Here is a 43,687-nt window from a genome sequence, read left to right as displayed (position 1 = left end):
GGTCACGGTCGAGGTGCTGGACGTCGACATGGACCGCGAGCGCGTGTCCCTGTCGCTGAAGGCCACCCAGGAAGACCCGTGGCGTCAGTTCGCCCGCACCCACGCCATCGGCCAGATCGTGCCGGGCAAGGTCACCAAGCTCGTGCCGTTCGGTGCGTTCGTCCGCGTCGAGGAGGGCATCGAGGGCCTGGTGCACATCTCGGAGCTGGCCGAGCGCCACGTCGAGATCCCCGAGCAGGTCGTGCAGGTCGGCACCGAGGTCATGGTCAAGGTCATCGACATCGACCTCGAGCGTCGCCGCATCTCGCTGTCGCTCAAGCAGGCCAACGAGGGGTACAGCCCGGACGCCGAGTTCGACCCCACGCAGTACGGCATGGCGGCCGAGTACGACGAGCACGGCAACTACATCTACCCCGAGGGCTTCGACCCCGACACGCAGGAGTGGCAGGAAGGCTACGAGAAGCAGCGTGAGGAGTGGGAGCGGCAGTACGCCGAGGCGCACGCTCGCTACGAGAAGCACATGCGCCAGGTCGCGGAGGCCCAGAAGGCCAACGCCGCTGCCGCCGCCGCTGAGGGTGCTGCCGAGGGCGGCGACTCCGGCTACGGCTCGGAGGGCGCTGAGCAGGAGCGTTCGGGTGGCACACTCGCCAGCGACGAGCAGCTCGCGGCCCTGCGCGAGAAGCTGTCGGGCGGCGCGTGAGATAACGCCTGAACCGATGTAAGCCTGTGAGTCATGGCCCCGGTCCGTACGGACCGGGGCCATGTGCTTTTCAGGGCGGACGGGCGAGTGATTGAATGCCGGTCATGCTGCGAGTGGGGTTGACAGGCGGGATCGGAGCGGGGAAGTCGACGGTCGCCGCGCGACTGGCTGAGCTCGGCGCGGTGGTGATCGACGCGGACGCGATCGCCCGGGAGGTCGTGGAACCGGGCACGGAGGGACTGGCCGAACTCGTAGCCGCCTTCGGGGACGACATCCTGACCACGGAAGGCACCCTGGACCGTCCCGCGCTAGCGGCGAAGGCGTTCGCCGACGACGAAGCTCGCCGGAGACTCAACGCCATCATGCACCCCCGCATCGGGGCGCGGACGGCGGAGCTGTTCGACGCAGCGCCCCCCGACGCGATCGTGGTGCACGACGTACCGCTGTTGGTGGAGAACAACCTCGCGCCCGCCTACCACCTCGTGCTCGTCGTGGACGCCGACGAGGAGGTGCGCGTGCGCCGGCTCGTCTCGTCACGCGGCATGACGGAACAGGACGCCCGTGCTCGCATCGCGGCGCAGGCCACCACCGAACAACGACGTGCCGTGGCCGACGTGTGGTTGGACAACAGTGGAGACCCACGTACGCTGCTCGACCAGGTCGACGCTCTGTGGACCGACCGACTGGTGCCCTACGAGGCCAACATCCGACTGCGCAAGCCCCGTCCGGCGGCACCGCCGAAACTGGTGCCGGCCGATCCGACGTGGCCCGCACAGGCCGCACGGATACTGCCGAGACTGCGCAACGCGGCCGGGAACACCGCACTGCGTGTCGACCACATCGGCTCGACGGCGATTCCGGATCTCCCGGCCAAGGACGTCCTGGACTTCCAGATCGTCGTGCCGACGCTGTCCGACGCCGACGCGCTCGCGACCCCGCTCACCGAAGCCGGATTCGTCCGCAATGACGAGCACGCGTGGTACGACGAACCGCTCGGCGACGAGGACAGGTGGGACAAACGCGTGCACACCGGTGCCGATCCCGGCCGCCCGGTGAACCTGCACGTACGTGCGGTGGACAGCCCGGCGTGGCGACGGGCGCTGCTGTTTCGGGACTGGATGCGCGAACATCCCGACGAGGTCGCGGTCTACGCCGAACTGAAACAGCGGCTCGCACGCGAACACGCCGCGGACGGCGACACCGTGGAGTACACCGCGGAGAAGCAGTCGTGGATCAACGCCGCGTTCGACCGGGCGGAGGAGTGGGCGGCCCGCACGGGCTGGACACCCGACACCGCAAGCTGAGCAACCCCGTTCGTCCGGTACGGGTGCCCCACGTATCGAGCGGGGGCACATCCTCCGCCAGCCGTGTCACCGTGGGATGCGGGGCTATCCGGCCGGTGGATGCCGACGCCATGTCGTCGGCATACCGAGATCGGCCAGCCAGCGGAGCAGGTCGTAGCCATGGGCGGCGAGGGCTGCCACGGTGCGGTAGGTGCGTTCCAGGGCGGTACGGGCCTGTTCCCGGGTGAGCAGACCGGCGGTGGTGGCCTCCAACAGTTCGTCGGTGTCCAGCACGGTCACCGACCTGCCGGTGCGTACCGCTAGATCGAGGTAGAGGTCGGTGGTGAGCCACACGTCGTCGTGCACGTCGATGGTGACGACGTCGAGGTAGAAATCCTGGTCACGTTCGTGGCCGGGGGAGAACCAGAAATCCGTGATCCGCAACCCCAGGTCGGGAAGCAACCAGGACTCGAGATAGTGGAACTGGGCACGGCCGGGCGTGGGCCTGGCCATGTAGAGACCGAACGGTTCCACGCGGTACTCCTCGACGGACCGCGCGATGCCCTTCGGGTCGATGTTGACGCCCGCGGACACGTCGAACCGCTCGCGCTTCGGCGGATGGAGGGCCATGCCCGCCTATCTTGGTCCATCGACCTCTCTGGTTCACGGGCGGTGGAGCCTTGTCGACGGAAGCCGAGGAGTTCCCGGCCAGTCTGCCGCGAAACGCGGTGGGGTCTGTGAAACATCGAGCGCGGACCCCGAACACGGACGAAGGTCGAAAGCTCAGATTCCTCGCCTCGCCCAGCCCCATGATCGCTCGGGGCCCTCGTCCCCAAAACATGCTCAACCGAACATATCAACGCATGTTAGTTTGACTTCATGAGCGATGACCGGTGTGAGCTGTTGTGCATCGACCTCGAGCACGCCGAGGGCCTGCGTACGACGCTTCCCGAGACCGACACGCTGCAGGCCAGGGCGGAGCGCTTGCGCGCGTTGGGTGAACCGACCCGGCTGCGGATCGCGTATGCCCTGCACGCGGGAGCCGAACTGTGCGTGTGCGATCTGGCCTGGATCGTCGGTTCGTCACAAGGCCTGGTGTCCCATCACCTGCGTCAGTTACGCGCGGCCGGACTGGTGACCTCGCGTCGGGACGGCAAGCTGGTGATGTACCGGCTCACGCCCATCGCCGACCGGATGTTGTCGGCGAGCACCGCGCCCGAGATGGAGGCGGACCCGGTATGAGCGCGGGTCGCTGCGACGCTGATCACCCATCACACAGGAGGAGCTAGCGGTGGCGACCACGGCTCTGACGCTTTATCTGGTGTATCTGGCGACCGCCTTCGGGCTGCGCAGTCTGCTGCAGTACCGGCGCACCGGCTCGACCGGCTTCCACGGTGTGAGCGGCCGCCCCGGATCGCTGGAATGGTGCGGCGGCGCACTGTTCGTCCTGGCTCTGCTGCTCGGCCTCCTCGGACCCGTGCTGCAGCTGTTCGACATCCTCGATCCCGTGCGCTCGCTCGACGCCACCCCGATCGCGGTCGGGGGGCTGGTCCTTACGCTCGTCGGGATCACCGCGACCCTGGCCGCCCAACGGGACATGGGAGTCTCCTGGCGCATCGGCGTCGAGCAGACCGAGGTCACCGACCTCGTCGTCAACGGCGCCTACGCCTGGGTTCGCAACCCCGTCTTCACCGCCGTGATCGCCACCGGGGCAGGCCTGGCCCTGATGACACCCAACCCCGTCGCCCTCACCGCGTTGGTGGCACTCGTGATCGCCATCGAAATCCAGGTCCGCGCGGTCGAGGAGCCGTACCTGCTCCGCACCCACGGTCAGCGTTACCGTGACTACGCCGCGCGAACCGGCCGTTTCGTACCCCGCATCGGCCGGCTGGGCACGACCACAACCTCCCCCAACGGGTAAGACCTTCCCGCGACGAAGCCCCGGTCACGGCGAGTGCCGTGTGGAGTAGGCGCGTGAGGACCCGCGGTCACACCGGCCTGGTCATGGTGCGAGGAACGGATGGTCGAAATGGTGCCCTGGTGGGCTTCCGGTCACGTGTGGCGGTGTGGACGCCGGAGGCTCCCGACGAGCGGACCAGCTCGAACCGGGGCGTCGTCACGTACCCGACGGTGGGAGCCAACGGTGGCGGACGACGCTGTCAGAGTTTGCGCATACCCTGGTTGACGTGGCATTCGCGACCGAACACCCCGTACTCGCGCACTCAGAATTCCGGCCGGTCTCCGAGATCCCTCGGTCGGACGGTCGGTTCAAGGTGGTCAGTGACTACGAGCCCGCCGGCGACCAGCCCGCGGCCATCGACGAACTCGAACGCAGGATCAAAGCGGGCGAAAAGCACGTCGTTCTCCTCGGCGCCACCGGTACGGGCAAGTCCGCGACCACGGCGTGGCTGATCGAACGGCTCCAGCGACCCACTCTCGTGATGGCCCACAACAAGACGCTGGCCGCCCAGCTCGCCAACGAACTGCGCGAATTCTTCCCGCACAACGCGGTGGAGTACTTCGTCAGCTACTACGACTACTACCAGCCCGAGGCGTACGTCCCCCAGACCGACACCTACATCGAGAAGGACTCCTCGATCAACGACGACGTGGAGCGGCTTCGCCACTCGGCGACGATGAACCTGCTGTCCCGCCGCGACGTCATCGTGGTGTCCAGCGTGTCCTGCATCTACGGCCTCGGCACACCGCAGTCCTACCTCGACCGCTCGACACGTCTCGCCGTGGGTGAGGAGGTGGACCGCGACACGTTCCTGCGTGCGCTCGTGGACGTGCAGTACACCCGCAACGACCTCGCGTTCGAGCGGGGCACCTTCCGGGTCCGCGGCGACACGGTGGAGATCATCCCGGCGTACGAGGAGCTCGCTATCCGGGTGGAGTTCTTCGGCGACGAGATCGACAAGCTGTACTACCTGCACCCGTTGACCGGCGACATCGTCAGGGAAGTCGACGAGGTGCGGATCTTCCCGGCCACCCACTACGTCGCGAGCCCCGAACGCATGGAGAAGGCCATCCGCGGTATCGAGGTCGAACTCGAGGAACAGCTCGCGAAGCTGGAGAAGCAGGGCAAGCTGTTGGAGGCGCAGCGCCTGCGGATGCGCACCACCTACGACATCGAGATGATGCGGCAGGTCGGATTCTGCTCGGGCATCGAGAACTACTCGCGGCACATCGATGGTCGAGAACCCGGCTCGGCTCCGGCCACGTTGCTCGACTACTTCCCCGAGGACTTCCTGCTGGTCATCGACGAGTCACACGTAACGGTGCCGCAGATCGGTGGCATGTACGAGGGCGACGCCTCGCGTAAGCGCACCCTGGTGGAGCACGGTTTCCGTCTGCCCAGCGCCCTGGACAACCGGCCGTTGACCTGGGAGGAGTTCTCCGACCGGATCGGCCAGACCGTGTACCTGTCGGCGACCCCGGGCCCGTACGAGATGGGACAGACGGGCGGTGAGTTCGTCGAACAGGTCATCCGGCCCACCGGCCTGGTGGATCCGGAGGTGGTCGTCAAACCCACCGAGGGGCAGATCGACGACCTGGTGCACGAGATCCGGGTGCGCGCCGAGAAGGACGAGCGCGTGTTGGTCACCACGCTGACCAAGAAGATGGCCGAGGATCTCACTGACTATCTGCTCGAACTCGGCATTCGGGTGCGATACCTGCACTCGGAGGTCGACACCCTTCGCAGGGTGGAGTTGCTGCGGCAGCTGAGGTCCGGCGACTTCGACGTGCTGGTGGGCATCAACCTACTGCGTGAGGGGCTCGACCTGCCCGAGGTGTCGCTCGTGGCGATCCTCGACGCGGACAAGGAGGGTTTCCTCCGCAGTAGCACGTCACTGATCCAGACGATCGGTCGTGCGGCCCGAAACGTGTCGGGCCAGGTGCATATGTACGCCGACACGGTCACCGACTCGATGCAGTACGCCATCGACGAGACCAACCGTCGCCGCGCGAAGCAGATCGCGTACAACGAGGAACGCGGCATCGATCCCCAGCCCCTGCGGAAGAAGATCGCCGACATCCTCGACCGCGTCTACACCGAGGCCGAGGACTCCGAGCAGGAGATCGAGGTCGGAGGGTCCGGGCGCAACGCCTCGCGGGGCAAGAAGCCGGAGCAGGGCGATTGGGCCCGTAGCTCCGGTGTTCTCGCCGACCGCGATGTGAGCAGCATGCCGAGAGCGGAACTCGCCGACCTCATCCAACAGTTGACCGACCAGATGATGCAGGCCGCCCGGGACCTGCAGTTCGAACTGGCTGCTCGGCTGCGCGACGAGATCTCCGAGCTGAAGAAGGAACTGCGCGGGATGGACGAGGCGGGAGTGCAGTGACGCCGGCGACGGCGTGAACCGTCATTCGACGCTCGGGTCGGGCTGCAGTAGCCCGAACAGGTTCCCTTCGGGGTCACGGCAGTAAGCAGTCCACCCGAGCCCGGTGATGGCGCGTCTCGACGCCACGACACTGCCACCCGCCTGTTCGATCTCGCGGATCTGCAGGTCCAGGTCCTCGACCTCCATCGTGACGGGGAAGGCGTTCACACTCGCGTCGGGATCGGGCATCGGTCCCTTCCGCTGGGCCAAGCCACCGTCGATACCAGGACCTTCGCCGGTCATGATCAGCCAGTACGGGTGTGCTCCCGAACGCTCGAACGTCCAGCCGAACACGGTCGTATAGAACGTGATCGCGCGTTCGGGTTCGCTGGCGTGGATTTCGAAGTGAACCGGTCGAGGCATGGGGCCCCTCCTCGGGTATGCGTGCTGGGCGAGTAGGTCGGCAACGAAGCTTGAGTGCAGAAATTGTCGCCCGCCTCCAGCATACTTGCCATCTGCCTGGAAGGAGCTGCTGTGATGGCACAAGGCGTGCAGGTGACGTTCGATGCCGCCGATCCTCGGAGGTTGTCCGAGTTCTGGGCGTTGGCGCTGGACTACGAAGTGCAGTCCCCGGCCGAGGGGGTCGAGTCGCGGGAGGCGTTCGGTGTGGGTATCGGGTGGCCGCGTGTTCGGTGGGGCGCGTGGTCAGCGGTGGTCGACCCCAGCGGAAAGGGACCGCGAGTGTTCTTCCGACGGGTTCCCGAGGTGAAGAGGGCGAAAAACCGTGTGCACCTGGACATCGACGTCAGCGGTCACACCACCGGAACCGAAGGGTGGCGGAAGGTCAGGGACAAGGCCGACATGCTGGTGGCCGCGGGCGCCACGGTGGTGTGTGAGGTCGACGAGCCGCTCGGCCGGTGCTTGGTGATGCGCGACCCGGAGGGCAACGAGTTCTGCCTCCAGTGACTTTCCGTACGCGGTGTCGACGTGTCGCCGGGGGCCGGTAGGGCTGCCTTGCCCGCGGAAACAGGGCGCGAGTCGCATCGGTCAGCTGGTGATGTCCTTGGTCGCGAATCGGCGGGCCGCGAGCAGACCGAACACCGTGGCGTACAGGAGCGCCGACAAGATGCCGCTGGCCATGTTCGCCCAGTCGACGTCGGTGGCGATGAGGTCCATCCACGCGAAGGAGAAGTGGGTCGGCAGAAAGTTGCGTAGGTCTCCGAGAGCGGTGATCTGGTCAAGTATCTGCGACAGGATCGACACCAGCACCGTCCCCCCGACCGCCCCGAGCGGGGTGTCGGTGGACACGCTCAACAGCAGGCCCAACGCCGCCACCCACGACAGCTGGACCATGATGTAGCCGGTTCCCAGGGCGATCGCCACGAGACTCCGCCCGAAGGGCACCGAGTCCCCGGTCGGGCTGATCGCCTCGCCCGCGCCGTACCGCACCACGCCGATACCGAGCGCGATCAGCGGTAACAGCACCAGCGTCAACCCTGACAACAGCGCGGAGGCGAGAGCCTTCTGCCGCAACAGTCGATGCCGCGGCACGGGGATGGCGAGCAGATATTTCAGGCTCGACCAGGACGCCTCACTGGCGACCGTGTCGCCGAAATACAGGGCGACGATCATCGGCAACAGGAACGAGCCCGAGACGAACAATGCGACCACGACGAAGTTGGACGCGCTCGCCGTGGCCAGGTCGATGAAGGCGCCGGAACGGCGATTCGGGTCCGCGTCGCCGATCTCGAAGGCGGCGACCAGGATGAACGGCAACAACGTCACCAGGGCGAGGACCAGCTGGGTCCGGCGTCTGCGGAGCTGTCTACGCAGCTCCACGCCCAGTCGCAGCGTCCGGTTCGCCCGGTAGCCCGCCACCGCGCCGTCGGACCCCACCTCGCCGGTGGTGGCTCCCGCGGCGCTGAGGTCGTCGAGAGCGGCAGGGTCGGTGTGCACGCCCTCGTCGGCGCGGGGTCCGGGCTCGTCGATGTCACTCAACGCTCGGGTTCTCCTTCTCCCACCAGCTGGAGGAACGCATCCTCCAGTCGACGCCGTGGGCCTGCCTGTTCCACCGCCACACCGGCGCGCACGAGGACCGCCACCGCCTCCGAGCGGGGCAGTCCACCCAGATCCGCGTGCACGAGGTCGCCCTCGACGTCCGTCCGGGTCACGCCTTCGAGCTCACGCAGGGCCTCGACGGCGGCGTTCGGGTCGTCCACCCGGAACGTGGCTTCCCCACTCGCGGACACGATGTCGCCGACCTTCCCTGCGGTCACTAGCGAGCCCCGTTGCATCACGACGACGTGGGTGCACGTCTGTTCCACCTCGGAAAGCAGGTGGCTCGACACGAGCACCGTGCGTCCTGTGGCGGCGTAGCGGCGGAGAACCTCGCGCATTTGGTGGATCTGTGGTGGGTCGAGTCCGTTGGTGGGCTCGTCGAGGACGAGAAGGTCCGGTAGGCCGAGCATCGCTTGTGCGATGGCGAGCCGTTGGCGCATGCCCTGGCTGTAGGTGTGCACCCTGCGATGAACGGCGTCGCCGAGTCCGGCGATCTCCAGGGCCTCGTCGAGGTGGGCTTGTTCGATGGGACGTCCCGTCGTCGCCCAGTACAGCCTCAGGTTGTCGGCACCGGACAGATGCGGGAGGAACCCTGAACCCTCCACGAACGAGCCGATACGTGACAACACCGGGGCGCCGGGCGTGATCGTGTGGCCGAACACCGTGATGTCGCCCTCGGTGGGGCGGATGAGCCCCATCAGCATGCGCAGCGTCGTGGTCTTGCCCGCGCCGTTCGGACCGAGCAGGCCGAGTACCTGCCCGCGTTCCACCCGAAACGACAGGTCCTTCACAGCGGTCAGGCCACCGGGGTAGGACTTGGTGAGATCGCGGATGACCAGCGGCGTGTCGACCAGTTCGGGATCGACCTGGTACGAACGTCTACGTCGAAGCGCCGCGACAACGGCCACGGCAGCGGCGGCCACGAGCACGCCGGCGATACCGAGCAGCTGCGCCGTGGGCCAGCCCGAGGTCACCGTGGTGCCGGGCACCACCGGCACCGACAGGGCCGAGTCGCCTGCCAGCGAGATGCGGTAGGCGGCGGGCTCGGTCGGCGTGACATACGCCTGGTCGGTGGTGGTCACGGTCAACTGGAGGCTGTGACCCGCTTCCACGGGGCGCACGATGCCCGGCAGGGTGACCGTCACATGAACCGGTGTGCCGTCGGCGGGCAGCTCCGACACCCGGACGGGTGCGACCGCGTTCCCGGGCAAGGTCCGCGTTCCGTTGGGGTTGACGTCGTACAACTTGACGAACAGCACCGCGTCACGATCCCGGGCCCCGTCGGTGGCCGCCGCGACGTTCAGCGTGACCGTCGAAGCCCCGGTGATCAGCAGTCGCGAGTCCACCGGTTCGGAGGTGAACGTCGCCGACTGTCCCGGCGGGTCCACGGTGAACAGTACCGACAACCGGGACGAGTTCGTGAGTACGCTGTTGAGACCGGGTATGCCGCTCACCGCGGCGGGCGTGGCGCCCGGGGGACGGTGGGCCACTTGTTCGTCGCCGTGGAGTACGACTCCCTCTCTCGGCGTGGAGTTGGACCCCAGTCCTGGGTAGGTGGCCGCTTCCAGGGTGCGGACGGACGGCGTGCCGTTGGTGCGCAGCGCCCCTTGTACGTCGTAGGCGAAGCGCGCGCCGGGGTCTTCACCCTCACCGGCGAGGTGGTACTGGAGGAAATCGCCGATGGTGGAGCGCAGCTGTGAACCCGGTACACCACCGTCGTGGCCGCCGGTGTACCAGACGACCGACACCTCGCCGCCCGCCTCAGAGATCTGACGGGCGTTGGCGTCGGCCTGTTCGAGACCGAACAGCGTGTCCGACACACCCTGCACCAGCATCGTCGGCACGGTGACGTTCTGTGTGACGGACACGGGAGAGACCCGTCGGAGCAGTGCCAGGGTCTCCTCGGACGCGACACCGTCGGTGGCCACGTCGATGTAGGCGGCACACACCTGCTCGGTGAATCGGCCGCACGCACCGGGCTCGGCGTCCGGAGATTCAGGAGAGCGCTGTCCCGCGGAGGGCAGGCCCGAGCCCGAGGTGCCCGCGCCGGTGGTCGCGTCCGTGCCCTCCTGCGGTTCGTCCCCCGGTTCGGGTGCCTCCGCACCCGGAGCGCCGGGTCGCGCGGGCCCGAGCCCGGCGGAGAACAGCGAGCCCGCCCACGCCTGTTTGAACACACCGCCTTCGGAGAACGCGCCGGGCGCGGGTGTGTCGTCGTCGACGGACCCCGGTGTTCCGGCGTTGGGCAGCAACGCCTGTGCCAGGTCGTTGTAGGTCATGACGGGGGCGATGGCGTCGACCCGCTCGTCACTGCCTGCCGACAGCAGGGCGAGAGCGCCGCCGTAGGACGCACCCGTGATGCCCACCCGGGGATCACCGTCCTCGTCGAGCAGCACCTCCGGCTGGTCGGCCAGGTAGTCGATGAGCTGGGAGGCGTCGGCGACCTCGTAGTCGGGGTCGTTCAACGCGATCTCGCCCGTGCTGCGGCCGAAGCCCCGCGCCGTGTACGTCATCACGACGAAACCCCGGTCGGCGAGTTCGCTCGCCTCGCGGGAGACACTGTTCTTGTCGCCACCGAACCCGTGCGGCAGCAGAACAGCCGGTGCGGGCGTCTCGCTCGGAACGTACATCGTGGCGTCGAGCTGCACGCGCTCCTCGGAACCCGGCGAGGCGACCACGTCGATGATGGCCTCGTGAGTGGTGTAGCCGGGCTCCTCGTCGCCGTCATCGGACCACAGCAGGAAACCTGTGATCAGGACCGCGGCCACGACCAGCAGGACCAGCGGACGCACGCGGTTGCCGCGAGCGAACAAGGTTCGGGGCACGGTTGTCCACACTATTGGGCATTTCCTGAGAGTTTGTTCCGGGTTGCCGGAATGAAACCGGCTGGTTCTCTTGTGTGAGGGATCTTACGTGCCGCGTACCGGTGACTCTTGTGACGGCCACTGGTCATTCACCGTTGCAGCCGTCAAGATAGGACCCGTTCGTGGAGGGGAGTATTCCTTCGCGGCGGCGTCGTCAACACGGTTGTCTCGTCTCGACACCCGGCGCCGTCGGCCGGCGGACGCCGGTGGGAGAGACCTCCGGTAATGGCCACTACGCGCTGACCGGAGGTTGGCTTACATGAACGTGCCCGTGTGGGTGTGGATCGCCACGGTCGGAGGTCTGCTCCTCCTCATCGCGGCGGATTTGATGATCGTGGATCGGAAGCCGCACCGGGTGACCGCCGGTGAGGCGGCCAGGTGGGTGATCTTCTACGTCTCCTGCGCCGTGTTGTTCGGTATCGGTGTCTGGGTGCTGGCGGGACACGACCCGGGTGTCGAGTTCTTCACCGGGTACATCACCGAGTACTCGTTGTCCATCGACAACCTGTTCATCTTCATGGTGATCATGGCATCGTTCCGGGTGCCCGCGATCCACCAGCACCGCGTACTGCTGATCGGCATTCTGCTGGCCCTGGTGATGCGTGCGGCGTTCATCGCCGTCGGGGCCGTTCTGATCGCGAAGTTCGTCTGGATCTTCTTCCTGTTCGGGGCCTTCCTCGTGTGGACCGCCATCAACATGGTCCGGAGCAAGGACGAGGACGAGGAGTACAGTGAGAACGCCGTGACCCGGTGGGTGCGCCGGTTCTTTCCCGTCACCCCGGACTACGTCGGTCACAAGATGATCGTCAAGCAGGACGGCAAGCGTTATCTGACGCCGATGTTCGTGGTGATCGTGGCGATCGGCAGCGCCGACTTGTTGTTCGCCGTGGACTCCATCCCCGCCATCTTCGGCATCACCCAGGACGCGTATCTGGTGTTCACCGCGAACGCATTCGCTCTCATGGGGTTGCGCCAGCTGTACTTCCTGCTCGGTGGTCTGGTGGCGAAGCTGGTCTATCTGTCCTACGGCCTGGCGATCATCCTCGGCTTCATCGGTGCCAAGTTGGTGCTGCACGCGCTGCACGAGTACGACGTCACCCCGTCGTGGCTGGTGATCAACAACTGGATGTCGTTGGGTGTGATCGCCGTGGTCTTGACCGTCACCACCGTCGCGAGTCTCATCAAATCCAAGCGGGATCCCAACGCCGTGAGCGCGTTGAATCTCCAGGCGGAGGCGCCCGCGAAGGCTGATCGGGAGCCATCCCACGACGGATGAACCGTTACCTTGGCTAATTAGTTGGGTTAAGCTTTGAGGTCATGCGCCCCACAGACCTTCACCGTGTGACCGTTCCCGGACGTCCCGCGTTTCGGGGCGAGCTGCTGCTGACCGCAGTGTCTCGCCCCGACCCGGAGGCGAACAGCTATCGGAGTTCCCTTGTGCGACTCGAACCGGGGGAAACCGTCGCGTGGACCCACGGTGAACGGGACACCGCGCCCGTGATCTCACCCAACGGACGCTGGGTGGCGTTTCTTCGCGCGGTCGGCGAGCAGGCGCCGCAGCTGCACGTCATGCCGACGTTCGGGGGCGAGCCCCGCCGCCTCACCGACCTGCCACTGGGCGCCGGTGCACCGGTGTGGGCACCGGACTCGATCCGGATCGCTTTCACCGCGCGCGTCCCGGAGTCCGGCCGGTACGGCACCGCCACGGGTTCGGACGGCGAGAAGCTGGGAGCCGACAACGAACCTCCCCGACGTATCACCCGCCGCGATTACCGGTTCGACGGCGAGGGCTTCGTCCGCGACCGGCCAAGCCGCCTGTTCGTCGTCGATGTCGAAGCGACCACCGAGGCCGAGGAACCGACGCCTTTGACGGACGACACGGCCTCCGTCAAGGACCCTGCTTGGACACCCGATGGCACCGGTGTGATCGTCGTGGCACCACGCGACTGGGACGCGCGCGAGAGCTTGCATGACGATCTCTACCTCGTCCCGGCCGGTGGGGGTGAGCCTCGGCTGATCGTGCGCTGCCCCGGCACCGCGGCACATCCCGCGGTCTGCGACGACGGCACCGTGTTCTTCTACGGCACCGCCTTCGAGGGCCAGAACTCGGTGGCACGTAACACGGGGCTGTGGGCGACCACTCTCGGGGAAGGCGGAGACGACGAGGGCGGTACCGCGCCGCGCAGGCTGACGGACGCCGAATCCGTCGACTGCGATACAGCGGCCGGCCCACCCGCGCCGAGGGACGACGACGTGCTGATCGCCGTACGCAACCGAGGCGCGGTGGAACTGCGGAGCGTGCCTCGGACCAGCGCCGGGGCGGCCCTGTCCACGCTGCCCCTGGTGACGGGGCAGCGAGCGGCCGTGCGGTCGTTCGTCACCGATGGCGATCGGATCGCCGTGGTGCAGGCCGGGCCGACGGACACCGGAGAGGTCCTCCTCGTCGACGGCGATGGTTCCGTACGTACGCTCACCGACTTCTCGGAGTCCCTGCGCAAAATCGGGATCAGGCCGGTGGAGGAGGTCACGGCGACGGCGCCCGACGGATATCCCGTGCACGGCTGGGTGGCGTTGCCCGAGGGTGAGGGTCCGCACCCAGTGCTGCTTCTGGTGCACGGCGGCCCCTTCACACAATACGAGTGGAGCCTGTTCGACGAGGCCCAAGTCTACGCCTCGGCCGGATACCTCGTGGTGCTGACCAACCCGCGTGGTTCGGCGGGGTACGGGGAGGCGCACGGGCAGGCCGTCGTGGGCGGGCTCGGCACCGTCGACGCCGACGATCTGCTGGCGATGCTCGACGCTGTTCTGGAACGTCCGGACGCCGACGCCGAACGTGTCGGTGTGATGGGCGGTTCCTACGGCGGATTCATGACCGGGTGGCTCGTGGCGCACCACGGGCACCGGTTCCGGGCTGCTTGGAGTGAACGTGCCGTCAACGCGTGGGATTCGTTCACCGGCAGTTCGGACATCGGCTGGTGGTTCGCGGGCGCCTACGTGGGGGACGACCCGGACGAGCAGCGTCGACGCAGTCCGCTGACCTACGCCGATCGGATCACGATCCCGTTCGCGATCGCTCATTCCGAACAGGACTGGCGGTGCCCACTCGAGCAGGCGCAGCGCATGTTCGTCGCGTTGAAGGCCGCGGGAACCGAGACCGAGATGCTCCTCTTCCCGGGAGAGGGGCACGAGTTGACCCGTTCGGGACAGCCCCGCCACCGGGTCCAGCGGTTCGAGGCCGTGCTGGAGTGGTGGCAGCGACACCTGCCGGTCAGTTGATCATCAGGTAATTCAGTTCCTCACACACCCGCGACAGCGGCACGTCGAGGCCCGGGTGGTCGAGGGGCAGCAGAACATCGGGAGAATTCGGGAGCGCGCCACCGGCGGGCGGGTCCCACAGACACACCGCCGGTTCGCCCCCGTCCATCGACGAGCGGTACCAGACGCCGTCGAGGTCCTGATAAGCGGCGCGGATGGCCCGGGCCCACGCCTGCGTGATCTTCTTCGGCCCGCTGGAGATCTCCTGGGACGCGCCGACCCTCGTCGGCCACAGCCCGCACAGGTCCAAAAGCCGCAGAGTGCGGGCCGGGCGAACGACCACGAGGTGGGGGCCCCGCGTCTTACGGTCGACCGTCGACGTCGTCTGGTACACCTCGGCGATGCTCGTACGCACGGACAACCCGAAGTACAGCACCCCGTTTTGTGGGTCGGTGACCATTTCGCCGTGCCGAGGCTGTTGCGGGTCGAAACGTCCGTGTGGCAAAGGCCCCGTGTAACGGAAGGTGTCCCAGTTCTGGGGGTGCCTGCCGTAGGCGGTGTACACCCTGACGAGCCTGGTCGCCGGGTGGAGCGCGACGATGTCCTCGGTTGGGCGCAGTGTGTTGATCAGTACGGCCCGCGATGGTGGCCGGGGCAGTCTTGCCATGAACCGTGACTAACCGATCTGGTGTGCGGGATCAGATGGGCGTGCCGAGTGTGGCCGCCAGCTGGGCCACGATCTCGGGGTCGCCACCGGCGAGCAGCCACTGTCTGGGCGTGGCGGGCTTGCCGTTGATCACCAGGTCGGGCTGGGGGGTGCTCATGAAGGCCGCGATCACGAGGACGGGCTGATCCTCCGGCACGGCACGGAGCACGGCGTCGAGTCCGGGAAGCACACCGCTGGGCGTGAACTGCCAGTTCGGCAGCCGCCATCCTCCCTGCGCCTTCCAACCCGTGAGCCGCCGCTCCTTCAGCCGGTGTCGGATCCGGCTGTCGTCGACGCCGAGCAGCGCCGCCGCCTCTCCCACGGTGAGGGCGGATTCCGCCAGCACCGCGTGCGCGGCGACCGTACGAGCACGGTAGTCCCGTTCGTCCTCGCTCTGGTGGGACAGGTCGAGTCCCACGTCCTCCAGTGCGGCCTGCTGGTCGGAGGAGAAGTACTGTGACGGGTTGGGGTTCGGCGGCGTCAGCCGCCGGGCGGCGTCCTCGACCAGCGCCAAGAACTCGGAGGGCTTCACATTGAGCCCCGCCTTGGCCAGAACGTTCTCGAGCGCGATGGTCGTCATACGCATAGATTAGCCCGGATGTGCGGATTCGTGCGCTTTGCAGCCACGAATCTTCAGAAATTCACCGGAATCGACACATTACGCACAAGAACCAACACGCATTGTAGTGGCCCGACCAGTGTCCCCGCACGGCGCTACTCTGTCCAGGCCTTCCGCACCCATTCCTATCACCCTGCCGGTCGCCGACTAGTGTCGGTGCACGTGGGAAATGCGATCGACAGTGTCTCCTGGGTCCTCGTCCGGGACCGCAGACTGCTGGCCGTGCGAACACGGGGAAAGGACAAATTCTATCTGCCGGGAGGAAAACGCGAGGCCGGTGAGAGTGACGTCGAATGTCTGTCCCGGGAGGTCCGTGAGGAACTCGGTGTGGACCTCGATCCTCGCAGTTTCAGCCTCTTCACCGTTCTCGACGAACTGGCCGACGGCTACACCGACGGGCGCAGGGTGCACATGAAGGCGTATACCGCGCGCCACAGCGGTGAACTGACCCCAGGCCGTGAGATCGCCGAGCTCGCATGGCTGACCTCGGCCGAAGCGGACCGCTGTCCGCCCGCGGGCCGTCACGTACTCGGCCTGCTCTCCGAACAGGGACTGCTCGACTGACGGCGGAGGACGCCACGGTCCGCCACAGCCCGCCACGGAAAAGACTTCCAGGACACCGACAGCGGTGAACCGGTGAACGGAGAGGCCCCGGAGTCGGGGCGGGCCGAACACCCGCCCTACCGCTCACCAGCCGCGCTGCCGCCATTCACCGATCTTCGGCCGCTCCGCTCCGAGCGTGGAGTCATCCCCGTGACCCGGATAGAACCACGTGTCGTCGGGCAGCTGTCCGAAGATGCGCTCCTCGACGTCGTTGATCAACGAGGTGAAGTCCTCCGGGGAGTTCGTCTTGCCGACACCTCCCGGGAACAGCGAGTCGCCGGTGAACAGGTGCGGATGGCCGTGCGGGTCCCGATACAGCAGCGCGATCGATCCAGGTGTGTGTCCACGCAGGTGGATGACCTCCAGCGTGATCTCGCCGAAGGTGACGGTGTCACCGTGTTCGACCAGGATGTCCGCAGGCACCGGCAGCGGTTCGGCGTCGGCCGGGTGCGCCACCGTGTCGGCGCCGTAGGCTCCCGCGATCGCGCCGAGCGCCTGCCAGTGGTCGGGGTGCTGGTGAGTCGTGACGATCGTGCGCAGGGACGAGCGGTCGGGGCCGTGTCCCACCAGGTCCGACAGCCTTTCGGGGTCGTTAGCGGCGTCGATCAGCAGCGCCTCGCTGGTGGCCCGGCACACCAGAAGGTAAGCATTGTTGTCCATCGGGCCGACCGACATCTTCGTGATGGTCAGCGCATCCAGTGTGCGCCGTGCGGCGGCGCCACCCGGTTCGACGTGGCCGGTGTAGTCCTCGGTGACGTTCACGGTTCTACGGTAAGGCACTACCTCGCTCCGGCAGCAGCCATGTCGCCATGTCGTCACGCCCGGTCGTCCCTGACTGGCCGACGGCCGTACCGGGGAGTCCCGTCATCTCGGCGTTCTCGGACACGTCACCCGTCTCGTGTCACAAGCTGTCGGCATCGAGCACATCCGGTTCGAAGCGCTGCTTTTTCGGCTGTCGTTTTTCGGTGGCCACGCTGTTCGCGGCGCGGTGGGTCTCGAAGTCCCGGCCCCCGATCCGATCGGACCGATACCCATGGTTAGTGTGCGGTGACCGCATCGAGACCCTGGGGGAGTCCGTGACTGTCGCCACCCTTTCCGGCGCGGCATCCGCGAAGCCACAACGTTCTTCACGCCGCTTCAGCTGGGACGTCATCCGAGTCGTGGCCATCAGTTTCGTCGTGATCGGCCATGTGACCCACCTCGCGTCCCACAGGCCCGGCATCGAGCCCTATCCGGTGATGATCGCCATCCCGTTCGGGACAGCGACGTTGCTGGTGCTGTCCGGCTACTTCATCGCGCCGACGATCCGCAAGAGCAGCAGCGTGGGACGCTGGCTCCGCGGGAGGTTGGCCCGCCTGCTGCCCGCGTACCTGGTCACGGTACTGATCATCTACCTCGTGAGCCGGACCGTCGTCGTGCACTTCAATGGAGCGACTCACCAGGACGGCATAGTCGGGCTGCTGTTCGCCGACCCGATCGTCCCGGCGGATCGCGGCCCGGACGCAGTGGCCCTGTGGCATGTCCCGGACTTCAACGACCTCCTGTTGCACGTGCTGTTGCTGCACGAGTTCAACACCGACTTCTTCCACCGGCTCGACGGTTCGTTCTGGACGATGCCGGTTCAGGTGGCGGTCTTCGTCGGGGCGGCGTTGTTCTGGCGTAGCAGACTGCGTCATCGACTGAGCGCGCCCACGGTGCTGTGGGGAGTGACCGCCCTGTCGGTCGTGTCACAGCCGCTCGCCGCGCTGTGGCTGACCCTGCCCACCGCGACGGGGCTGTACCACGCGCACCTGTTCGCGGCGGGCGTCGCGATCTATCTGTGGCAGCACGATCGTCTTTCCCGCACACACCTTGTGTTGTTGTTGGGTTCGACGGTCTTGCTCCACGCCTTCCGCACCGGGACGACGCTCTCGGTGATCGCGTTCACGTTGATTCTCGTGGCGATGTGTCTGGCGACGCGAGGTCGGGACTGGGACCGGCTGCCCGTGCTGCGGATGCTGCGCCGACCGATCTCTTGGCTGGCCGGCATCAGCTATGGCCTGTACCTCGTGCACCAGCGACTGGGGGAGGTGCTCGCACGGGCGCTCAGCGAGGCCGGGGTGTCGCCGTGGTGGTTACGCTTGTCGATAGTGGTCGGAGCCGCCGTCGTCGCGGCCTGGCTGCTCACCGTTCTCGTCGAACGGCCGGCACAACGAGTGTTGACCCGGCGGCGTCGCCGCAGCACCGAGGATGACCCTGCCGCCGCGTCCGCCGCTGTTGTCGGTGGTGGGACCTAGCATGGGCGGAACCGACGTGTTCGGCGTTCCACACACCAGTTGAAGGGATCTCGGGTGGTTGATCGCCTTGTAATCCGCGGTGCTCGTGAGCACAATCTACGCGGCGTTGATCTCGATCTGCCCAGGGACAGTTTGATCGTGTTCACCGGACTGTCCGGGTCCGGTAAGTCGAGCCTGGCGTTCGACACCATCTTCGCGGAAGGCCAGCGGCGCTATGTGGAGTCGCTGTCGGCGTACGCGCGGCAGTTCCTGGGACAGATGGACAAGCCGGACGTCGAGTTTATCGAGGGACTGTCGCCGGCTGTGTCGATCGACCAGAAGTCCACGTCCCGTAACCCGCGCTCGACCGTCGGCACGATCACCGAGGTCTACGACTACCTGCGCCTGCTCTACGCGCGTGCGGGCAAACCGCACTGCCCGCGGTGTGGTGAGCCGATCAGCAAACAGACGCCGCAGCAGATCGTCGACCAGGTCCTGGAACTGGAGCAGGGCACGCGGTTCCAGGTGATCGCCCCGGTCGTGCGGGGACGCAAAGGCGAATACGTCGACCTGTTCACGAACCTGCAACAGCAGGGCTATGCGCGCGTCCGGGTCGACGGCACCGTCTACCCGCTCTCCGAACCTCCGAAGCTGAAGAAGCAGGAGAAGCACGACATCGGCGTGGTCGTCGACCGGCTGACGGTCAAGGCCAGCGCCAGGCAACGGCTCACTGACTCGGTCGAGACCGCGCTGCGGTTGGCCGACGGCCTGGTCGAGCTGGAGTTCGTGGACCTGTCCGAGAATGACCCACACCGCATCCGGGGATTCTCGGAGAACCTCGCGTGCCCCAACGGACACGCGCTGCAGATCGAGGACTTCGAACCACGCTCGTTCTCATTCAACGCGCCCTACGGTGCCTGCCCCGAGTGCACCGGCATCGGCGTCCGCAAGGAGGTCGACCCCGAGATGGTGGTGCCCGACGACGAGTTGTCGCTCGCGGAGGGCGCCATCGCCCCTTGGTCTGGGGGACAGAGCGCGGAGTACTTCCAGCGCCTGCTCGAATCGCTGTCGACCACGCTCGGGTTCCGAATGGACACTCCGTGGCGCAAACTGCCCGCGAAGGTGCAGAAAGCGATTCTGCACGGCGTCGACGAACAGGTGCATGTCCAGTACCGCAACCGATACGGACGGCAGCGTTCCTATTACGCCGCGTTCGAGGGCGTGATCCCGTTCGTGGAGCGACGTCACGAACAGACGGAATCCGAGTGGGCACGCGAGCGCTACGAGGGGTACATGCGGGAAGTGCCGTGCCCGGCGTGTCAGGGAACCAGGCTCAAACCCGAGATCCTCGCCGTCACCCTGGAGCACGAGGAGTACGGGGAACGCTCCATTGCCGAGGTATGCGCGCTCTCGGTCGCCGAGGCGTCGAAGTTCCTGGACGGGCTCAGGCTCGGCCCCAGGGAGGCCATGATCGCCGGTGCCGTGCTCAAGGAGATCCAGGCACGGTTGCACTTCCTGTTGGACGTCGGTCTGGACTATCTCTCCTTGGACCGGGCGGCGGGGACCCTGTCCGGAGGTGAGGCGCAGCGCATCCGGCTGGCCACCCAGATCGGCTCAGGTCTGGTGGGCGTGTTGTACGTGCTCGACGAGCCTTCCATCGGTCTGCACCAGCGGGACAACCACCGGCTCATCGAGACGCTGTCGAAGCTTCGGGACCTCGGCAACACTCTGATCGTCGTCGAACACGACGAGGACACGATCCGCGCCAGCGACTGGGTCGTCGACATCGGCCCGGGCGCGGGACAGCACGGTGGCGAGATCGTGCACAGCGGCACGTTCGAGAAGCTACTTCGCAACGAGAAGTCGCTGACGGGTGACTACCTGGCCGGTCGCAGGGAGATCGCGTTGCCCGCGGGACGCAGGCCGGTCGATCCCAAGCGTCAGCTGACCGTGGTCGGAGCGCGGGAGAACAACCTACGCAACATCGATGTCTCGTTCCCCCTCGGTTGCCTGATCTCGGTCACCGGTGTGTCCGGTTCCGGGAAGTCCACATTGGTCAATGACATCCTGGCCACGGTGTTGGCGAACAAGCTCAACAACGCCAGGCAGGTTCCCGGAAGGCACAAGCGGGTCAACGGCCTTCAGCACGTGGACAAGCTCGTCCGGGTCGATCAGTCCCCCATCGGCCGCACCCCGCGGTCGAACCCCGCGACCTACACCGGGGTGTGGGACCACATCCGCAAATTGTTCGCTTCCACCACCGAGGCGAAGGTGCGGGGATACCAGCCAGGGCGATTCTCGTTCAACGTCAAAGGCGGTCGCTGCGAGGCCTGTGCGGGCGACGGCACGATCAAGATCGAGATGAACTTCCTGCCGGACGTGTACGTGCCGTGCGAAGTCTGCAAAGGCGCTCGCTACAACCGTGAGACCCTGGAGGTCCATTACAAGGGCAAGACGGTCGCCGAGGTCCTCGACATGCCGATCGAGGAGGCCGCGGAGTTCTTCGAACCGATCAGGGCCATCCATCGGCACCTCCAGACACTGGTCGACGTGGGTCTCGGCTATGTCCGTCTGGGACAGCCCGCGCCGACCCTGTCCGGTGGTGAGGCCCAGCGCGTCAAGCTCGCGAGTGAGCTGCAGAAGCGCTCGACGGGTAAGACGGTCTACATCCTCGACGAGCCCACCACGGGGCTTCACTTCGAGGACATCCGCAGGTTGCTCGATGTGATCAACGGCCTCGTCGACAAGGGCAACACGGTCATCGTGATCGAGCACAACCTCGACGTCATCAAGACCTCCGACTGGATCATCGACCTCGGCCCCGAAGGGGGCTCGGGCGGCGGCACCGTCGTGGCGGAAGGCACGCCCGAGCAGGTGGCGGCTACCGAGAGCAGCTACACCGGCCGCTTTCTCGTGCCGCTGCTGCAAGAGGCCTGACCCCGCGGGTTCACGCAGGGGCGTTGGCCGGCTTCCCCTCGGTTTCGGTCGACGACTCGGCATGGTCGTCCAGGAGCGTGTCCTCGTTGAACGGCTCCTGCCCCGACAACACCCGGGACAATTGAGCGCGGTCGAGTTCCTTTGTCCACGACCCGATGAGGACGGTGGCGACGGCGTTGCCGGCGAAGTTGGTGAGCGCACGGGCTTCCGACATGAACCGGTCGATGCCGAGGATGAAACCCACGCCGTCGACGAGTTCCGGACGGTGTGACTGGAGGCCGCCCGCGAGTGTGGCGATGCCCGCGCCGCTGACCCCGGCCGCACCCTTCGACGCGATGATCATAAAGATCAGCAGCGAGATCTGCTCGCCGATACCGAGCGGACTGCCCTGTGCCGTGGCGATGAACAGAGTGGCCATCGTCAGGTAGATCGCGGTGCCGTCCAGGTTGAACGAGTATCCGGTGGGAACCGTGATGCCCACGACGGGTTTGCTGACACCGAGGTGCTCCATCTTCGCGATGAGCCGCGGCAGCGCCGACTCCGACGACGATGTCGACACGATCAGCAGGAACTCGCGTCCGAGGTAGCCCAGCAGCTTGAAGACGTTGACCCGCGCGCCGAGCCACAACACGGCTCCGAGCACGAGGAACACGAACAGCAGGCAGGTGACGTAGAAGCCGATCATGATGACGGCCAGGCTGCGCAGCGCGTCCCATCCGGTTTCGCCGACCACGGCGGCGATCGCGCCGAACGCACCCACCGGGGCCGCCCACATGATCATGGCGAGGATGCGGAACACGAGCCGCTGGATGTGCTCGATGCCGCGCAGGATCGGCGCACCGGTGCGACCCATTTTCTGCAGGGCGAACCCGGCCAACAGGGCCACGAGCAGGGTCTGGAGCACCGAACCGTCGGTGAACGCCGAGACCATGCTTTCGGGGATGATGCCGAGGAGGAAGTCGACCGTTCCCTCGCCGCTTTCCGCGCTCTCCTGCGCCTGTGCCGCGGCCTCCGGGTCGAGCTCCATGCCTTCGCCGGGGTGGAGGACGTTGCCGACCACCAGGCCGATTCCGAGCGCGAAGGTCGACATCAGCAGGAAGTAGCCGACGGCCAGCAGGCCCACCTTGCCCACACTGGCGGCCTTCGCGACGGATCCGATGCCGAGCACGATGGTGCAGAAGATGATGGGGCTGATCATCATCTTGATCAGGGCGACGAAGCCGGTACCCAGTGGCTTGAGTTCCTTCGCCACGTCGGGAAAGGCGAAGCCGACGGTGACACCCAGAACCACCGCGGCGATCACGGCCAGATACAGGTAGTGCATCCGGTCGCGACGCTGTGGCTGCTCCGGCTGCTCTGTAGCCGTGGGCGACGGTTCGGGCAACATTGCCTCCTCGGAGTTCGAGCGACGGTCGGAGACGACTATGGGAATCGACTCCGTTCGGGTCACTGTTGTGTTCATTTCGGTCGCGGATTTCTGTCCGAGGCCGTGTGTTCTCATGAATTGGTGCTTCGCTCGCCCCGTTTCGGCTCGCCCGGCCGGCACGGCCGTAGCTGGAGCCTCGCCAGGCAACTGCTCGCCATGCAACTGGCCGTGGTGATCGTGTTGGTGTTGGGCGGTGCCACGCTCACCTATCTCGATGCCGCTGCCGATGTGGAACAGGAGGCCGCCGAGGAGGCCGTGTCGGTGGCGGTCACCCTCGCCGATTCGTCTGACGTACGCGAGGCGGTGATGTCCTCGGATCCCAGTTCGCGGCTTCAACCGTTCGCCGAGCGGGTCCGTGCCGACACGGGCGTCGGGTTCATCACGATCATGGACCGTGATCGCACCCGGTACACACATCCGGACCCCGAGCGCATCGGCGAGCCGTTCATCGGCAACATCGAGCCCGCTCTGCGCGGACACACGTTCACCGAGACCTACACCGGCACGCTCGGCCCGTCGGTGCGCGCGGTCGCTCCCGTAGCCGTGGACGGTGAGGTGAGCGCACTGGTGGCGGTCGGGATAACCATGGACACGATCTCGACGGAACTCGCGCAACGCATGCCGCCCGTGCTGGGTGTCGCCGCCGGGGTGCTGCTCGTGGGTGCGGCCGGCAGTGTGGCGGTGAGCAACCGCCTGCGTGTGCAGACCCGCGGTGTGGCTCCGGAGGAGTTGAGCCGCATGTTCGACTACTACGAGGCCATCCTCCACTCGGTGCGCGAGGGGCTGGTGCTGGTTGACCGGGACGGGCGGGTCGGGTTGTACAACGACGCCGCGGCCGATCTCCTCGAACTACCGGGCGACGTACGTGGCACCGCGGTGTCCGAGCTCGGCCTCGCGGACGCGCTCGCTCGCACGTTGACGGCGGAAGGGCCGGTGAAGGACGAACTGCACGTGACGGAAACCCGCGTGCTGTTGGTCAACACCGTTCCGGTGTGGTCGCGAGGACGCGCGATGGGCAATGTGGTGACTTTGCGTGATCACACGGAACTGCAATCCCTGACAGGGGAGCTGGACACCGTACGAGGATTCGCCGAGTCGCTGCGGGCCCAGGCGCATGAGTCGGCCAACCGTCTCCACGCGGTGGTGTCGCTCGTCGAGCTCGGTCGTCCTGAGCAGGCGGTGGCGTTGGCCACGGCGGAATTGCATACGGCGCAGGAACTCACCGACAGGGTTCTGGGCGCGGTGTCCGAGCCCGTGCTGGCGGCCTTGTTGTTGGGTAAGTCGAGCGAGGCGGCCGAGCGCGGAGTCGAGCTGGTGGTCACGGACGACACCGTCCTCGACGACACGAGCTCGGCGATCGACTCGCGCGACCTCATCACCGTGCTCGGCAATCTCGTCGACAACGCGGTGGACGCGGCGATCGAAACGGCCGCCGAGCGTGCCCCGACCGTCCGGGTCACGGTGCGGGTCGAGGACGGAGCACTCGTCGCCCGCGTCGCCGACAGCGGGCCGGGTGTCGACCCCGAGGTCGGTTCGCGGATCTTCCGGCGTGGCTGGTCGACCAAGTCGGGCGGGGGGAACACTGGGCGGGGTCTCGGTCTCGCGCTCGTGGGGCAGACTGTGCGTCGGCTCGGTGGAACGGTGACCGTCGCCGATTCCGAGGACGGTGGTGCGGCGTTCGCTGTCCGTATTCCCCTCCCCGCGGCGTAGAAGCGTCGCCTCTCACTCTTTAGGGTTAAGGCGGAGGCGTCGTGGATGATCAGTGTGCTCGTGGTCGAAGACGATCCGGTGGCGGCCGACGCGCACCGGGAATACGTCGAACGGATCGCGGGATTCACGGTCGCGGGTGTCGTGCACTCGGGTGGGGCGGCCGTCCGATTCTGTGAACGGCACCAGGTCGACCTGGTGCTGCTCGACTTCTATCTGCCCGACACACACGGTCTGGCCGTGTGCAGGGCCCTGCGCGCCACCGGGGCCCCGGTGGACGTGATCGCGGTGACGTCGGCGCGGGATCTGTCGGTCGTGAGGGGAGCGGTCTCCGCGGGGGTGGTGCAGTACCTGCTGAAACCCTTCACCTTCGCGACGCTGCGTGGCAAGCTCGACAGTTACGCGCGGTTCCGTGAACGCGCGGCCCGGCCCGGACAGGCCAGTGGTCAGGCGGACATCGATCGTCTTCTGGAGACCCTGCGTGCCCCCGGGCGAGGCCCGTTGCCCAAGGGGATGAGTACCGCGACCCTCGACGCGGTCACCGCTGTCCTCGCGGAATCGAGTGGTGGTCTGTCGGCCTCCGCTGTCGCGGAGGCCACCGGTGTCGCCCGCGTCACCGCTCGCCGCTATCTCGAGTATCTTGCTGATCATGGAATCGTCCGTCGCCGTCCGCACTACGGGACGGTCGGGCGACCGGAAGTCCGGTACGTGCCCGTCGAGCACTCCGATGAGGGGCACGGACAGTCATCTGAGGCACCGTAGTCCCTTGCGGGTGTTGAGGAGGATGCGATGAGTAAGCAGGCAGTGAGCACGACCGCTGCGCCGGCGCCGGTGGCGGTGTACTCGCAGGCTGTGCGTAAGGGCAACATCCTCCAGGTCGCCGGCCAGGTCGGCGTCGACCCCGCGACGGGTGAAGTCGCCGACGGCGGCATCGCGGGTCAGACCCGGCAGGTGTTCGCGAACCTGCGTGCCGTCCTCGAGGCGGCGGGTGCAGATTTCGACGACGTCGTCATGATGCGTGCCTATCTCACCGACACCGCGCACTTCGCGGAGTTCAACGAGGTCTACAACGAGCTCGTCACCGAACTCGGCGCCGAGCCGTACCCGGCCAGGACCACCGTGTACGTCGGCCTGCCCCAGGGGTTGTTGGTGGAGATCGACGCTCTCGCGGTACTGGACTGACCCTGGGGCCGGCCGGACCCGGCCCGGATCTTTTAGTACACGGGCCCGGTGTACTTCTCCCCGGGGCCCTGTCCCGGCGGGTCGGGCACGGCGGAGGCTTCCCGGAACGCTTTCTGCAGCGACTGGAGTCCGTCACGCAGCGGTGCTGCGTGCAGCCCCAGGTATTCGCCCGAGGCCGTGATCAGGCCGGCTAGCGCGGTGATGAGCCTGCGGGCCTCGTCGAGGTCGCGGTGCGGACTGGTGTCCGGGTCCTCGTCGGCGAGGCCGAGCCGCTCGGCGGCGGCGGACATCAACATCACGGCGGCCCTGCTGATGACTTCCACGCTGGGGATGGTGTGTAGTTCCCTGACGTTCGGGGAATCGTCTTCGGGTCCGGAAACGTTGCTATTGATTGAGTCGTCTCGCACGTCTGGTACGATTCCACGTGCGACCAGCCTCCGAGACATCGGGGGCCGCAAGTGGAGCCCCGCTCCCACCCGAGTCACCGCATCAGGTGGCCGGGTCCGGTCACGCGGACCGTGTGTGGCGTTGGTCGCCACGGCGGTCGCGATAGCATCCGAGTTTTGGATGCCGATCGGATCAAGGGCCCCGCACGTGTATGAAAACGTCGGGGCCTGTGGTATGTGGGCACCAGGTCGAGACAGCAGAACGAACGGCACTTGGACCAAGGAGGCCCCATCAGCTCCGAGACGCGCATCAACGAGCGCATCCGTGTCCCCGAGGTTCGCCTCGTGGGGCCGAACGGTGAGCAGGTCGGCATCGTCCGTATCGAGGACGCGCTGCGACTCGCTCAGGAGGCCGATCTCGATCTCGTCGAGGTCGCCCCGCAGGCGCGCCCGCCGGTGGCGAAGCTCATGGACTACGGGAAGTACAAGTACGAAAGTGCTCAGAAGGCCCGTGAGTCCCGCCGCAATCAGCAGCTCACCGTTATCAAGGAACAGAAGCTGCGCCCCAAGATCGACCCGCACGACTACGAGACGAAGAAGGGGCACGTGTCCCGATTCCTCGAGGCGGGGAACAAGGTCAAGGTGACGATCATGTTCCGCGGGCGTGAGCAGTCGAGGCCGGAACTCGGTTTCCGACTGTTGCAGCGGCTCGCAGAGGACGTGTCCGAGTTGGGCTTCATTGAGTCGAAGCCGAAGCAGGACGGCCGTAACATGATCATGGTTTTGGCGCCGCACAAGAACGCCAAGGCGAAGACGAAGACGACAAAGAACGCGGACAGCAGCGGGTCGTGACGTACTGCCGCCCGCATGCCGGGCGGCAGACGGGCGGCGCGGTCGGTAACACCGCAGCATCGCCACAACGCAGCAGCACACCGGTGATCGGTGTGCTGTCGTCTGAAAGAGGGAAGAATGCCGAAGAACAAGTCCCACAGCGGGATGTCGAAGCGCGTCCGCGTGACGGGCAGCGGCAAGATCCGGCGCGAGCAGGCCGGCCGGAGGCATCTGCTGGAGAAGAAGTCGAGCAGGGTGACTCGTAGGCTCGAGGGCACCACCGAGGTCGCGGCCCAGGATGTGCGCCGCGTCAAGCGGCTGCTCGGCCGCTGACCCAGTCCGCCGTAACCACCGGGGCGTTGTGTGCGCCCCCCGACACGACAGGATGGACCCGTGGCACGCGTCAAGCGGGCGGTCAACGCCCAGAAGAAGCGTCGCGCAACTCTCGAACTGGCCAGTGGCTACCGTGGCCAGCGTTCGCGTCTGTACCGCAAGGCCAAGGAGCAGACGCTCCACTCGTTCAACTACTCCTACCGGGACCGTCGGGCCCGCAAGGGTGACTTCCGCCAGCTGTGGATCACTCGGATCAACGCGGCGGCTCGCCAGAACGGCGTCACCTACAACCGCTTCATCCAGGGCCTGAAGGCCGCTGGTGTCGAGGTGGACCGCAAGATTCTCGCGGACCTCGCGGTGAACGACGCCGCCGCCTTCGCCTCGCTCGCCGAGGTGGCGAAGCAGAACCTGTCCTCCGACGCGAAGAAGTCGGCCTGAGCACCGAACACCACCGACCCGGGGATGCCCTGTTCACCCACAGGACACCCCGGGTCGTTGCTGCACGCCGACTGACACGGCGGTCCGAAAGGGCCGCCGCTGGCCGATTCCTCGCCGAGGGTGCTCAGGCGGTGAGGGAAGCGTTGCGGTATGGGCGGGTGCACGAACTGTTCGTCACCGAGGCCGCGGCGCGACGGCACGCCGAACTCGTGGCCGAGGCACCGGCCGTGTCGCTGGTCAACGACAGGGCGGCGGAGTTGCTGTCCGAGACGGTGTCGCCGCAGGGCATCGTGGCGGTGTGCGACACGGTCACGACGGACCTGGCCACCGCGTTGACGGGACAGCCCCGTCTGGTGGCGGTCCTGGTGGACATCGCTGATCCCGGTAACGCGGGGACGGTGTTGAGAGTGGCCGATGCCGCCGGCGCGGATGCGGTGATCTTCGCGGGCTCGTGCGTGGACGTGCACAACGGCAAATGTGTGCGCGCCTCCACCGGAAGTCTGTTCCATCTGCCCGTGGTGGCCGAGCCCGATGTCGGCCGCGTGCTCGACGCCTGTGTGGCGTCGGGACTGACCACGGTCGCCGCACACGGCTACGCCGACGCCGACCTGACCACGGCCGAACAGCTCGACGGGCCCACCGCGTGGCTGTTCGGCAATGAGGCTCACGGGCTACCCCCCGACGTGCTCGCGCAGGCGGACCATGCGGTGCGGGTTCCGTTGTATGGCAAGGCGGAAAGCCTCAATCTCGCTACCGCTGCCGCTGTGTGTCTCTACACCACCGCTGTGCGGCACCGGTCCTGACGGAGGGTGACGGGCGGTCGGCCCGTGCTCTCACATAGAATTTCGCGTGTGAATCGCTGACGTGCGCTCACGCTCGCGTACAGCCCAGTCAACGTGGAGCGGACGTTCGAGGAGCTATGTCCGAAGCCTTGGAGAAGCAGGAGCCCGAGCCGGCCGACAGGGTCGCGCCCGAAACATTGCGGGCGGCCGTCGAGGCGGCCAAGAAGGAGTTCGCGGCAGCTGCGGACCTGGATGCTTTGACGGCGGTGAAGCCGGCGCACTTCGGCGAACAGGCACCGCTGTCGCTCGCCCGCCGGGCGATCGGAGGGCTGCCCAAGGAGCAGAAGGCGGACGCGGGCAAGCGGGTCAACGAGGCGCGGCAGGAAGTGCAGGCGGCGTTCGACGAGCGTCGGGCCGTGTTGCAGGCCGAACGCGACGAACGTGTGCTGCGTGACGAGGCGGTCGACGTGACCTTGCCTTGGGACCGCGTTCCGCGAGGAGCCCAGCACCCCATCAGCACCATCGCCGACCGGATCGCCGACGTGTTCGTGGGTATGGGCTACGAAGTCGCCGAGGGCCCCGAACTCGAGGCGGAGTGGTTCAACTTCGACGCGCTGAACTTCGGTAAGGACCACCCGGCCCGACAGATGGCCGACACGTTCTACGTGGCTCCCGAGGGCTCGAACCTGGTGTTGCGCACCCACACTTCGCCCGTGCAGGCGCGTGCCCTGTTGCACAGAGAGCTCCCGGTGTACATCGTGTGCCCGGGACGGACGTTCCGCACCGACGAGCTGGACGCCACGCACACGCCCGTGTTCCACCAGGTCGAGGGCTTGGCCGTGGACAAGGGGCTGACGATGGCCCACCTGCGCGGCACCTTGGACGCGTTCGCGAAGGCGATGTTCGGCGAGGAGTCCGGTACTCGCTTCCGTCCGCACTTCTTCCCGTTCACCGAGCCGTCCGCAGAGGTGGACGTGTGGTTCCCCGAGAAGAAGGGCGGCCCCGGCTGGGTCGAGTGGGGCGGTTGCGGCATGGTCAACCCCAACGTGTTGCGGGCCTGTGGTGTCGACCCGGAGGTTTACTCCGGTTTCGCCTTCGGCATGGGGTTGGAGCGGACGCTCATGTTCCGCAACGGGATCCCGGACATGCGCGACATGGTGGAGGGGGATGTGCGGTTCACCCTTCCTTTCGGAACGGAGGCGTGAATGACGAACCATTGCGCGGCGCGTCGTTTGCGCCGACCGGGTTGGGCCCCCACCGCGGTTGTTCCCGCGATCGGGGAGGGTGTCCCGCAGGAAACGGAGGCGTGAGACGTCATGCGAGTCCCCGTCAGTTGGCTGAGAGAGCATCTGGAACTCAGCGAGGACGTCACCACCGACGACATCGTCGATGCCTTTGTGCGCCTGGGGGTCGAGGTCGAGGGTGTCGAGTCGGTCGGGCAGGTCTCCGGTCCGCTCGTCATCGGGCGTGTAGTCGAGATCGAAGAGCTCACGCAGTTCAAGAAGCCGATCCGCTATTGCCGGGTCGACGTGGGAGCCCCTGCCGACCCCGAGCAAGGGGAGGAGATCGATCCCACGCGGCCGCCCACGAACGGCATCATCTGTGGCGCTCAGAACTTCGTGGAGGGCGACCTGGTCGTCGTCGCGCTTCCTGGTGCTGTGCTGCCCGGTGGTTTCGAGATCTCTGAGCGCAAAACCTACGGCCATGTCAGCGAGGGCATGATCTGTTCGGCCCGGGAACTGGGGATCGGCGAGGACCACGGCGGCATCCTCGTGTTGCCGTCGGGCACGGCGAGCCCCGGTGACGACGCGCGTGAGGTGCTCGACCTTGAGGACACGGTGTTGGAGTTGGCTCCCACACCGGATCTCGGTCACGCGCTGTCGATTCGTGGGTTAGCCAGGGAGCTGGCGTGCGCGTTCGACGCTCCTTACGGCGATCCCGCCTATGTCGACGTGCCGGAGGGCGAAGGCGACGCGTGGCCTGTCACGATCGAGGATCCGGTGGGCTGCAGCCGTTTCGTGTTGCGTCGTGTCACCGGGTTGGACGCGGGAGCGCCGACGCCGTGGTGGATCCAGCGTCGTCTGTTGCTGGCGGGGATGCGGCCGATCTCCTTGGCCGTGGACATCACGAACTACGTGATGTTGGAACTGGGTCATCCTCTGCACGCTTTCGACACGGGTTCCCTCCAGGGCGGCCTCGTGGTGCGTCGGGCGCGTCCGGGTGAGAAGTTGACCACTTTGGACGATGTCGAGCGCACGCTCGACCCGGACGACGTGGTGATCGCCGATGACAGCGGCGTCGTCTCGTTGGCGGGGGTCATGGGGGGCGCCGGAACCGAGATCCGCGACGACAGCACGGATGTGTTGTTGGAGGCGGCGCACTGGGAGCCGGCGTCCATCAGCAGGACCGCGCGTAGGCACAACCTGTTCTCGGAGGCGGCGAAACGTTTCGAGCGGTTCACCGACCCGGCGTTGTGCGCGGTGGCGATCGAGGTGGCGGCGCGGCTGTTGCGTCGATACGGCGACGGGAGCATCCGTCCCGGGCGCACCGATGAGGGGAGCGTGGAGCCCGCTTCGCCGATCACCATGCCGATCGATTTGCCCGACCAGGTGGCGGGCGTGCGGTTCGACCGCGGTGTCACCGTGCGCAGGTTGACACAGATCGGGTGCAAAGTGTCGGTGGGAACCGGTGACGACGGCACGGCCCTGGTCACCGCGGTACCGCCGAGCTGGCGTGGGGATCTGGGCCAGCCCGCGGACCTCGTGGAGGAGGTGCTGCGGCTGGAGGGGTACGACACGATCCCGTCGGTACTGCCCGCGGCTCCGGCCGGTCGTGGCCTCAACCCTGCACAGCGGCGTCGGCGTGCGATCTCGCGTGCGCTCGCGGAGGCCGGTTACGTCGAGGTCATCCCGTTTCCGTTCGTCTCGGCCTCTGTGTGGAAAGACCTGGGGCTGGACGAGGACGATCCCCGTCGGCGCACGGTCTCGGTGCTGAACCCGCTGGAGGCGGACAAGAACCAGCTGACGACCTCGCTGCTGCCGGGCCTGCTCGAAACGCTCCAGCGCAACCTCTCACGGGGTTTCCGCGACGTCGCGCTGTACCACATCGGCCAGGTAGTGTTGCCGGGACCGGATCAGGTCGCGGCCCCGGATCTCCGAGTGGACCAGCGACCGTCCGAGGAGGAGCTCGCCGCACTGGAGGGCTCGGTTCCGCATCAGCCGTTGCACGTCGCCGTGGTACTCGCCGGTGAACGTCGCCGTTCCGGCTGGTGGGGACGTGGCGAGAACGCGTCGTGGGCCGATGCCATACAGGCTGCGCGCGTGGTAGGTGAGATCTCCTCCGTGGAGTTGGACATCGAGGCGGACGCCTTGATGCCTTGGCATCCCGGTCGGTGTGCCCGTTTGTCGGTCGATGGCCGGACGATCGGACATGCCGGTGAGTTGCACCCCAAGGTGGTGGAAAGGCTCGGGCTGCCGAAGCGGACTTCCGTGATGGAGCTGGACCTCGACGCGATTCCGTTGGTGGAGCGCAGGCCGGCGCCGTCGATCTCGCCTTTCCCGCCGGTGCTGTTGGACGTCGCACTGGTCGTGGACGAGGACGTGCCGTCCGCGGACCTGGCCGCCACGCTGCGTGAGGCCGCCGGTGAACTGGTGGAGGAGGTGTCGCTGTTCGACACCTACACCGGTGAGCAGGTCGGTGAGGGTAAGCGGTCGTTGGCGTACAAGATGCGGTTCCGCGCTCCTGATCGCACGCTCACCGTGGAGGAGGCGACCAAGGCGCGGGACGCTGCGGTGGCCGCGGTCGGCGAGCGTTTCGGCGCGGTGCTGCGGAGCTGACGAGCTGAGGTAAGTGGTCGTGGCTGCCCGTGCGGATTCTCCGGCGGGCAGCCACACCTGTATCGGGCATACCTGTATCGGGCGCGGTTTCGTGTCTTGAACGGCATCTCTGCGTCCGATACGGGCTCGTTGGTCTCGGTCTCGACGCGGCCGGTTCCTCGACTTCCGGACCGCGCCGATGGGTTGCCGCATTTTTCAAGGGCAGTTTCCTAGGACCTCTGCCGGATGCCGTTCGCGGTTCGGCGCGCAGGAAAGTGGTGTCCGAGTGGTGCAGGTGGCGTTTGCGTCACTCATTCCGGTAGCTGCGCTGGTACCGGGCCGTCGATAGTCTCGAACAAGTGAGCGAATGCGAGGGGTGTCCACCCCCCACTTCGTTTGAGCTTGCATGGGGGTGCATAATCACTCGCATGACGGTGAAGGTAGCGGTGGCCGGTGCGACCGGCTATGCGGGCGGTGAGTTGTTGCGGCTTCTGCTCGCGCACCCGGAGGTCAAGATCGGAGCGCTGACCGCCGCCAGTAGCGCGGGAACACTGCTCGGGCAGCACCAGCCGCACTTGGGTCCGCTCGCCGACCGTCGTGTCCAGGAGACCACACCCGAGGTGCTGGCGGGGCATGACGTGGTGTTTCTCGCGTTGCCGCATGGCCATTCAGGTCCCCTTGCGGCGCAATTGGGCGACGACACGTTGGTGATCGACCTCGGCGCCGACCATCGCCTGGTCGATGCCGCTGACTGGCAGCGGTGGTACGGCAGCGAGCACGTCGGTACCTGGCCTTATGGTCTGCCCGAGTTGCCCGGTGGGCGGGACGCGCTGAGGGAGACCAGGCGGATCGCCGTGCCCGGCTGTTTCCCCACCGGCGGTTCTCTCGCGCTGGTTCCCGCGTTCGCTGCCGGGCTGGTTCGGCCGGAGGTCACGATCGTCGCGGTCACGGGTACCTCCGGTGCGGGTAAGAGCCTGAAGCCGCACTTGCTCGGCTCCGAGGTGATGGGTTCGGCCAGCGCCTACGGCGTCGGTGGAGCGCATCGGCACACGCCCGAGTTCGTCCAGAACCTCAGTGCGGTCGCCGGTCAGCGGGTCGCCGTGTCCTTCACCCCCGTTCTCGCGCCGATGCCCCGCGGCATCCTCACCACAGCGAGTGCGCCGTTGGCCGAAGACACCGACCTCGGCGCGGTCAGGGCGGTCTACGAGAAGGCGTACGGCGAAGAGCCCTTCGTCTCGGTCTTGCCGGAGGGGTCGTGGCCCACCACGGCGGCCACCGTGGGGTCGAACATGGTGTCGTTGCAGGTCGCGCTCGACACGGACGCGAACCGACTGGTCGTGGTGGCCGCGCTCGACAATCTCACCAAGGGCACGGCCGGTGGGGCCGTGCAGTCCATGAACATCGCACTGGGGCTGGATGAGGCCACCGGGCTGCCCGTGACGGGAGTCGCGCCATGATTCTGTGCCCCCCGAACGAGGAGGTAGGTGCATGACTGTCACCACTCCACGGGGTTTTCGTGCCGGCGGTGTCGCCGCGGGTCTGAAGGCCAGCGGTAAGAGCGACGTTGCGCTCGTCGTCAACGACGGACCCTCCGACGTCGCCGCCGCCGTGTTCACCACCAACCGGTGCAAGGCCAATCCGGTGTTGTGGAGCGAGCAGGTGCTGGCCGACCGCAGCGCGAAGGCGGTCGTGCTGAACTCCGGTGGCGCCAACTGCTACACCGGATCGGAGGGTTTTCAGACCACACGCGCTTCCGCGGAGCTCGTCGCCGAACGGCTCGGTGCCGAAGCGGACGATGTCGTCGTGTGCTCCACCGGGTTGATCGGGGAACAGCTCCACCGCGGCAAGCTGACCGCCGGTATCGAGGCGGTGGTGGGGCGGCTCTCCGACAACGGTGGGGCCGCGGCGGCCGAGGCGATCATGACTACCGACACGCGCAGCAAACAGGTGGTACGCCAAGGCGCGGGTTATACGGTCGGTGGTATCGCCAAGGGCGCCGGAATGCTCGCGCCCGCTCTGGCCACGATGCTCGTGGTCCTCACCACCGATGCCGACATCGATGCCGACACCGCTGATCGCGCACTACGCGAAGCCACCCATGTGACGTTCGACCGACTCGACTCCGACGGGTGCATGTCCACCAACGACACCGTGTTGTTGATGTGCAGCGGTGCTTCGGGAACCACGCCCGATGCCGACGAGTTCACCGCTTTGCTGACCGACGCCTGCCATGACCTCGCCCAACAGTTGCTCGGCGACGCGGAGGGCTCCGAACACGACATCACCATCGAGGTGGTCAATGCCGCCTCGGAGGACGACGCGCTCGCCGTGGGCAGGGCGATCGCCCGGAGCAACTTGTTCAAGACCGCCGTGTACGGCAAGGACCCGAACTGGGGGCGCATTCTCGCCGCGGTCGGCACCACTGAGGCGGTGTTCGACCCGGGGGCGTTGGATGTCGCCTTCAATGGCGTGTGGATCTGCCGAGGTGGTGAGCCGGGTGAATCCCGGGAGGTCGTCGACCTGTCCGACCGTGCGGTGACCGTGACCGTCGACCTCAAGGCGGGACAGGAATCGGCGACGATCTGGACCAACGATCTGACCCACGCTTACGTTCACGAGAATTCGGCGTATTCAACATGACAGACAAGCCCACCACGGTGCCCGCCGATGACCGACTCGCCACCGCGGCCGAGAAGGCGGGTGTGCTGATCGAAGCGCTGCCCTGGTTGCAGCGCTTCCACGGAGTCACGGTCGTCGTGAAGTACGGCGGAAACGCCATGATCGACGACGAACTGAAGCGTGCCTTCGCGCAGGACATGGTGTTCCTGCGATTGGCGGGATTGCGGCCGGTCGTCGTTCACGGCGGTGGTCCGCAGATCACGGCGATGCTCGACCGGCTCGGCATCCACGGCGAGTTCAAGGGCGGGCTCCGAGTGACGACGCCCGAGACGATGGACATCGTGCGGATGGTGCTGGTCGGGCAGGTCAGTCGAGAACTCGTCGGCCTCATCAACGCGCATGGCCCGTATGCGGTCGGGATCTCGGGGGAGGACGCCCGCCTGTTCACGGCCGAACGTAAATCAGCCACTGTGGACGGTGAGCCCGTCGACGTCGGGCTTGTCGGTGAGGTCGTCGACGTCAACCCCGACGCGGTACTCGACATCGTCAACGCCGGACGCATCCCGGTGGTGTCGACCGTCGCCCCCGACCAGGACGGCGTGGTTCACAACGTCAACGCGGATACCGCGGCGGGAGCCCTCGCCGCCGCGCTGAAAGCCGAGAAGTTGGTCGTGCTGACCGACATCGAGGGACTGTATGCGAACTGGCCGGACCGTTCGTCTCTTGTGGACCGTATCGACGTCGATGGACTCGAACGGCTGCTTCCCGAGTTGTCGAGCGGGATGATCCCGAAGATGGAAGCCTGCCTGCGGGCCATCCGCGGTGGGGTGCGACGTGCACACGTGATCGACGGACGACTCGCTCATTCCGTGTTGCTGGAAGTGTTCACGTCGCGTGGTGTTGGCACCATGGTCGTGCCGGAAGAGGGGGACGGCGATGTCTAATGAGAACGCACAGTCGCGGTGGCAGGCCGCGATGATGAACAACTACGGTGTTCCCCGGCTGAACCTGGTGCGCGGTGAGGGCGCCGTGGTGTGGGACGCCGACGGCCGTCGTTATCTCGACTTCACGACCGGTATCGCGGTCAACGCGCTCGGGCACGCGCATCCTGCGGTGGTGTCGGCCGTGACCCGACAGATCGCCACGATCGGACATACGTCGAACCTGTACATCAACGAACCGTCGCTCGCGCTCGCGGAACGCCTGCTCGACCTCTCCGGGATCGGCAGGGGCAGGGTGCTGTTCTGCAACTCCGGCGCCGAGGCTCTGGAAGCGGCCTTCAAACTGGCGCGCCGCACCGGTAAGCACAAGGTCGTAGCCACCGAAGGCAGCTTCCACGGCCGCACCATGGGTGCGTTGTCGTTGACCGGGCAGCCTGCCAAGCGCGCACCTTTCGAACCGCTCGTGCCCGGCGTCGAGCACGTGCCGTACGGCGATGTCGCCGCATTGCGGAACGTCGTGGACTCCGAGACCGCCGCGTTCTTCGTGGAGCCGGTCCAGGGGGAGAACGGCGTGATCGTGCCTGGCGACGACTATCTGAAGGTCGCCAGGGAGATCACGGCCCGGCACGGCGCCTTGCTGGTGGTCGACGAGGTGCAGACGGGCGTCGGCAGGCTCGGAAGCTGGTTCGGCTATCAGCAGGCCGGCATCGAACCCGACGTGGTGACGCTGGCGAAGGGAATCGGCGGTGGACTCCCCCTCGGCGCGTGTCTGGCGTTCGGTGAGGCCGCCACACTGTTCGAACCGGGGCAGCACGGCACGACGTTCGGTGGCAATCCGGTGTGTTGTGCTGCGGGACTCGCTGTGCTCGACAGCATCGCCACGAACGACTTGTTGGACCACGCCGCCGCTATTGGCAAGGACCTCGTGGCGGGCGTGGAGCGGCTCGGGCACCCACTGGTGCACGAGGTGCGTGGAGCGGGCCTGTTGCTGGGGATCGTGTTGCGCAAGCCGGTGTCGAGCACTGTCGCGGCCGCAGCGCAGCAAGCGGGATTCCTTGTCAATCCCGTCCAGCCCGACGTGGTGCGGCTTGCGCCGCCGTTGGTCGTGAGCAGGGAGCAGGTCGACGCTCTCCTCCGTGCATTGCCCGACGTGCTCGATACCGCCATCGAGAAGGACGATTGATATGCCGCGCCATTTCCTCCGAGACGACGACCTCACACCGCATGAGCAAGCCGAGATACTCGATCTCACGGCCGAATTGAAGGAACAGCCGTACGGTGCTGCTCTGGCCGGACCGAAGTCCGTCGCGGTGATTCTGGAGAAGAACTCGACTCGTACCCGGTTCTCGTTCGAGGTCGGCATCGCCCAGCTGGGCGGACATCCCGTGGTGGTGGACGGGCGCAGCATGCAGCTGGGTCGGGAGGAGACGCTCGGCGACACCGCTCGTGTTCTGTCGCGGTACGTCGATCTCGTTGTGTGGCGCACGTTCGGACAGGAGCGGATCGACGAGTTCGCCGCTGCCGCGACGGTTCCCGTCGTGAACGCGCTCACCGACGAATTCCACCCCTGCCAGATCCTCGCCGATCTGTTCACCGTGCGGGAGCGTAAAGGCACTCTCGCCGGTCTTACACTGACCTACCTCGGCGACGGCGCGAACAACATGGCTCACTCGCTGCTGCTCGGTGGAGTCACGGCCGGCATGCACGTGCGGGTCGCTGCCCCGGAAGGTTTTCACCCGCTTCCCTGGGTGCTCGATGCCGTGGAGAAACGAGCTTCCGAAACCGATGGCAGCGCGACGGTGTTCACCGACCCGCACGCGGCCGTCGACGGGGCCGATGTCGTGACCACCGACGCGTGGACGTCCATGGGACAGGAGAAGGACGGCAAGGACCGTGTGACGCCGTTTCTGCCGTACCAGGTCAACACCGACCTGCTCGCCAGGACCGGCAAGGACACCGTCGTGCTCCACGACCTTCCCGCACACCGTGGGATGGAGATCACTGACGAGGTGATCGACGGGCCCGCCAGTGCGGTGTGGGACGAGGCGGAGAACCGGTTGCACGCCCAAAAGGCGCTTCTGGTGTGGCTGCTGAAGCAGGAGCGACGATGACGACCGACCGGCAACACCGGTCCTCGACCACAGGTGGTATGAACCGGGCGAGGCGGCACGCGCGGATCACCGAGCTGGTGTCCAATATGGCCATCCGAAGCCAAACCGAACTGGCCCGGTTACTGGCCGCCGAAGGCATCGAGGTCACTCAGGCGACTTTGTCCAGGGATCTGGACGAGCTCGGTGCGGTGAAACTCAGGGGCGCTGACTCGGGAGCCCCGGTGTATGTGATTCCCGAGGACGGCAGTCCCGTACGCGGTGTGCAGGGTGGCACGACACGGCTGTCGAGGCTGCTGGCCGAATTCATGGTCTCGGCCGATTCCTCGGGCAATCTCATGGTGCTGCGAACCCCTCCGGGCGCGGCCCAATTCCTGGCCAGCGCCATCGACAGGGCAGCGCTGGACGAGGTCGTCGGCTCCATCGCCGGCGACGACACGATCGCGGTGATCGCCAGGGAACCGTTGACGGGCCAAGAGCTGGCGGAACGGTTCACCGCATTGGCGCAACGGTCGTCGAACGCAGACATGAACGTGAGTGAGGAGAAGGACAATGACTGAGCGGGTGGTGCTCGCATACTCGGGCGGGCTCGACACCTCGGTGGCGATCGGTTGGATCGCCGAGGAGACCGGTGCCGAGGTGGTGGCCGTCGCCGTCGATGTCGGCCAGGGTGGTGAGGACCTGGAGACCATCCGTAAGCGTGCGCTCGACTGTGGTGCTGTCGAAGCCGTCGTCGCCGACGCGAAGGACGAGTTCGCCGAGGAGTACTGCCTCCCGGCGTTGCAGGCCAACGCTCTCTACATGGACCGCTACCCGCTGGTGTCCGCGCTGTCGCGGCCGTTGATCGTCAAGCACCTCGCCGAGGCGGCCAAGTATCACGGCGCCACCACGGTGGCGCACGGCTGCACGGGGAAGGGCAACGACCAGGTGCGTTTCGAGGTGGGTATCGGCGCGCTCGCCCCAGACCTGACCGTGCTCGCGCCCGTGCGTGATTTCGCGTGGACACGTGAGAAGGCCATCGCCTACGCCGAGGAACGTAACCTTCCGATCGACGTCACGAAGTCCTCGCCGTTCTCGATCGACCAGAACGTGTGGGGCCGGGCCGTGGAGACCGGTGTTCTGGAGGACCTCTGGAACGAGCCGCCGAAGGAGGTCTACTCCTATACCCAGGACCCGACTCTCCACTTCCAGGCTCCCGACGAGGTGATCATCACCTTCGACAAGGGCGTCCCCGTCGCCATCGACGGCAAGCAGGTCACGGTCCTGGAGGCCATCCAGGAGATGAACCGCCGGGCCGGGGCGCACGGCATCGGCAGGCTGGACATGGTCGAGGACCGGCTCGTGGGGATCAAGAGCCGGGAAGTCTACGAGGCCCCGGGCGCGATCGCGTTGATCACCGCGCACCAGGAATTGGAGAACGTGACCGTGGAGCGGGATCTCGCCCGCTTCAAGCGCCAGGTGGAGCAGCGCTGGGGCGAGCTCGTCTACGACGGCCTGTGGTTCTCGCCGCTGAAGGAAGCGTTGGACGGCTTCATCGCCAAGGCGCAGGAGCACGTCACCGGTGAGATCCGCATGGTCCTGCACGGCGGCAACGCCATCGTCACGGGACGGCGCAGCGAGGAGTCGCTCTACGACTTCAACCTGGCCACTTACGACGAGGGTGACACGTTCGACCAGTCGCTGGCCAAGGGCTTCGTGCAGCTGTGGGGCCTGCCCAGCAAGATCGCCGCCAAGAGGCAGCAGAGCAAGAACGACTGACACGTCACCACGGAGGCGATGGGCCGCTCGCCACGCTTCGTGCGGGCGAGCGGCCCTGGTCCACGGCGGCACGGGAGGGACACGATGAAGCTGTGGGGTGGTCGGTTCGCGAGCGGGCCGGCCGAGGCGATGGCGGCACTATCCGCATCGACACATTTCGACTGGCGTCTGGCGCCCTACGACATCGCGGGGTCGCGCGCCCACGCTCGTGTGCTGCACCGAGCCGGCCTGCTGACCGACGACGAACTCGAGGCGATGCTCGCGGCGCTCGATCAACTCGCGAAGGATGTCGAGTCGGGAGCGTTCACCCCGACCGTCGCCGACGAGGACGTCCACACCGCGTTGGAACGCGGCCTACTGGAGCGCGCGGGCCCTGAACTCGGTGGGAAACTGCGGGCGGGCCGCTCGCGTAACGACCAGGTGGCCACGCTGTTCCGCATGTGGCTGAGAGATGCCGCGCGCCGTATCACCGCCGACACACTCGACATCGTCGATGCGCTCGTCGAGCAGTCCACTCGGCACCACGACGCCGTACTGCCGGGGCGTACGCACCTGCAACACGCCCAACCTGTGCTGTTGGCCCATCATCTGATGGCTCACGCCCAGGCACTGCTGCGTGATCTGGGCCGGCTCAAGGATTGGGACGCCCGCGCGGCGGAGTCGCCGTACGGCTCGGGTGCGCTTGCCGGTTCGTCATTGGGACTCGATCCCGACGCCGTCGCGCGTGAGTTGGGTTTCCCGACCTCGGTGGAGAACTCGATCGACGGCACGGCGTCCCGTGACTTCGCTGCCGAGTTCTGCTTCGTGTTGGCCATGCTCGGCGTGAACCTGTCCCGAATCGCCGAGGAAGTCATCATCTGGAACACCGCCGAGTTCGGATACGTGACGCTCGACGATGCCTGGGCCACCGGCAGCTCGATCATGCCGCAGAAGAAAAACCCGGACGTGGCCGAGCTCACGCGGGGTAAGGCGGGGCGGTTGATCGGGAACCTCACCGGTCTGCTGGCGACGCTGAAGGCTCAGCCGTTGGCGTATAACCGCGACCTGCAGGAGGACAAGGAACCCGTCTTCGACTCCGTCGAACAGTTGGAACTTCTCTTGCCCGCCATCGCGGGGATGATCGGCACTCTGACTTTCCACACGGATCGGCTCGCCGAGTCTGCTCCGGCGGGTTTCACGCTCGCCACGGACGTCGCGGAATGGCTGGTACGGCAGGGAGTCCCGTTCCGTGCCGCGCACGAGGCCGCGGGCGAGTGCGTGCGAGTGGCCGAGGAGCGCGGTGTCGGTCTGGACGACCTCACCACCGACGAACTGACGGCGATCCATCCCGCGCTCACGCCTGCTGTGCGCGAGGTGCTCACGGTCGAGGGCTCGGTGGCCTCTCGTGATTCTCGGGGTGGGACGGCGCCGGCTCGGGTCTCGGAACAACGGGAACGCCTGGTGGCACGATTGGCCGAGCTGCGCGAGTGGGCTGCACGGTAGTCGGCGCACCCCGGTTACCCTGGGCACGACAGAGCCAGCGAGGGGAGCGTAGTGACGGACGAGATCGCCACGAGCCGGGTATTCCGGCGCGAGTGGCTTGCCATCGATCCTGTCGACCTGGCTCTGAGGCTGCTCGGGTGCGAATTGGAGTCGCGTAGTGATCAGGGCACGGTCCGGGTGCGTCTCGTCGAGGTGGAGGCGTACCGGGGGCTCGATGACCCTGCGTCGCACTGCTACCGCGGCCGTACGCCTCGCAACGAGGTGATGTGGGGTCCTGCCGGGTATCTCTACGTGTATTTCGTCTACGGCATGCACTTCTGCGCCAATGTCGTGGGACTCACCGACGGCGAACCGGGAGCCGTGCTGTTGCGTGCCGGAGAGGTCGTCGAGGGGCAGGAACTGGCCAGGCACAGACGTCCCACCGCTCGGGGCGGCGGGCTCGTCGCCAAGGGGCCGGCCGTGCTGACCTCCGTGCTCGGCCTCGACCGCGCACACAACGGACTCGATCTCACGGACCCCGATTCGCCCGTCCGACTTCTCACCGGTGAGCCGGTCGGTGCGGAATCGATCCGATCGGGTCCGCGTGTGGGAGTCGCCGCTGCCCGGGACGTGCCGTGGCGGTTCTGGATCGCCGGTTCGCCCGCGGTCAGCGCCTATCGGCGTAATACCCGGGTCCGCGCCCGGTCCTGACGAAGTTGTGGCCGTCGATTCAGGGGACGGCGGTTATGTGTATGCCGGTCCCCGCAGCGGTCCACCGTGAAGTGCGGGGAGAATGGAATCGTGAGCGAGCATATTCTTGACGAACTGTCCTGGCGCGGGTTGATCGCGCAGTCCACCGATCTCGACGCGCTGCGACGAGGCCTAGACGGTGGTCCGCTCGCTGTCTATATCGGGTTCGATCCCACCGCGCCCAGCCTGCACGCCGGTCACCTCGTGCAGATGCTCATGCTGCGGCGGTTCCAAAACGCGGGTCATCGGCCCGTGTTGCTCGCGGGCGGTGGTACCGGACTGATCGGCGATCCTCGGGATGTCGGGGAGCGCACGCTCCATTCCGAGGAGCAGGTCCGCGAGTGGGCGGACAGGTTGCGGGGCCAGCTGGCGCGTTTCGTGGATTTCGATCACCCCGATGTGTCGCCGATCGAGGTGAACAACCTCGACTGGCTCGGATCGATGACCGTCCCCACTTTCCTCCGCGAGGTCGGCAAGCATTTCTCCGTCAACACGATGCTGGCGCGAGAGACGGTGAAGCGCAGGCTCGAGGGGGACGGAATCTCCTACACCGAGTTCAGCTACATGCTGTTGCAGGCCACCGATTACCGCGAGCTGTTCGAGCGCTACAACGTGCGGCTTCAGGTGGGTGGCTCCGATCAATGGGGCAACATCATAGCCGGGGTCGACCTCGTCCGTAGGGTGCACGGCGTTCAGGTGCATGCGTTGACAACGCCGTTGATCACGGACTCCGAGGGACGCAAGCTGGGTAAATCCACCGGCGGTGGCAACGTGTGGGTGGACCCGGAGATGACGTCTCCGTATGCCTGGTACCAGTACTTCCTCAACATGCCCGACGCTGACGTGGTGCGGTGTCTGAAGCTGCTGACGTTTCTGGACGCCGACGAGATCAGCGAGCTGGAGAAGGCCACGCAGGAGCGGCCCGCTGCCCGCCAGGCGCAGCGTCGTCTGGCGCAGGAACTGACTGATCTGGTGCACGGCCCGGAGCAGACCCGACAGGTCGTGGCGGCGAGTCAGGCACTTTTCGGCCGTGGTGACCTGCGTGAGCTCGATGCGGCCACGCTCGATGCAGCCATGGCCGAGGTACCGACTGGCGAGGTCAGGCTGAGTGACGAGCCCACCGTCATCGAACTGCTCGTGGCCGGTGGGCTTGTGGAGAGCAAGGGCGCTGCGCGCCGCACCGTGAAGGAAGGTGGCGCCTACGTCAACAACACCAAGATCACGGATGAGAACTGGAAGCCGGAGATCTCTGACGTGTTGCATGGGAGTTGGCTCGTGGTGCGTCGTGGCAAGCGCACCATGGCGGGAGTCCGTGTACTGAACGGGTAGCTCCGACCGACGTTGAGGTCTGTTTCCGAAGGCCGCCTTTCCGCCCGGGAAGGCGGCCTTCGGCGTGTAGGGCGTGCTCAGTGCCTTTGAGCTGGGGTTTTGTGGTTTGGGGACCCCCCTGTTTGGGTGGGTTTTGGGGGTGTGTAATCTTCTCTTTGTCGCCAGGGACGACCGGGGCGAGCGGGTCAGACCTGAGAGGGTTTGACAGCGCGGAACGCA

At 66.7% G+C, this 43,687-nt stretch carries 39 protein-coding genes; 30 read left to right on the top strand and 9 right to left on the bottom strand.

The window, feature by feature from the left end; translation table 11 throughout:
• Positions 1-700 (top strand): S1 RNA-binding domain-containing protein (locus tag M7H19_RS06510; RefSeq protein ID WP_298178239.1); only part of this gene is annotated, 700 nt, incomplete at its 5' end.
• A gap of 104 nt (positions 701-804) precedes the next feature.
• Positions 805-2,004 carry a dephospho-CoA kinase gene (gene coaE, locus M7H19_RS06505; protein ID WP_037313632.1) on the top strand — a complete coding sequence of 400 codons (1,200 nt, stop codon included), beginning with the start codon at positions 805-807 and terminating at the stop codon, positions 2,002-2,004.
• An 84-nt stretch (positions 2,005-2,088) separates the two neighbouring features.
• Here the strand turns inward: coaE and M7H19_RS06500 are convergent, their stop codons facing one another.
• Positions 2,089-2,613 (bottom strand): DUF402 domain-containing protein, encoded by a 525-nt coding sequence (locus M7H19_RS06500; protein ID WP_015786894.1) that lies wholly within the window; start codon positions 2,611-2,613, stop codon positions 2,089-2,091.
• A gap of 249 nt (positions 2,614-2,862) precedes the next feature.
• Here M7H19_RS06500 and M7H19_RS06495 point away from each other — a divergent pair, with 249 nt between their 5' ends.
• The 3 genes from M7H19_RS06495 to uvrB all read left to right on the top strand — a co-directional run bounded on the left by M7H19_RS06495 (position 2,863) and on the right by uvrB (position 6,329).
• Entirely contained in the window at positions 2,863-3,225 is a 363-nt protein-coding gene (locus tag M7H19_RS06495; protein WP_037313425.1) for a metalloregulator ArsR/SmtB family transcription factor, read from the top strand.
• Between the two features lie 49 nt (positions 3,226-3,274).
• On the top strand, positions 3,275-3,904 hold the full coding sequence (locus tag M7H19_RS06490) for an isoprenylcysteine carboxylmethyltransferase family protein (protein WP_277671311.1): 630 nt from the start codon (positions 3,275-3,277) through the stop codon (positions 3,902-3,904).
• A gap of 265 nt (positions 3,905-4,169) precedes the next feature.
• Complete coding sequence (uvrB, locus tag M7H19_RS06485; protein WP_298178228.1) at positions 4,170-6,329, top strand: excinuclease ABC subunit UvrB; 2,160 nt, start codon at positions 4,170-4,172, stop codon at positions 6,327-6,329.
• Positions 6,330-6,350: 21 nt separating this feature from the next.
• Here the strand turns inward: uvrB and M7H19_RS06480 are convergent, their stop codons facing one another.
• Positions 6,351-6,731 carry a VOC family protein gene (locus M7H19_RS06480; RefSeq protein ID WP_298178226.1) on the bottom strand — a complete coding sequence of 127 codons (381 nt, stop codon included), beginning with the start codon at positions 6,729-6,731 and terminating at the stop codon, positions 6,351-6,353.
• Between the two features lie 114 nt (positions 6,732-6,845).
• Here M7H19_RS06480 and M7H19_RS06475 point away from each other — a divergent pair, with 114 nt between their 5' ends.
• Positions 6,846-7,274 carry a VOC family protein gene (locus tag M7H19_RS06475; RefSeq protein ID WP_298178223.1) on the top strand — a complete coding sequence of 143 codons (429 nt, stop codon included), beginning with the start codon at positions 6,846-6,848 and terminating at the stop codon, positions 7,272-7,274.
• An 81-nt stretch (positions 7,275-7,355) separates the two neighbouring features.
• On the opposite strand, the gene M7H19_RS06470 is transcribed toward M7H19_RS06475, so the two are convergent.
• Positions 7,356-8,306 carry an ABC transporter permease subunit gene (locus M7H19_RS06470; protein WP_298178220.1) on the bottom strand — a complete coding sequence of 317 codons (951 nt, stop codon included), beginning with the start codon at positions 8,304-8,306 and terminating at the stop codon, positions 7,356-7,358.
• Complete coding sequence (locus tag M7H19_RS06465) at positions 8,303-11,188, bottom strand: alpha/beta fold hydrolase (RefSeq protein WP_298178218.1); 2,886 nt, start codon at positions 11,186-11,188, stop codon at positions 8,303-8,305. The genes M7H19_RS06470 and M7H19_RS06465 overlap by 4 nt, the downstream gene beginning before the upstream one ends.
• Before the next feature lie 298 nt (positions 11,189-11,486).
• Between M7H19_RS06465 and M7H19_RS06460 the strand changes: the two genes are divergently transcribed.
• Together M7H19_RS06460 and M7H19_RS06455 are read left to right on the top strand one after the other, a co-directional pair.
• Positions 11,487-12,503: a TerC family protein gene (locus M7H19_RS06460; RefSeq protein WP_298178216.1), complete on the top strand. Its 1,017-nt coding sequence runs from the start codon at positions 11,487-11,489 to the stop codon at positions 12,501-12,503.
• 41 nt (positions 12,504-12,544) lie between these two features.
• Positions 12,545-14,503 carry a S9 family peptidase gene (locus tag M7H19_RS06455; protein ID WP_298178214.1) on the top strand — a complete coding sequence of 653 codons (1,959 nt, stop codon included), beginning with the start codon at positions 12,545-12,547 and terminating at the stop codon, positions 14,501-14,503.
• On the opposite strand, the gene M7H19_RS06450 is transcribed toward M7H19_RS06455, so the two are convergent.
• Positions 14,496-15,149, bottom strand: a complete 654-nt coding sequence (locus M7H19_RS06450; protein WP_298178212.1) for an RES family NAD+ phosphorylase — start codon at positions 15,147-15,149, stop codon at positions 14,496-14,498. The genes M7H19_RS06455 and M7H19_RS06450 overlap by 8 nt on opposite strands.
• 31 nt (positions 15,150-15,180) lie before the next feature.
• Complete coding sequence (locus tag M7H19_RS06445) at positions 15,181-15,768, bottom strand: DNA-binding protein (RefSeq protein ID WP_298178210.1); 588 nt, start codon at positions 15,766-15,768, stop codon at positions 15,181-15,183.
• 201 nt (positions 15,769-15,969) lie between these two features.
• Between M7H19_RS06445 and M7H19_RS06440 the strand changes: the two genes are divergently transcribed.
• Positions 15,970-16,371, top strand: a complete 402-nt coding sequence (locus M7H19_RS06440) for an NUDIX domain-containing protein (RefSeq protein WP_298178207.1) — start codon at positions 15,970-15,972, stop codon at positions 16,369-16,371.
• Between the two features lie 123 nt (positions 16,372-16,494).
• Here M7H19_RS06440 and M7H19_RS06435 read toward each other — a convergent pair whose 3' ends face one another.
• Positions 16,495-17,172: an MBL fold metallo-hydrolase gene (locus tag M7H19_RS06435; protein ID WP_298178205.1), complete on the bottom strand. Its 678-nt coding sequence runs from the start codon at positions 17,170-17,172 to the stop codon at positions 16,495-16,497.
• A 314-nt stretch (positions 17,173-17,486) separates the two neighbouring features.
• Here M7H19_RS06435 and M7H19_RS06430 point away from each other — a divergent pair, with 314 nt between their 5' ends.
• Together M7H19_RS06430 and uvrA are read left to right on the top strand one after the other, a co-directional pair.
• Positions 17,487-18,686 carry an acyltransferase gene (locus M7H19_RS06430; protein WP_298178203.1) on the top strand — a complete coding sequence of 400 codons (1,200 nt, stop codon included), beginning with the start codon at positions 17,487-17,489 and terminating at the stop codon, positions 18,684-18,686.
• Between the two features lie 54 nt (positions 18,687-18,740).
• The gene (gene uvrA, locus M7H19_RS06425) at positions 18,741-21,602 is read left to right on the top strand and encodes an excinuclease ABC subunit UvrA (protein WP_298178201.1); all 2,862 of its coding nucleotides are present in this window, start codon (positions 18,741-18,743) and stop codon (positions 21,600-21,602) included.
• A 10-nt stretch (positions 21,603-21,612) separates the two neighbouring features.
• Here the strand turns inward: uvrA and M7H19_RS06420 are convergent, their stop codons facing one another.
• Entirely contained in the window at positions 21,613-22,926 is a 1,314-nt protein-coding gene (locus M7H19_RS06420; protein ID WP_298178244.1) for a cation:dicarboxylase symporter family transporter, read from the bottom strand.
• 183 nt (positions 22,927-23,109) lie between these two features.
• Here M7H19_RS06420 and M7H19_RS06415 point away from each other — a divergent pair, with 183 nt between their 5' ends.
• The 3 genes from M7H19_RS06415 to M7H19_RS06405 are packed head-to-tail and all read left to right on the top strand — an operon-like array spanning position 23,110 to position 25,917.
• Positions 23,110-24,738 carry a sensor histidine kinase gene (locus M7H19_RS06415; RefSeq protein WP_298178199.1) on the top strand — a complete coding sequence of 543 codons (1,629 nt, stop codon included), beginning with the start codon at positions 23,110-23,112 and terminating at the stop codon, positions 24,736-24,738.
• A 45-nt stretch (positions 24,739-24,783) separates the two neighbouring features.
• The gene (locus tag M7H19_RS06410; RefSeq protein ID WP_298178196.1) at positions 24,784-25,497 is read left to right on the top strand and encodes a response regulator; all 714 of its coding nucleotides are present in this window, start codon (positions 24,784-24,786) and stop codon (positions 25,495-25,497) included.
• A gap of 27 nt (positions 25,498-25,524) precedes the next feature.
• Entirely contained in the window at positions 25,525-25,917 is a 393-nt protein-coding gene (locus tag M7H19_RS06405) for a Rid family detoxifying hydrolase (protein WP_298178194.1), read from the top strand.
• Positions 25,918-25,949: 32 nt separating this feature from the next.
• Here the strand turns inward: M7H19_RS06405 and M7H19_RS06400 are convergent, their stop codons facing one another.
• The gene (locus M7H19_RS06400) at positions 25,950-26,324 is read right to left on the bottom strand and encodes a DUF1844 domain-containing protein (RefSeq protein ID WP_298178191.1); all 375 of its coding nucleotides are present in this window, start codon (positions 26,322-26,324) and stop codon (positions 25,950-25,952) included.
• A 252-nt stretch (positions 26,325-26,576) separates the two neighbouring features.
• Between M7H19_RS06400 and infC the strand changes: the two genes are divergently transcribed.
• The 16 genes from infC to tyrS all read left to right on the top strand — a co-directional run bounded on the left by infC (position 26,577) and on the right by tyrS (position 43,468).
• On the top strand, positions 26,577-27,155 hold the full coding sequence (infC, locus tag M7H19_RS06395) for a translation initiation factor IF-3 (protein WP_298178189.1): 579 nt from the start codon (positions 26,577-26,579) through the stop codon (positions 27,153-27,155).
• A gap of 117 nt (positions 27,156-27,272) precedes the next feature.
• Positions 27,273-27,467, top strand: a complete 195-nt coding sequence (gene rpmI, locus M7H19_RS06390) for a 50S ribosomal protein L35 (RefSeq protein WP_298178187.1) — start codon at positions 27,273-27,275, stop codon at positions 27,465-27,467.
• Positions 27,468-27,527: 60 nt separating this feature from the next.
• Complete coding sequence (rplT, locus tag M7H19_RS06385) at positions 27,528-27,905, top strand: 50S ribosomal protein L20 (RefSeq protein ID WP_298178182.1); 378 nt, start codon at positions 27,528-27,530, stop codon at positions 27,903-27,905.
• Entirely contained in the window at positions 27,902-28,708 is an 807-nt protein-coding gene (locus M7H19_RS06380) for an RNA methyltransferase (RefSeq protein ID WP_298178241.1), read from the top strand. The genes rplT and M7H19_RS06380 overlap by 4 nt, the downstream gene beginning before the upstream one ends.
• A gap of 116 nt (positions 28,709-28,824) precedes the next feature.
• A complete protein-coding gene (gene pheS / locus M7H19_RS06375) occupies positions 28,825-29,892 on the top strand; it encodes a phenylalanine--tRNA ligase subunit alpha (RefSeq protein ID WP_298178180.1) in 1,068 nt (355 codons plus the stop codon).
• A gap of 111 nt (positions 29,893-30,003) precedes the next feature.
• Positions 30,004-32,523 carry a phenylalanine--tRNA ligase subunit beta gene (gene pheT, locus M7H19_RS06370; protein WP_298178177.1) on the top strand — a complete coding sequence of 840 codons (2,520 nt, stop codon included), beginning with the start codon at positions 30,004-30,006 and terminating at the stop codon, positions 32,521-32,523.
• Between the two features lie 407 nt (positions 32,524-32,930).
• Entirely contained in the window at positions 32,931-33,959 is a 1,029-nt protein-coding gene (gene argC / locus M7H19_RS06365) for an N-acetyl-gamma-glutamyl-phosphate reductase (RefSeq protein WP_298178175.1), read from the top strand.
• Between the two features lie 31 nt (positions 33,960-33,990).
• Positions 33,991-35,142 carry a bifunctional glutamate N-acetyltransferase/amino-acid acetyltransferase ArgJ gene (gene argJ / locus M7H19_RS06360; RefSeq protein ID WP_298178173.1) on the top strand — a complete coding sequence of 384 codons (1,152 nt, stop codon included), beginning with the start codon at positions 33,991-33,993 and terminating at the stop codon, positions 35,140-35,142.
• Positions 35,139-36,065 (top strand): acetylglutamate kinase, encoded by a 927-nt coding sequence (argB, locus tag M7H19_RS06355; RefSeq protein WP_298178171.1) that lies wholly within the window; start codon positions 35,139-35,141, stop codon positions 36,063-36,065. The genes argJ and argB overlap by 4 nt, the downstream gene beginning before the upstream one ends.
• Positions 36,058-37,245 (top strand): acetylornithine transaminase, encoded by a 1,188-nt coding sequence (locus tag M7H19_RS06350; RefSeq protein ID WP_298178168.1) that lies wholly within the window; start codon positions 36,058-36,060, stop codon positions 37,243-37,245. The genes argB and M7H19_RS06350 overlap by 8 nt, the downstream gene beginning before the upstream one ends.
• Position 37,246: 1 nt before the next feature.
• Positions 37,247-38,173: an ornithine carbamoyltransferase gene (argF, locus tag M7H19_RS06345; protein ID WP_298178166.1), complete on the top strand. Its 927-nt coding sequence runs from the start codon at positions 37,247-37,249 to the stop codon at positions 38,171-38,173.
• Positions 38,170-38,730 carry an arginine repressor gene (locus M7H19_RS06340; RefSeq protein ID WP_298178164.1) on the top strand — a complete coding sequence of 187 codons (561 nt, stop codon included), beginning with the start codon at positions 38,170-38,172 and terminating at the stop codon, positions 38,728-38,730. The genes argF and M7H19_RS06340 overlap by 4 nt, the downstream gene beginning before the upstream one ends.
• Complete coding sequence (locus M7H19_RS06335) at positions 38,723-39,928, top strand: argininosuccinate synthase (RefSeq protein WP_298178162.1); 1,206 nt, start codon at positions 38,723-38,725, stop codon at positions 39,926-39,928. Before M7H19_RS06340 ends, M7H19_RS06335 begins: the two co-directional genes overlap by 8 nt.
• Before the next feature lie 84 nt (positions 39,929-40,012).
• Entirely contained in the window at positions 40,013-41,410 is a 1,398-nt protein-coding gene (argH, locus tag M7H19_RS06330) for an argininosuccinate lyase (RefSeq protein ID WP_298178160.1), read from the top strand.
• A gap of 51 nt (positions 41,411-41,461) precedes the next feature.
• The gene (locus tag M7H19_RS06325) at positions 41,462-42,100 is read left to right on the top strand and encodes a DNA-3-methyladenine glycosylase (RefSeq protein ID WP_298178158.1); all 639 of its coding nucleotides are present in this window, start codon (positions 41,462-41,464) and stop codon (positions 42,098-42,100) included.
• Positions 42,101-42,190: 90 nt separating this feature from the next.
• Positions 42,191-43,468: a tyrosine--tRNA ligase gene (gene tyrS, locus M7H19_RS06320; RefSeq protein WP_298178156.1), complete on the top strand. Its 1,278-nt coding sequence runs from the start codon at positions 42,191-42,193 to the stop codon at positions 43,466-43,468.
• Positions 43,469-43,687: the final 219 nt, after the last annotated feature.

Source organism: Saccharomonospora sp. (assembly GCF_027317685.1).
Taxonomy (GTDB): Bacteria; Actinomycetota; Actinomycetes; order Mycobacteriales; family Pseudonocardiaceae; genus Saccharomonospora.
Note: the sequence above shows the minus strand (reverse complement) of the source record. Positions and strands in the feature narration are given on the sequence as shown.

Coding starts and splice junctions, on each gene's coding strand:
- coaE (WP_037313632.1), top strand. CDS start 805: ATGCTGCGAGTGGGGTTGACAGGCGGGATCGGAGCGGGGAAGTCGACG.
- M7H19_RS06500 (WP_015786894.1), bottom strand. CDS start 2,613: ATGGCCCTCCATCCGCCGAAGCGCGAGCGGTTCGACGTGTCCGCGGGC.
- M7H19_RS06495 (WP_037313425.1), top strand. CDS start 2,863: ATGAGCGATGACCGGTGTGAGCTGTTGTGCATCGACCTCGAGCACGCC.
- M7H19_RS06480 (WP_298178226.1), bottom strand. CDS start 6,731: ATGCCTCGACCGGTTCACTTCGAAATCCACGCCAGCGAACCCGAACGC.
- M7H19_RS06475 (WP_298178223.1), top strand. CDS start 6,846: ATGGCACAAGGCGTGCAGGTGACGTTCGATGCCGCCGATCCTCGGAGG.
- M7H19_RS06460 (WP_298178216.1), top strand. CDS start 11,487: ATGAACGTGCCCGTGTGGGTGTGGATCGCCACGGTCGGAGGTCTGCTC.
- M7H19_RS06455 (WP_298178214.1), top strand. CDS start 12,545: ATGCGCCCCACAGACCTTCACCGTGTGACCGTTCCCGGACGTCCCGCG.
- M7H19_RS06450 (WP_298178212.1), bottom strand. CDS start 15,149: ATGGCAAGACTGCCCCGGCCACCATCGCGGGCCGTACTGATCAACACA.
- M7H19_RS06445 (WP_298178210.1), bottom strand. CDS start 15,768: ATGACGACCATCGCGCTCGAGAACGTTCTGGCCAAGGCGGGGCTCAAT.
- M7H19_RS06420 (WP_298178244.1), bottom strand. CDS start 22,926: ATGCACTACCTGTATCTGGCCGTGATCGCCGCGGTGGTTCTGGGTGTC.
- M7H19_RS06410 (WP_298178196.1), top strand. CDS start 24,784: ATGATCAGTGTGCTCGTGGTCGAAGACGATCCGGTGGCGGCCGACGCG.
- M7H19_RS06405 (WP_298178194.1), top strand. CDS start 25,525: ATGAGTAAGCAGGCAGTGAGCACGACCGCTGCGCCGGCGCCGGTGGCG.
- rpmI (WP_298178187.1), top strand. CDS start 27,273: ATGCCGAAGAACAAGTCCCACAGCGGGATGTCGAAGCGCGTCCGCGTG.
- pheS (WP_298178180.1), top strand. CDS start 28,825: ATGTCCGAAGCCTTGGAGAAGCAGGAGCCCGAGCCGGCCGACAGGGTC.
- pheT (WP_298178177.1), top strand. CDS start 30,004: ATGCGAGTCCCCGTCAGTTGGCTGAGAGAGCATCTGGAACTCAGCGAG.
- argC (WP_298178175.1), top strand. CDS start 32,931: ATGACGGTGAAGGTAGCGGTGGCCGGTGCGACCGGCTATGCGGGCGGT.
- argJ (WP_298178173.1), top strand. CDS start 33,991: ATGACTGTCACCACTCCACGGGGTTTTCGTGCCGGCGGTGTCGCCGCG.
- argB (WP_298178171.1), top strand. CDS start 35,139: ATGACAGACAAGCCCACCACGGTGCCCGCCGATGACCGACTCGCCACC.
- M7H19_RS06350 (WP_298178168.1), top strand. CDS start 36,058: ATGTCTAATGAGAACGCACAGTCGCGGTGGCAGGCCGCGATGATGAAC.
- argF (WP_298178166.1), top strand. CDS start 37,247: ATGCCGCGCCATTTCCTCCGAGACGACGACCTCACACCGCATGAGCAA.
- M7H19_RS06340 (WP_298178164.1), top strand. CDS start 38,170: ATGACGACCGACCGGCAACACCGGTCCTCGACCACAGGTGGTATGAAC.
- M7H19_RS06335 (WP_298178162.1), top strand. CDS start 38,723: ATGACTGAGCGGGTGGTGCTCGCATACTCGGGCGGGCTCGACACCTCG.
- argH (WP_298178160.1), top strand. CDS start 40,013: ATGAAGCTGTGGGGTGGTCGGTTCGCGAGCGGGCCGGCCGAGGCGATG.